The organism is Thalassospira sp. GO-4 (assembly GCF_023588965.1).
GTDB classification, from domain to species: Bacteria; Pseudomonadota; Alphaproteobacteria; order Rhodospirillales; family Thalassospiraceae; genus Thalassospira; species Thalassospira povalilytica.
Genome location: NZ_CP097807.1, coordinates 749,729 through 807,399, shown reverse-complemented (window position 1 = coordinate 807,399; position 57,671 = coordinate 749,729). Strand labels below are relative to the sequence as shown.

Sequence of the window (57,671 nt, the reverse complement as noted above, 5' to 3'; positions counted from 1 at the left end):
GCAGGCGGATATGGCCCAGCATGATCTCACTGACCATTTCACGGGTTTTCGAAACTTCCTGATTGAAGGCATAAAGGGTGAATAGGTCTTCGCGCTTTTCCGGTGCCGCAAACAGGGCACACAGAAAACGGTCGCGGTCGTGGCGGCGCGTATAGTCCGCGCAATGTGATAATTTTGGCGTATCAGTCATTCTGTTTATCCGATCTGACGTGCGGGTCGCTGATCGTTTTTGGTGTCGACAAGGTTATCAGGAAGGCTTTCGACATAAAGCGATTGGGATGGGAAGGCAAAGGCAGCGTCTTCTTCCTCAACGATGCGCTTGAATGCGATGATGTGGCGGTTGCGAATTTCACGCCATGTAACCCAGTCGGTGGTCTTCGTAAAGTAATACAGATCAATATTGATCGAGCTTGCACCGAAATCGGACAAATGAACCATCTGCGCAACATCCGTCTGTGCGACGTCGTCGTCATTTTTCAGAAAGTCGCGCAGCTTTTCGACAATCCGTTCCATCTGTTTGGCTGTTGTGCGGTATTCCAGTCCGATGACCATCTTGATGCGACGATGGGTCATGCGTGACCAGTTGATCACGGGTGAGTCCACAATCTGGGCATTCGGCATGGTGACAAGCGCCTTGGCAAAGGTCCGGACCTTGGTCGCCCTGAGCCCCACCTCCTCCACCGTTCCTTCGAAATGGGGCGTTTCAATCCAGTCACCGCGCTTGTAAAGATTGTCTGCAAAGATCGTCAGGCCGCCAAAGATGTTGGCAACCGAATCTTTGGCCGCCAGCGCCACAGCCATCCCGGCAAGGCCAAGCCCGCCCAGAAAGGCCGAAACATCAATTCCCCCCCCTTCAAGGAAGATAACAAAGCCGATCACAACGATCAGCGTTTTGACCCCGCGGATAAAAAATTGCCGCAAGTCGTCACCAAGACCGGCACCAAACCGCCCGATCAGGCTGTTAAGTGACACCGCAACCGGTTCGACAGCCCGAAACAGGGCCCAGAACACGCAAAACATTGCTGCGATATGGATTGCCTCGATCAGGGGTGCATCAATCGCCACCGGCAGGTCCAGAAGCTCCACGGCGAAATATGTGCCCAGCAACATCACCAGCACCTGAAGCGGCAAGGCAAAGGCATCAAGGACATTTGCAATCATGCTGCGTTCGGTTTGATGCGCGATGCGTCTCAAAACGCCAAGTACGCCGCGCACCAGAACGCGCTTGAACACAAGGAATACGAACAGGACCAAGACCGCACCAACAAGCCGTCCGACTTCGCCGCCGCCAAGCAGATCGACCCAACTGTTCATTTGGTCGATGACTTCGGTGTTCAGGCTGTCCAGTTCGTTTGAAATTTCATCCATGGCTTGTAAGCTGTTCTGCTGTTAAGGTTATTTTGTCAGACCGAATGACACGATAACGTGCAAACCAGTTAATTCTGGCCTTGTATAACAATTAAAGTGGCGCAGGCATATGGCATCCTTCACGTCTGGGAAAGTTCACGTTGTTGGCGGCGGCCTTGCCGGGGCGGCATTGGCAACCCGGATGGCAGAAGATGGTGCAGAAGTCGTCCTTTATGACGAAGGCGAGCCGTTTGAAAGCCGTTGGACGCGCGGCATGCAAACCGCTCCTGAAAACCACAAAACTGCCGAGCCCGAGATTTTCTATGACCCCGAAGGACTGGTTGCCGATTATTTTGCCGGCTTCCCGGAAATTCCCAAAAAGCTGATCCGACCAGCCCATTGCGTGATCGGACTTAAACGAGGCCGGCGCAAACCAGCCGTTATTTCACTTGATCACGGTATCGCGCGTGCCCTTGTTGCCCGGCGACTTGGCTTTGTCGCGCGCGCCTATACTGCCCTGGGTTTGTCGCGGCAACGCTTTGCCAGTGAAGAAAGCCGGGTTGATAACGTTCTGTCTTCGGGTGACTTCGATAGTGACGAACAGGCCAACCAGCCCGGCACATACCATCGCGATGCATTGGCGGTGTTGGCAGAAACATTGTTTTCGATCCCGGCGCACCGGTGTTCACGCGCCCTGTTGGCACGTGTTCTTGTTCCGAAAATATCCGCATTGTTTTCAAAGTCACATGAACCGGTATTTTCGGCCATTGATCCGATCATCCTGAATGACATTGCCCTTCCGACCTTGCGCGAACGATTTGTTGCCGCGGGGGGTACAGTAATGGCCCGCACAAAACTTGGTGACATTGACAGCACTTCGGAGTTCGCAACGGACTTGCTGTTTAATGACGATATTCAGGTGGTTCTTAAACCAGGTGACGCCGTTGTGCTGGCGCTGCATCCACGGCCGCTTTGCGATGCGGTGCCTGATATCGGCATTCCACCGGCCCCAGCCCGCCGCCAGACCGTTGCCTTTGAAATGCGGCGGCCATTTGCCGAGCCAAGTTGCCTTCTGGTCAGTGACGACCTTGTCCGGGCAATCTACTGTCATCGCCGCCACGTGCAGGTCAGCCTCAATAGCAGCTTTCACATGCCGACCGACGGCACCACTGATCAGATTGTTGCCCGGGTCTGGCAAAGATGTCTTTGGTTATGCAATCAATATCTCAATGTCGATCTGAAAGCACGGTCTCGGAATGCTGACGGGATCGATCACCCGAAATTCAGCTTCATCGATGCCGAGGCCCCCTTCCCGGAATTCACCCCGGGCCATGCGGCTTTACGTGATCGTTTGCGATTGCCGTGGAAGAACCTGTTTCTGTGCGGGGAATCGTTCCCGATCGGCTATGCACCGGGCCCTGCTGCAATTTTTGCCAGCGTAAAGCAGGTCCGCCATCAGTTGCAGCACTATCTGCGCGGCTAGCCTTATCAAACCGCAATCAAGGCTGCGGCGACGCGGCGTGCTTCGGCGACAAGAACGTTGTAGGTCCGGCATGCCGCACCGGTATCCATCGGTTCGATCACAATGCCATGTTCCTTCAATGCGTGGCGCCACGCCAATGGCACGGGCATCAGTCGACTGCCCATACCAAGCAGCAGAATTTCGATCTCGTCTGCTTTTTCGATCACGCGGGCGAATGAGTCGACCGTGATATCGTCCATGGATTTGACGTTCCAGGAATAGATCGATTCCGGAAACAGCAGGACAGATCCATTGACGGTTTCTTCGCCAAAGCGGAACAGACCGTCACCGTAACTCGACACCAGATTGCGACCTTCGGCAACAAGTGGGCTGACTTCAAGTGACATGGCAATCCTCATATGGTCTGGTGCGCAGTTTTCCACCCGGTTCAGGCAGAAAGCCAAAAGAAAAAGGCCGGGGCGTTTTCGCACATCCCCGGCCTTCTTGCAAATTCTAGATCATCCGATCAGCGATCAGGCTTTTGCTTCCTGACCTTCTTCGGCTTCCGGAATTTTCCGTTTGAGACGCAACACAATCAGTAGTGGCGATGCCACACAAATCGATGAATAGGTCCCGATCACGATGCCAAAGATCAGCGCCATGGTGAAACCGCGGATCGCCTCACCGCCAAAGGCAAACAACGCAATCAGCGCCAACAAGGTCGTGAACGACGTCATGGTCGTACGCGACAGTGTCGAGTTGATCGAAAGATCAAGCAGATCCGGGATTTCCATTTTGCGGAACTTGCGCAGATATTCACGGATGCGGTCAAACACAACGACCGTATCGTTGATCGAATAACCTGCAACCGTCAAAACCGCCGCCAGCGTTGCCAGATCAAACTGCACACCGGTGATCACAAAGAAGCCAACCGTGATCACGACGTCATGCAAAAGCGCAACAACGGACGCCACAGCAAACTGCCATTCAAACCGGAACCAGATATAGATCATGATCAGCAGAAGCGAGATCACAACCGAATAGAATCCGGCTTCCTTGAGTTCGTCACCGACTTTCGGGCCGACGAGCTCGCTTCGACGGATGGTTACATTTTCGCCAAGGGCTTCTGTAACTTTCGCCAATGCGGCCATCTGGGCCTTTTCGTCACCATCCTGACGCTGGAGCTGGATCAACACATCGTCAGCCGCCCCAAATTCCTGGATCGAGACATCGCCAAGACCAAGACTGCCCAACTTGTCGCGCAAACCGCTAATGTCTGCCGGACCTTCGGTCTTGATCTCAACCAGGATACCCCCGCGGAAATCAATCCCGAAATTAAGGCCTTTGGTCGCAAACAGTGCCGCAGATGCAAGAACCAGCGCTATCGATACGATGTAAAAGATTTTCCGGAATTTGAGGAACGGGATGTTCACGTCATCCGGGATAAGATGCAAAGGTTTCATATCTTCCCTGTTCCCTTCCTCAAAGTACCAGTTCCGTCGGGCGGCTGCGCTTGACCCAGACGGAAATCATCAAACGGGTCAGCCAGATCGCCGAGAACATCGACGTGATGATCCCGATGGCCAGCGTCACGGCAAAGCCCTTGATCGGGCCAGAGCCGAAGCTGAACAGCACCAGGGCCGCAATCAGCGTCGTGATGTTCGCATCAAGAATGGTCGACATGGCACTGCGATAACCGGCATCAATCGAATTGATGATCGTTCGGCCGTTACGACGTTCTTCGCGAATGCGTTCAAAGATCAGAACGTTGGCATCAACCGCCATACCGACCGTCAGAACGATACCTGCAATCCCCGGCAGCGTCAGTGTTGCCTGCAAGACAGACATCACCGCCAAAACAAGGATCAGGTTCATCATCAGGGCGATGTCGGCATAGATGCCAAAACGTCCATAGCTGATCACCATGAAGGCAATAACAAACACCAGACCAAGAACAGCCGCGATTTCGCCAGCTTCAACTGAATCCTGACCAAGGCCTGGACCGACAGAACGTTCTTCAAGGATCTGCATTGGGGCCGGCAATGCACCAGCGCGCAGCAGCAATGAAAGATCGTTGGCTTCCTGCACGCTGAATTGTCCGGTGATGATGCCGTTGCCGCCCAGGATCGGTTCATTGATCCGCGGCGCGGAAATCACTTCACCATCGAGAACAATTGCCAGGCCACGCCCGGCATTCTTGCTGGTGACATCGCCGAAACGGGCGCCACCGGCCGCATCAAAGCGGAACGATACAACAGGACGACCGTCACTGAAGGTCGGCTGGGAATCAACAAGATTATCCCCGGATACGACAATACGACGATCAATCAGATATTCGCGGATGCCAGCAGCCTTGTCCGACGCATCAGCAGCCGGCAGGATCATGGTTCCCGGCGGAAGACCGGTTGCACGGGCTTCAGCAGCCGTTTTCTCGTTATTCACAAGATGGAAGTTCATCTTGGCGGTACGGCCAAGGATCGCACGCAAACGCGACGGGTCATCAAGACCGGGCACCTGAACAACAATGCGATTTTCGCCCTGACGCTGGATCGACGGTTCAGTCGTGCCAAGTTCGTCAACACGGCGACGCACCACTTCAAGTGACTGCGCAATGGCACGGTCGATCAATTCCTTGCGGGCAACAGCGTTATAGGTAACGTGGATGTTGTTCCCCTCGCCGCTCAGCTCCGTATTGGGTTCTGCTGCGCGGGCGATTTCGCGGGCTTTTTCCACATCTTCAGGTTTAAGGATGGTGATCTCGGCACCGTTCGCGGTTGCTTCGCGCGGGCGGTTGCGGATCTGTTCCTGGCGCAGGTCGGTGCGGATCGTATCGGCAAGTGCGTCATAACGTTCACGCAGGACACTGTCCGTATCGACTTCAAGCAGCATATGCGAGCCGCCACGAAGGTCGAGGCCAAGATTAATCTGCTTGCCGGGCAAATAGCTTGCCTCGGTCGGGAATGTTCCCGACGGCAGGAAGTTTGGCGCGGCGTATATCACGCCCAAAGCACACACCAGAAGGACCAGTGCTGCTTTCCATTTGGTAAAATAAAGCATGTGTTCTTTGACCGGATCTGTCTGGGTCAACCTTGGTCTGGTTCCAAGGTTCTTGGAACAACGGGTATTTTGTACCGCTTCAGGCCACCGGTAAAATGCAAGAAGGCGGAGCCATGTGCCCCGCCTCACTTAGCGCGAAGAGATCAGTCTTTTTTGGTCTCTTCTTCTTTTTCTTCTTTGGCGTCGTTCTTGGCCGGTTCGGTTTTCGACAGAACTGTCGAAACCATGCCGCGTGCCACTTTGACTTTTACGCCTTCGGCAATCTCGACGGACAACTCGTCATCACCAACAACTTTGGCAACCGTGCCGATCAGGCCACCTGCGGTGACGATTTTGTCGCCACGGCGGATCGCCTCGAGCATTGCTTTATGTTCTTTCTGTTTTTTCTGCTGAGGACGGATGAGCAGGAAATAGAAAACAACGAAAATCAGGATAAGCGGTGCGAACTGCATCAGTGCGCCTGCACCATCTGCACCACCAGCGGCCTGAGCGTAAGCCGTCGAAATAAACATTAGGAACTCCTAATTCCTCAGAACAAAAAATATCAACTGCCGGAATATAACGGCGTACAACGCCAAAGCAAGGAAGAACCGGATATAAAGGCGGAAAATTGGAAAACATGTGGTTTGGATCACCTCGATCCCGAACCGGTCTGACCGTAACAAGCTGTTCCATTTGGTAGTCGGTATGCTAGTTTTCCCGCCAACAGGGTCTGTTTTAATGCAAGGACTGAAATGATCACCCGTCTTGAACGGGCCATGGCGCGACCTGCCCTACGTAACGTGCGGGCTTGGTGTCGTGTCATTCGTTTCGGCAACCGGTTTTCCGCAGTCCCTTGTGTCACCAAAAACAACACACATCCAAGAGGCTTCGATGAGTACGGATTTCGATAAGTTGCTGCCAACGCTTGAACGGATTGCAACAGCACTTGAACGCATGGCCCCACCTGCACGAACCGAAAATGACCTGAGCGCGGCGGACGCCTTTGTATGGCAGGCCGAAACCGGCTATTTGCAGCCGGTGCGCAACGTCAACCGTATTGATATCGAGCTGCTGCAAGGCATCGGCCAGCAAAAGGAAATCCTGTATAACAACACGAAACGTTTTGCAGACGGATTACCAGCCAACAACGCCCTGTTGTGGGGCGCACGCGGCACGGGCAAAAGCTCCATCGTCAAGGCGATGCACGCTAAAATCAACGCAGAACGTCCGGCCGCTTTGGCCCTGGTGGAAATTCATCGTGAAGACATTCCCAGCCTGCCCGACTTGCTTCACATTCTTGAACAAAGTGGCCGCCGCACGATCCTGTTTTGTGATGACCTGTCATTCGATATGCAGGACGAAAGCTACAAGTCGCTGAAAGCAGTGCTTGAAGGCGGAATTGAAGGCCGTCCCAAGAACGTTATTTTCTATGCCACGTCAAACCGCCGTCACCTTATGGCCCGTGACATGATTGAAAATGAACGTTCAACCGCGATCAACCCGTCCGAAGCGGTTGAGGAAAAGGTTTCACTGTCGGACCGCTTTGGTCTGTGGCTTGGCTTCCACAACATTTCCCAGGACGTCTATTTCGAAATCATCGAAGGCTACGCAAAGGAATTCAACCTCGATATGCCGGTTGAAGAACTGCACGCACGGGCCAAGGAATGGACCGTTACCCGCGGCAGCCGTTCGGGCCGCGTTGCATGGCAGTTTATTCAGGAAATTGCCGGTGAACTTGGCAAGTCGCTCGACTAAGCCGGTGCACAAGCGCTTTGGTGCCACATCAAAAAACACCCGGATCTTTGTCCGGGTGTTTTGCTATCTGGAAACCATGACGCTTGGCAGATATTTCAACGGGTCTGATGACTTGCGCCCGTTGCGAACTTCAAAATGAAGCTGCGGGAATGTCACAGCGCCGGTTGTGCCGACACTTGAGATCCGCTGCCCACGTTCAACAACATCGCCGCGCGCCACCAGCGGGTTTTCGGTATGGGCATAGGCCGTGACAAAATTGTCAGCATGCTTGATCAGGATCAGGTTCCCGAAACCGCGCAACTCGTTCCCGACATAGGTCACAACACCATTTTCGGCTGCAAGGATTGGCGTCCCGCGATTGGCCTGAATGTTGATCCCGTCATTAAACAGACCACCCGTGCCGGCCCCGTATTTCAGGACCACCTTCCCTTGCACCGGCCAGATGAAGCCTTTGCGATCGGCCGGCTCGGCAATCACCACATTCTTGCGAGTGTCGCTTCCTTCACCGGCAACCGGTGTCGGTCGGGTATCTGTGACCCAACTGCGTGTGGAGGCGATTTCGCGTTGTGCATCCGCGGCAAAGTCTTGCGGCTTGATCCCGGGTGTTGGGATATTCCCGCCTTCTCTGGGGGCGACACGGGCGACCTGTGTTTGAACAGTCGATCGTGACGCTGAGGACGAAGTGTCTTTTTCAAGCGGGATGCTGACCACCTGTCTTTGGCCACCAATCGTTACTGTTTTCGTCGGCGACGAAGTCGATATGCGTGATGCGACGCTGGTTCGCGGCGAACTGTCATAATCTGGCGTCCATGGCGGCAATACAAGCCGCTGGCCCGGATAAATGACATAGGGTTTTCTAAGGTTGTTCCGGGCAGCAAACTGAGTAAAGTCCGTGCGATACCGTGTTGCCAGTTCGGATACCGTATCGCCGGGTTCCACAGTAATCACCCGTTCTCCGTTTTGGAGTTTGGGCATGCTATAGGGGCTGTAGCTTGCCCCGTCGCCATAGACCACCGGCACAGGGACGGAATTCAACAAACAGCCACTCAGCGCCGCGCTTGTCGCACAGACAAGCAGCAGTCGTTTTCCGCTATGAACAGCAAATTTGACACAATTTTCCATCATGTTAACGATTGTCTGCGAACAGCCGTTAACAATCGGTAAGCAAGCTTGCGATTTGACCCGATATTCGGTGAATTTGTTCTAGAATTCTTCTGTGCCGGGCAACATCGGGACAAAGCGCACAGGCATCAATTCGGTGACTTCAACCCCGCTTGGGGTGCGCAACACACGCAATAGCAGCTGCGTATGTGACACTTCACCCACTGGCACCACCATGATCCCACCAACCGCAAGCTGATCCACCAATACCGGCGGCACATCCTGGGCCGCAGCCGTGACAATGATACGATCAAACGGTGCCTGGTTTTTCCACCCAAGTCCCCCGTCACCATGAAGGGTAGAAATGGTGTGCAAGCCAAGCGCACGGAACTGTTCTTCTGCCTGACGCAAAAGCGGCTTGTGCCGTTCAAGCGTATAAACACGGCGCGCCAGCTTGGCCAGAATGGCGGCCTGGTATCCTGATCCGGTGCCGACCTCAAGAACCTTCATACGGTCATTTAGCTCAAGCGCCTGCGTCATCAGTGCCACGATATAGGGCTGCGAAATCGTTTGGCCCTTGCTGATCGGAAGAGCAACATTTTCCCAAGCACGATCAACAAACGGCTCGGCAACAAATGACTCGCGCGGGACTTCCGCCAATGCACGCAAAACTGCCTCGTCATGAATGCCGTCATGGCGAAGCGTCTGAAGCAAATCGGCTATTTTTGATTCACGTGTAATGACCGGCTCGTTCACGGGAAAGCTTTCGTCAGGTTGTCAAAAGTCTCGTAATGGGTGAAATCAAGGCTGATCGGGGTGACCGAAATATTGCCCTGTTCAATGACGCGCAGATCAGCAGACGGATCTTCAGGCAATTCCGACCGGATGGCACCGATCCAGTAATATGGTTCACCACGCGGATCAAGACGTTCGGCAATATGATCGCCGATGTTGCGCTGTCCCTGCTTGGAAATCTTGACAGAAGCACCGCCGGGTGCTTCGTGCTCGGGGAAGTTGACGTTGATCAGAACACCTTTGGGCCAGGTATTTTTGACCAGTGTTGCTGCAACATCCTTCAGATATTTTTCCGCGATGGTCCAGTCGATCATCTCGCCGGAGAAATACTGGGAAAATGCGATGGCCGGAACATTCAGCAATGTTGCTTCCATCGCGGCTGCGACGGTCCCCGAATAGGTCACATCTTCGCCAAGGTTTCCGCCGCGGTTAATACCGGAAAGAACAATGTCTGGCGGGCTGTCACGCATTACCTGCTGCAAGCCCAGAAGAACGCAGTCTGTCGGCGTGCCATCGACGGCAAAATGGCGTTCATCGCGCTTGTGAATGCGCAAAGGACGGCGCAGGGTCAATGAATGACCTGCGCCGCTTTGTTCGATTGACGGAGCGATGACCCAGACGTCATCGGAGAATTCCCGCGCAAGACGTTCAAGCAGCTTGATCCCCGGTGCATCAATGCCGTCATCATTGCTGATCAGGATACGTGCGTTGGTCAGATCAATCATGCCGGTTTTGCCTTAGCGCGGGGAAATAACCTCGAGACCGCCCATATAGGGCTTGAGCGCGTCCGGAACCCGGATCGAACCGTCTGCCTGCTGATAGTTTTCCATCACTGCAATCAGGCAACGTCCAACCGCAAGCCCAGAACCGTTCAATGTATGAACAAACTGGGTTTTCTTGTCACCAGCGGCACGGTAGCGGGCATTCATGCGGCGTGCCTGAAAGTCACGGGTGTTCGAACATGACGAAATTTCGCGATAACGTCCCTGCCCCGGCAACCAGACTTCGATGTCATAGGTCTTGCATGCCGAGAACCCGATATCGCCGGTGCACAGGATGACCGTACGGTACGGCAGACCAAGGCGTTCAAGGACGGTTTCCGCACAGCGTGTCTTGCGGGTCAGTTCCTCGTCAGACTTTTCTGCCTCGACGATCGAAACCATTTCTACCTTTGAAAACTGATGCTGACGGATCATGCCACGCGTATCACGGCCAGCCGACCCTGCTTCGGAACGGAAGCATTGCGTCAGCGCGGTATAGCGCAGCGGCAATTTTGCCTGATCAATGATGTCGCCGGCAACCTGATTGGTCAGGGTGACTTCCGATGTCGGGATCAGCCAGTAGTCATTGGTGGTTTTAAACGAATCCTCGGCGAATTTCGGCAACTGTCCGGTGCCAAACATGGCGTCATCACGCACCAGCATCGGCGTTACGGTTTCTTCGTAACCGTGTTCGCTGGTGTGAAGGTCGATCATGAACTGTGCCAAAGCACGTTCAAGCTTTGCCAGACCGCCACGCAAAATGACAAACCGCGACCCCGACAGTTTTGCTGCGGTTTCGAAGTCCATCATGCCAAGCTTTTCGCCAATTTCGAAATGCTCAAGCGGCTTGAAATCGAATTCTGCCGGTGTGCCCCAGCGATTCACTTCGACATTGTCATCTTCGTCATCGCCAACCGGCACTTCCGGATCAAGAATATTGGCAAAAGATGACAGCAACAGATCAAGCTGTTCGTTCAGGGCGGCCTGCCCGTCTTCGGCTTCCTTGATCTTGTCTTTGAGCGTGCCCATTTCGGCCATCAGGTCGTCGGCATTCTCGCCTTTCTTGCGAAGCATGCCGATCTCGCCGGAAATGGCCTTGCGGCGCGCCAGCATTTCCTGATGTTCTGTCATCAGTTTGCGGCGCTCGACGTCGATATTCATCAGACGTTCCGCGGTAATTTCCTGTTTGCGTGCAGCCATTGCTGCGTCAAAAGCCTCGGGATTCTCCCGAATCCATTTAATGTCGTGCATTGAACAGCACCCTGTCAGTCAAATATTTGTGGCTTTATACGATGGGGTGAACACAAGGTCCACCCCACCAAATCAGACGTTTCGGGATCACAATTCCAACTAGCGCGCGTTATTGAAATCGTCTTCACCATCATCACGTTGCGATGGTCCCGCAATTTGGGAGGAAGGCTTTGCTGATGACGTGTCTGTCAAGGATGCCTGGCCGTCATCATAAGATGCCGCGGCGGCCGCCTGCTCATCCACACTGTCAGCCGTGCCTTCTTGCGCATTTTCGGACGCCTCATCTTCTGACAGATCATCTTCATCGTCGTCATCGTCTTCGGCCGTCTGACGCTTCTTGCGCTCGGAAATCCGCGCCATGACGATCGAAATTTCATAAAGAATAATGATCGGAATACCGAGACCAACCTGGGAAATCAGATCAGGCGGCGTCAAAATTGCCGCAAACACAAACGCGATCACAACCGCATATTTGCGTCGCCGCGCCAATCCGTCGGCCGTCACAATGCCCGCGCGTGCCATAAGTGTAAGCAAAACAGGCAACTGGAAGCAAAGTCCGAACGCAAAAATCAGCTTCATGACCAGCGACAGATACTCGCCCACCTTGGCTTCAAGCTGAATGGCAAGTCCCGATCCGTCGCCCGCATGCTCGAAACTCAGGAAGAATTTCCAGGCAAGCGGCATGATGAAGTAATAAACAAGCGCCCCGCCCATCAGGAACAGAACCGGGGTCGCAAACAGGAACGGCAAAAATGCCGACCGTTCGTTTTTATAAAGCCCCGGGGCGACAAAGGCCCACAACTGCCCCAGAAATACCGGTGCAGAAACAAAACAGGCCGCAAAGAAGGACACTTTGACATAGGTGAAGAACACTTCTGTCAGCGCCGTATAGATCATGCGGCGATCCGGGCCCATCTCGTTTGCCAGTGGCCTGACGAGGAAACCGTAAATGTCCTCGACGAAATAATAGCAAACCGCAAAGGTAATAAACAAAGCCAGAACCGCCCAAGTCAGGCGGTTCCGCAGCTCTATCAGATGCTCCATGATTGGCATCTGTTTGTCATGCGATTGCATGTTCACGCCTGGCTCTCCGGGTGGTCGTTCTTTTTGCTCTCTCCAGCCGCAGATTTGGCAACAGGCTTTTCGGCATCCGCTTTGGGTTCAGACTTTGTGTCTGCCTTGGCATCGGCCGGTTTTGCCTTGGTGTCTTTTGCCTTCTCGTCGCCTTTGGGAGCGCCAATGCTTTTTTCAAGGAAGTCGGATCCACTGGTCGGCGCACTGCTGACCTGCTTGCGCAGATCATCGAGTTCGGCCTCGCGGATGATGTCATCAATGCCACTTTGGAACTCGCGCGCCATGCCACGCACTTTTTTCCAGTAGCCCGCCAACTTGTAAAGAAGATGAGGAAGCTCTTTGGGGCCGACGACGAACAACGCGACGACGGCCACAAGAGCCATTTCGGTCCAGCCGATATCAAACATTTGACACGCCTATCTGAAGGAAATCCGACAGACGATCAGGATTTCACGGAATCCTTGTCTTTGCTCTCGGATGAAACCGATGCAGAGGTCGTGTTTTCAATGGTCTTGGCCGATGCGGCTGCATCTTCTTCTTTTTCGTTGATGCCCGCTTTGAAGCTCTTGATGCCTTTGCCCATGTCACCCATCACTTTCGGCAATTTACCAGCACCGAAGATGATCAGGACAATCGCAAGAATCAGAACGATTTGCCAAACGCCAATACCCATAACTTCAATCTCCAAAGATCCATTCTGCCTTCCGGCGATATGCTCGGATAATGGCAGAAAGCCCCCCACTGTGCAATGCGACGGTTGGGTTAATAACCGTGATCACATACACCTGTTAATTATACCTGATCCGACAGCCTGCCTTGATTTTTGTCAACCCGGCAGTTCGTCTTATCAAGACATAGGAAACACGAAGGTCATCTCGGGATCAAGCGTTATAGCGACCGATTTCTGATTTAATGTCGAAAAACGCCGCGGCACGCGGGCATGGATGTGACCGCCGGAATGAAGGGTAAGGTGCATCAGATTGACCTCGCCCAATGCGCGCACGGCATCGACATTTGCCAGAATGTCATGACCGTTGACCGCATCACCGATATGAAGCCCTTCGGGCCGGATCAGCACGTCAACATCCGTACCATCCGCAAGGCCGACATCATCAAGCACCCCGACCGGGGTTTTCACACTGCCATTGGCAACAACGGACGGAAAATGGTTCACTTCACCAAAGAAGGACGCAACAAACCGGCTTTCAGGACGGAAATAAAGGGTTTCCGGCGTGCCGTCCTGCATGATCTGACCTTCATTCATGATGATGATGCGGTCCGCCATATACATGGCTTCCTGCGGATCATGGGTAACCATAACCGTCGCAATGCCGGCATTTTTCAAAACGTGCAGTGTGGTATCGCGCAAGTCAGCACGACGCGCGACATCGAGTCCGGAAAACGGTTCATCAAGCAACATGATGCGCGGTGTGGGTGCCAATGCCCGCGCAAGCGCAATGCGTTGCTGTTGACCACCTGACAATTCATGCGGGAAGGCATGTTCGTAGTCGGACATACCGACCTGATCAAGCGCCCTTTTGACAGCAGTTGACCGATCCTGTTCGGAAAAATGACGCAAACCAAAGGCGATGTTTTTCGCGACATTCAAATGGGGAAACAGCGCGTAATCCTGAAAGACCATGCCAACCCCGCGCTTTTCCGGTTCGACATATTCACCGGGGCGCGCAACCACCTGATCACTGACCGAAATCTCGCCGACCTGTAATTTTTCAAGTCCGGCGGCAAGTCGAAGTGCGGTCGTTTTCCCACAGCCCGACGGTCCCAGCAGACAGACTAATTCCCCAGGGGCGACATCGAAACTGACATCCCGCAATACCCGGTTTTTCCCGAACATGTGCGAGACGTTCGACATCTTAAGGCCGTCGGTCATTCAAATTCTCTTCTTGTTGCAGTGGCCATGCACCCGAAGATGCAAATGATTGGCGAAATCTTTCTGAAATTTAAGGTCCCCGCCCGCAGGATGCAAGCAGATGGATCAATTCAGATCATCATCCGGCGAATCAACATCATCAGCAGCAGGTGACTTGGTGGCTGAACGTTCCGCATCATCAAGCAGGTTGGGATTGTCGGAATAAATCGTTTCATCAAGATCTTCGAGGTTGCGCGTCGTAAGCGCCTCCTCAACGACCGCATCGGTCACTTCGCCATCATCGACCAGATCTGGCAATACATCGTCATCTGAACTTGCGCCGTAACGTCCCATACCCGGACGGCTGTCAAGCAACCCGGCAGCCTTGAGATCGGCAAGCCCCGGCAGATCATCGCGACTTTCCAGACCAAAATGATCAAGAAAATCATCAGTTGTCGCCCACAGAACCGGACGACCCGGCACGCGTTTACGCCCGCGCGGACGGATCCAGCGCGCTTCAAGCAGGATATCAAGTGTGCCCTTGGACAAGGCGACGCCACGAATTTCTTCGATTTCCGAACGGGTTACCGGCTCATGATAGGCGATGATCGCCAGCGTCTCGAGCGTCGCGCGCGTCATTTTTTTGGCTTTTTCGACTTCAATATGAAGGTCACCGGCAAGATCGACAGCGGTTCGGAATGCCCATTTTTCCCCGACACGATTAAGGTTAATCCCCCGCGCGGCATAGGTTTCCGACAAGGTCGCCAGAATGGCCGATACGTCCGTGCCCTCTGGCAATCGGGCGGCAATCACGCGTTCGCTGACCGGCTCGGCTGATGCAAACAGGACGGCCTCGACAATACGGACATGTTGGAAATCAATTTCGGGTGTTGTTTCCACACCCTGGATTTCAAGCTGTGCGTCATTGCTCATCAAATATCCCTGCCCCTCAATCCCGAATCAAATCGTCGTCTGACGCAATTGGTCTGTCCATATCCCCGTCACGGCGTTTTTGCGGCGAGCGCAACAAAATCGGCCCGAAGACTTCTTCTTGTGAAATTTCAAGTTCGCCATCGCGACACATTTCAAGGCTGGCGACAAAATGCGCGGCCAGTGCCGATCGTGCCTTCAAGGGCGATCCAAGGCCGCGTGGCATGAATTCAAGCAATTTGGTCCATGTCGGCACGACGCGCCGACCAAACAGATCACGCAGGCGCTGAATGGCATCATCCATCGCATAAAGGTCAAATGCCTCGATTTCGAGTGTCTTGCTTTCGGATGTCAGCATGATGCGGGCATATGACTTCAACAGATCATAAAGCGACGCGTCATAGACAGATGCCGTGGTGACCCGTACTTCTTCCGGGGCGCCGCGCGCGAAAAAGTCACGGCCAAGGTTTGGACGTTCAAGCAACTTTTCGCCCGCGGCCTTCATTGCCTCAAGCCGTTTGAGCTGGAATGCAAGGAGCTCTGCCATTTCTTCGGCACTAAGCTCTTCGTCGTCATTTTCCTGCTTGGGCAGCAGCAACCGCGATTTCAGATAGGCAAGCCAGGCCGCCATCACCAGATAGTCTGCCGCCAGTTCAAGACGCAAACCCTGTGCGGTTCTGATAAATTCAAGATATTGTTCAGCCAGCGCAAGGATCGAAATCTTGATGATGTCGACTTTCTGATCACGTGCAAGTTCAAGCAGAACATCAAGCGGGCCTTCAAACCCGTCAAGATCAAGGATCAGGCGTTCGGCAAGGCTCGGCCCGTCTTCATCGACGGGCTTCTTGTCAAACACCTCGTCCGGGATTTCCAATTCGAATTGGTCTGCCATCTGTCCCTGACTGTCCCCTGTCCTTCGCTGATCCTGTATCAGGCGAAAATATTTGCCAGAAGCCGCACCAGCGCATTGGCCGGTTCAAGCACCAGCCACTGAAAAATCGGTAGGTCAACCCCAAGCTTGCCGGTCACGTATGGCAGCAAAAAGACCAAGCCGATCAAAATGATCATGCCGGTTTTTTCCATACGCGCCAAGACCCGTGCAACCGGCATCGGGGAAATTGCCGTCAGAACCCGCCCACCATCAAGCGGCGGGATCGGCAACATATTAAAAACCGCCAAAATGCAGTTCAGCCAAATCGATTGGTTAAGCGTGGTACCAAGCCATTGATTGATTGATGGCGAAAAGTCGGGCAACCACACCAGAAGAAGGATCGAGATAATGGCAAGCAACACATTCGTTGCCGGACCGGCAACCGCAACGCCAATGATGCCAAGCCGTTGTGGGTGCAGGCGGTGAAATGCCACCGGAACCGGCTTGGCATAGCCGAACAGGAATGGTGCGGCCGTTATCAGCAAAAGCCCCGGGATCAAAATGGTGCCGACCGGATCAATATGGCGGATCGGGTTCAGGCTAAGCCGTCCCATCCGCTGCGCAGTATCATCCCCGAACAGCTTGGCGGCAAACCCGTGTGCGGCCTCGTGCAACGTCACCGCCAGCAAAACCGGAATGACCCAGGTTGATGCCGATACAATCAATTCAACAATGTCGTTCACTTGGCTGTGTCCTCGGCCTGCCAAACCGGTGCAAGCAAGTCCGCCAAGCGGACCCGCCAATCGATCACCTGTGTCGATGACGGCACGTCGGGCTTGAATGCGGCAATCTGGTTGGTGAATGTTTGCGCGCGAACCAATCCCGCACCGGACAGCAGCGGTGCCATGGAAACCACTTCTTCCATCTCGGTCCGTTTGCCGTTGCAATGAAGCGCAATATCACATCCGGCATGCAGACATTCATGAGTGCGGCTGGCAATCGACCCGCCAAGGGCCTCCATGGACAAATCATCGCTGATCAACAGATTTTCAAACCCGATTTCGGTTCTGATGACATCATTGATGACCTTCGGGGAAACGGTCCCCGGTCGCTGATCGTCGATCGCTGTAAACAGCAAATGCGCCGACATGGCCGCCAACACATCTTTCATCTGTACGAACGGCGCGAAATCAAGCTGGCTTAGGGTGTCGTGCGATGCCGATACGACCGGCAGGTCCTTGTGGCTGTCAACAGCGGCCCGACCATGTCCGGGAATATGTTTAATTACGGGCGCGATTGCACCGTCAAGCAAGCCTGCCGCAACCGCACTGGCCAGTGTAACCACCTTTGTGACATCTGCGCCATAAGAACGGTCGCCGACAACGTCACTCATGCCAGGAAACCGCAAATCAAGAACCGGTGCGCAGGTTGTGTTAAAACCTGCTTCCCGCAGATCCATTGCCATCAGACGTGCATTGATATAGGCCGCCTCGCGCGCGTCTTCGGGGTTTCGATCAAACAGTTCCCCAAACACGCCAGCCGCGGGTATTTTGCGCCAATGTGGCGGCTTCAGGCGCATGACGCGCCCGCCTTCCTGATCGACAAAGATCGGAATATTGCTGTTTCCAACCGTATCACGCAATGCAGACGTCAACGCACGGATCTGGTTGCGATCTTCGACATTGCGGGCAAACAGAATAAAGCCATAGGGATCAGCTTCGCGGAAGAATCCCTTTTCCCAGTTGCTTAACTCGGTCCCGCCAACACCCAGAATACAGGCGCGCGGTTTTTTGACTTCAAGGCCGGACAATGAGGCACCCCACATTGCGTTGTTTCAAATCACCACACAGCTTTTCTGCCGCAGTTGCATCGGCCAATGGCCCTGCCTGCAAGCGATAGAATACGCCCTTGTCACCAAGATCCGTACGCTGCACGAACATCTGAAGACTACCAAGCAAGTCTTTGTTTTTCGATGATAATCTTTTCCATTCGGCAGCCGCGCCATTTTCATCGCGCACCGAAGCCAGCTGAATGCGAAAATCATTCGTCGAAACCGCGTTTGCCGATGCTGGCGTATCCCCAGACGCTGGTTTGGCAGGTGCTGCTTTGGTTTCGCGTGCGGTTGCTGCGGCGATTGCCTTTTGCGCATCTGTCAATTCCGGTTCGGAAATTTCTGGCGCATTTACGCTTGGCTCTGCCGCGGGGGCGTTATTTGGTCGCGCTGCGTCATTGGACGCCGACACTGCGTTCCCTTCGACAGTCGGGCTATCGCCACCCTCGCCCGTCTCTGATTGCGCATTGTCGGCGACGGGGACCTCAACGGTCTCGCCGGTCGCCGGCTGGGATCTTATGACTTCCGGTGCACGCGGCATATCGGGAAGTTCCTGCAAAACCACATTCGCATCGGGATCAACGTCATTGAGTTGATCATAAACCGTGGTGTTGCGATGTGGCACTTCCATCCCCCCGGGATCATCGGGGCGGATTTTGATCGGCGACGGATCAGGCAAAAGGATTGGCAATTTGCCATCATCCTGGATCGGCTGGCCTTGGTGATAGAACCAGTACCCGGCACCGCCAAGCCCGCCTGCCACCACAGCCAGACCGAAGAACACGGTAATCGCCCCTTTTAGCATGCTTTTGCGCCCTGGCTTTTCAGCCCGATAGTGGGTTGCGCGTTCTGCATGAAGGCCACGGCCGTGTTCTTCGTTCATATCTTACATCTCCTCGACAGGCTTGACGCCAAGCACCTCAAGACCCGATGCGATCACGGTCGCAACCGCACGGATCATTGCAAGACGTGCCAGAGTCGCTGCCAGATCATCCGCAACGATGAAGCGCAGCGCCGTGTTGTCACGTCCCTTGTTCCACAAAGCATGGAATTCTGCTGCAATTTCTGTCAGGAAAAAGGCAATTCGATGCGGCTCGTGCGCGACGGCAGCCTGTTCAACAATACGCGGCCATTCCGCCATACGACGGACCAGAAGTTTTTCTTCGTCACTCGAAAGCTGGCTAAGATCCGCATTCATCAAGGATTCCGGCGAGAAGTCCTGATCCGGGAATGCTTCGGCAGCCTGACGGAACACCGAATTCACCCGCGCATGGGCATATTGCACATAGAATACCGGGTTGTCTTTTGACTGCTCGGTCACCTTGGCAAAGTCGAATTCAAGTGCGGCATCGTTTTTACGGGTCAACATGATGAACCGCACGACATCCTTGCCAACACGCTCGACCACATCCCGCAGGGTGACGAACGTGCCGGCTCGTTTGGACATTTTGACCGGTTCGCCATTGTCAAACAGACTGACCAACTGACACAGTTTGACATCAAGGTCGCCCTCGCCACCGGTGATCGCCTTGGTTGCGGCCTTCATGCGTTTGACATAGCCACCGTGATCGGCACCGAAAATGTCGATCATCAAGTTAAAGCCGCGCTCATACTTGTCAAAGTGATAGGCAATGTCAGATGCAAAATAGGTCCAGCTGCCATCCGACTTTTTAAGCGGACGGTCAACATCATCCCCAAAATCGGTCGCACGGAACAATGTTTGCGGACGCGGTTCCCAATCGTCGGGCTTCTTGCCTTTCGGCGGTTCAAGAACACCGACATAGATGTCACCTTTTTTCTCAAGATGTTCGAAAGCCGCCTGAACCTTGCCTGCTTTAACCAACCCATCCTCGGATGTGAACACGTCATGAGAAACGCCAAGAAGACGCAGGTCTTCCTTGATCAGGGCCATCATCTCGACGATGGCAAAAGCGCGGAATTCCTCAAGCCATTCTTCTTCGGGTGCATTTACCCACTTGTTGCCATCACGCTTTGCCATTTTCTGGCCCGGCTCAACCAGGTAGTCGCCCGGATACAGACCTTGCGGGATTTCGCCGATATCTTCGCCAAGCGCCTCGCGATAACGCAGATGCAGGGACCGGGCAAGAACGTCAACCTGTGCGCCAGCATCGTTGGTGTAATATTCCTTGGTGACCGCATAGCCTGCCTTGGCCAGCAGGTTTGCCAGAACGTCGCCGACAACAGCGCCACGGCAATGCCCTACATGCATCGGCCCGGTCGGGTTTGCCGAGACATATTCGACATTGATCTTTTCGCCTTTGCCCAGGTCACTCTGACCATACGCGGTCCCGAGTTCGAGCGCCTTGGAAATCTGTGACAACCAAAAGCGGTCCGCCATTCGCAGGTTGATAAAGCCCGGCCCGGCGATTTCGACATTTTCGATGTGGTCGATCTCGCGCAATTTTTCAGCAAGCTTTTCAGCAAGATCACGCGGTTTCATGCCAGCTGCCTTTGACAGCAACATGGCGGCATTGGTGGCCGCATCCCCATGAGACGCATCGCGCGGCGGTTCCACCGTCACACGAGAAGTGTCGCTTCCGGCGGGAAGAACACCATCTTTTTCAAGGGCGAGAAGCTGGTTCTCGATGTCGCTTTTCAACAGGCTGAAAACATTCATGACTTTGAACTTTGCATTTTCTGGTTTTGACCCAGCGGGCCTTTTGACTGGCGCCTGTTTTGAGCCATTTCGCCCCAAAACGCAAGTCACCCTTGATTAGAGTGATTACAGGTTTTGACATTTCAGCCATGCGCGCTAAATAGTGACTTAAATACTGCGATCTGACCGTGCTATTATAACGCCATAAGATCGGAACTATTCCTGCCCGTTTGCGGGCAGGTCTAAGACCAAGGAGTGTTGAATGACCGAAGCTTCACGGCAAGTTCAAATGACTGAAAGTGCTGCGAAACGTATTCAGGAACTGATCGCATCGGAAGGTGCGGCAAACACCATGCTGCGCTTGCAGGTTTCTGGCGGCGGTTGCAGTGGTTTTCAGTATGAGTTCTCGCTGGACTCTGACACCACGGACGAAGACTGCATCTTCGAAAATTACGGTGCAAAAATGGTAATTGACGAAGTATCGCTTGATCTTCTGGGCGGTGCCGAAATCGATTTCGTCCGTGAAATGGTCGGTTCGGCTTTTCGCGTGAACAATCCGAATGCAACCTCTTCATGCGGGTGTGGATCAAGTTTCTCGATTTGATTCAACCGCGATTGAATTTACCCCTTAGACGGGGCCCGCTTCATGCAGGCCCCGTTTTTTATTTCGATGACAGAAAATGTCAGAAATTTTCAAAGTATTGTAATTGCAATTACTTTGGCTTCTCGACTACAAACTTTCCGCCACCATACATACACGCTATGATTTTAATGAGTAGTCAAAATGCAATCTTGGAAACCCGCTGTCACCGTTGCAGTTGCAACTGCAATTATTTCGTTGTCATCACACGCTTATGCGGAATCAAGCCTGCTCGGCTCATCCATTCTGCAAAAACCCGACAACTCTTCACTATTTTTCGGTTCGGTTGGAGCCACCAGCAAGTTTTACAACGCCCCAAATTATCACGGTAACTATTCCAATCTGTCTGCCGGACAGAGCAGCCCGACATCAGATTCCCAGTATTACATAGACTATGACGAGATGATGGTTTTAACCGGCCCACAAATCGAGGCTGGATTTTATCTGCCCGAAAACGGACTTACCGATATTATCGGTCAAAATCCGCGTGCCATGATCAAGGGACATTATCTCAGCGGAGATGATTCTGAAACCGTATTTGGCAAGACCTTTGCGTCGGGCAACACAGGCCAATCTGCGGTCAATGGCACAAATGCCGTCAATCAGAACTTCGCAGACCGTATCCACAATACATTTATAGATGTTGATCAGAAAGACAGATCCTTCGAGATCATCGTTGCGGCGGATCGCATTTTGTCGGAAAGCCTTACGATTACGCCGCTGCTGGCTATCGGATACGAAAATGCTTCCTCTGAAGTCGATACACGGGAATTCATTCCTGTGCGAAACGATCTGGTTACCCAGAATTTTGATTTTGATACTGACGGCTTCAAAACACGCATAGGCAGTGCCGTTAACTACACGGCAACATCCTGGCTTGACCTTGGACTTTCCGGTTTTGTCGGGGCAAGCTATCGCAAGGCCAAACTGAACGCCTCTGATTGCGGCGATGGTTTCTCGACCGACCTGTTCGGTGTCTGTGACGGCTCAGGCTGGAGAACCTCTGTATCGGATTCAGACCATACGATTGCCCTGCTTAGCGGCATAGCCTTGGGCGTAACGGCTCATACCGGTTCGATGGCCTTAAACTTTAATATCGGGGCTGAATACGATTCCAGCGTTGCCAGCTACTGGACACCAAGCGGCGCAGACGGAGGCACGGCACGCGTCAACTTTGAAGACCAGATCAGCGGTTATGCGTCTGTCATGGGGACTATTCGGTTCTAGGAATTGTCGCCAAAGGTTGACATAGTTTGGACCAAATGCTTCAAGGCTCCCGGTTAACGGGGCCTTGAAGGTTCAGAAAAAACAACTGAGGCACGCATGAAAATCGCCACATGGAATGTCAATTCAATCAAGGCTCGCTTGCCCAATATCATCGAGTGGTTGCAAGACGCCAAACCCGACATTGTTCTGTTGCAGGAAACCAAGACAGTTGATGAAGCCTTTCCGGCGATGGAGATCAAAGATCTTGGTTACAACATCGCGATCCATGGCCAAAAGACCTATAACGGGGTTGCCATTCTGTCGAAATATCCGATCGAGGATGTCGAACGCGGTCTTCCGGGCAATGATGATGACGAACAGGCGCGCTATATCGAAGCCACTGTTTGTGCGCCCCGCCCTGTTCGGGTGGCATCCATTTATGTCCCGATGGGAACCGCAGTCGGGGATGAGAAATTTGATTACAAGCTCAACTTCCTCGATCGACTGATCAAGCGGTTTGAAAAAATCCGCGCCAGTGGCGAAGCCGCCGTCATGGGGGGCGACTACAATATCGCACCGGATGATGCCGACGTTTATGATCCGATCAAATTGCGCGAAACCGTCCTGTGCACAACTGTTGAACGCAAACGGCTGCGTACGATGATGAATATGGGCTTTACCGACGCCTTCCGGACATTCAACCCGAAAGGACACCAATATAGCTGGTGGGATTACCGTGCGGGTGCCTGGAACAAGGATAATGGTCTTCGCATTGACCACCTGTTGCTGACCCCGGCTGCTGCTGATCGCCTGAGCGCGTCCGATATTGATCGCGACCCGCGTGGCAAGGAAAAGGCATCCGACCACACCCCGGTCTGGTGCATGATTGATGACTGATCGCGGGGAATATACCCTCGAAAAATCAAAGGGCAGCGTATTTCACGCTGCCCTTTTTGTATCTGGCTCTAAGCCCGAAAACGGGTTTCTTGTGCAGTTTATTCTGCGGCCTGCTGCATCGCGGTGCGGTAGGCAACAATGTCTTCGATGCTGATCACAACCAGGTCATGGGAGCGGGCATATTCGATCAGCTCAGGAAGACGTGCCATGGTGCCATCCGGATTGGTGACTTCGCAAAGAACGCCGGCCGGCTTCAAACCCGCCAGGCGCATCAGATCGACCGTTCCCTCGGTATGGCCGCGTCGTTCAAGAACACCACCGGCACGCGCACGCAGCGGGAAAACATGCCCCGGACGCGCAAGATCAGACGGCTTTGCATCATCGGCAATGGCGGTCTTGACCGTGGTCACGCGATCGGCCGCCGACACACCGGTGGTGACCCCGACTTTGGCTTCGATGGTAACGGTAAAGCCCGTTCCCATGCTTGATGTATTGGTCGCGACCATCGGTGGCAGATCAAGCGCCGTTGCCTTTTCATCGGTCAGGCACAGGCAAACAATGCCGCTGCAATCGCGAATAAGCATCGCCATCTGTTCATTGGTCAGATTTTCTGCGGAAAAGATAAGATCGCCTTCATTTTCGCGATCTTCATCATCGACAACCAGAACGCCCTTGCCTTCACGCAAATCAGCAAGCGCACGTTCCATGCGTTCATGCGGATCGCCAAAGATCGAAAGACCTGATTGTGGTTCAATACTCTGATTCATAACCGTCCTCTACGGATGGGGCTTACGAACCAGGGCAACAAAGAAAGGCCCGCTTTATGACAAATCGCCACATCGCGGTCGCAGGCAGACGCCAAAACAGTCACGCAAATGCGTTCTTGCCCTGTACGTCACGCTTTATCCTCTCCCATCCGGACTATTACCGTCGGCCCCGGAATTTCACCGGATCTGCTGACCCCGAAGATCGTGTGATCGTCGGGCGCTCGCGGGCTTCCCAGAAATCTGGATTACCGCCGGTCGGGATTTACACCCTGCCCTGAGAATAAGCGCCGTGTTTTAACGACATAGCCAATCATGATTGATCAGCTGCGGGCACTTTATGAAAGCACCACGCGGTTGTCAAACATCTAAAAAGCGATGGAAATCTTTGATTTAAACCTCGGCAAGCCGTTTTCCGCTTCGGAAATGGAAGTTGCAGCCATTCTTGCGCGCTTCGCGTGGCGCCCACTGACATACCGCACAACGTTTGTCGGTTGACCGCCGTTTTGATTTGCATTCCCGGTGCAAATAGGATCCCAGCATCGCATCAATGTAGCTGCCCTGGAACACTTCAACGCCAAGACTTCGTCCCATGCGCAAGGCCGTCCGGCTGTCACATCGTGTCAGAACAAGACTTCTTTCGACAAACAGGCTCGCAAATTCACGCAGACGTTCGGCGACTTCTGTACGCCGTGATCCGATGATGTTCTGATCCCAGATCACCTTGATGAAATCGACATTCATCTTGCGCGGTGACAGAAACTCCAACGCAGGCAATGTGATCCGATCCAGTCCGACCTCGATCCCCGACGAATGCAGGAATTCACAGGCATCTTCAAATTCCCACCAGTTGGCAATGGCGTTTTCCATCGAAAATTCGATCGCCATGTTTTTGATCAGCTTGCCATCGTCATGATTGACGAATTCGGCAAAAGTGTCGCTCAAAACAGTTTGCACCCGCATGTTAAGATGCAGCTTGTCGGGCAGGATCGACGGCGCGATCGTCCGCGTCACTTCCATTACTTTTTCATCGAGTACCCGCGACAGGATTTCAAGTTCGCCCGGCCCTTCAAGCAAAAAGCTGGCAAGGTGGTGTTGGCGTAAATAATCAAGCGAACAATAGATTTCATGACCAAGGATCTGCCGACGGGTGTCATCGAAACTCAGGATCGCTTGACGCCGGCAGGAGTCAAACACGGCTTCTGTAGTGATCGCGCCGCGCAGCATTTCTGACATATCGAAACGCGCCCAGCCATCCCCCATCAGCCGTTCTGATAACGGAATACCAAGCAATTGGCCAAGTCGTTCGTCATCTTCGGGCCAACGAAAACGGCTCCACAGATTTTTGGGAATCGTGCCAAGGCCTTGTCGTTCGATCACTTCTTCAAGTGTTTCGCGGACATGCTCGACAAAACTGGAATCGTCTTCTGTCCATTTCGTGCCGCGCACACAGGCCACCATCCCGTTTTCAAGACGGTGGATCTGTGTATTTTCCGGCAAGTGGTGAAAAGCATCACGGCTGATTGCCTGATAATCTTCGGCCCCAAGACGCAAGTCTGGCGGGATGTTCAGAACACCCAAATGCGGCGTTTTACCATTGGCCGCGTTTTTGCGCAGTCCTTCGATAAACCGGTTAAGTGTCAGTGCGGGTTTTGTGGTTTGGGCGGTCATAGGCAATCCTGTAACAGGTCATTGCCCATGATCATGCAGATGCAGGGTTAATTTACCCTAAAGAACTATACTTTCGCATAGCGATGTTTCCACCGTTTGAGCAAGTTCTGCAAAGAATGTCATTGCCGGTACACCGATCACAAGACCGTCCACCATATCAACAACCCGCAATCCCTGAAGGGCATTCGCTGTAAAAATAGCATCGAATTCTTTGAGCATATCGGGTGTTTTGGCTTCAAATTCAACGTCTCGGCCGGTTTCTTCGGCCCATTCCAAAATGAAATCACGCGCCAGCCCGCACAGAATTCCGGTATCTTCATCCGGTGTCCAAAGAGTTTCACCCTTGATCCCGAAAATATTGGCAACCGTTGTTTCGGCAACATTGCCGTCCGAAGACAAAATCAGGGCATCGTCACCGCCATATGATTGCGCTTCCTGTTTGGCTGCAATGTTATCAAGGTAATTGATGCTTTTGATCCCGCCCGCAACCGAATGTGCGTTCCGACGTACTTTCTGGGATGTAAACAGCTTCATCCCGACCGCCGGTTCGACGGGTTCAAACGGTGAAACGGTAATCAGGATGGTCGGATCCGGATCGGCCGGCGGCAAAAGCCCCCGTTCCCCGGAACCGCGCGACACCGTCAGGCGCACGACCGCATCCTTGCGATGAATCTGTTCAAACAGGGTGGAAACCACATTTGCCACTTCATCGGTTGCCGGCAACAGATCAACCGGAAACTCGATTTGTTCGGCGTGATAGTCCAAACGCTCCATATGGGCATCGATCCAGGCGATCTTGCCTTCGTGGGCACGCATGGTTTCAAAAAAACCGTCACCCAGCAAAAATCCGCGATCCGTTACCGGGATAGATGCCTCGTCAAGGTCACGAAAGCTCCCGTTCATCCATACCTGCATCACGCCGTCCCTTCTGTTTTTGTGCCTTATGAAGAAGCCCGCTTCAGGAAGTTTGCCAACAAATCATGTCCTTGCTCGGTCAATACGGCTTCCGGATGGAACTGTACACCAAACAACGGAAAATCTTTATGTGCAAACGCCATGATTTCACCTTCGGGGCCACGGGCCAGTTCAATCAGACTTCCATCTTCAGGCAATTCAACGATTAAGGAGTGATAACGCGTTACTTGCAAAGGATTCTTTAATCCCGAAAACAATTCCGTACCACTGTGATGGATTTCAGATGTCATTCCGTGCACGGGGCGCTTGGCACGTTTGACCTTGCCGCCAAAAACCTGGGCGATTGACTGGTGCCCAAGACAGACGCCCAACATCGGATATTCCGATTTCAGGGTATCAATCAGTGTCAGGCTGTTGCCTGCTTCATCCGGGCCACATGGTCCGGGCGAAAAGATGATGGCGTCGGGATGCAGTTTGCGGACCTGGTTTGGACCAATTTCATCGTTACGGACCACAATGACATTGTGACCGAGTTCCTCGATATAGCGGGCCAGATTGAAAACAAATGAATCGTAATTATCAATCAGAAGGATCATGACACGACATCCTGCCCATCGATCCCGAACAGCTCGAACATCTTGGTCGCCTTGACCAGTGTTTCTTCATATTCAAGCGCCGGATCACTATCAGCAACAATGCCGCCGCCAACATTGAATGCCATGCGCCCGCCATTCACACATAGCGAACGAATGGCGATATTTGTATCCATGCTGCCATCAAACCCGATAAATCCGATCGCACCGCAATAGGCCCCGCGCGTTGTCTGTTCCAGTTCGGTGATAATTTCCATTGCCCGGATTTTCGGGGCACCCGTGATCGATCCGCCCGGGAAACTTGCCTTCAAAAGGTCCACTGCTGTTTTGCCGTCACGCAATTCACCGGTGACCGTCGAAACAAGGTGATGCACGTTCGCATAACTTTCCAAGGCACAGATTGCTGGCGTATGAACGGAATGCGGTTTGCAGACCTTTGACAGATCGTTTCGCAAAAGGTCAACGATCATAATGTTTTCTGCGCGGTCCTTTGGGGATCTCATTAATTGCTGTGCAAGTTCCGCATCGCTGAGCGGAGTTTCTCCGCGTGGCCGCGTTCCCTTGATCGGTTTGGTTTCAACCTGCCCTTCGGCTACTTTAAGGAACCGTTCCGGCGAGTTCGACAGAACTGCAAATTCACCAAAATTCAAAAAGGCCCCAAATGGCGCGGAACTGATATCGCGCAGCCGCCGATAAAGCCCGAACCGTTCAGGGACCGCATCGCGCGGATATTCCGCCCGGATGCTTTGCGACAGGTTTGCCTGGAAAATGTCGCCGGCAAAGATGTAATCAATGACCTTTTGCACACTGGTTTCAAACCCTGTGCGGTCAAAATTTGACGTCCATTTCCGGATCGCTGGCGCATGCGGAACACCCGGGCTTTCATGCAGCGGTCTGGCAAGACGCAAATATTTGCGCAGCAACCCCATGCGTTCTTCTGCACGTTGCGCGCGTGCCGCCCCGATACGTTCCGGAATACCCGTTGAAATCAGCCACATCTTGCGATCTTCCTGATCAAAGGCAATCACAAGATCATAGATGCCGATCGCCATATCAGGCATGCCCAGCCAGTCATCGGCGGCCTTGGGGAGGATTTCGGTCTGATGGGCCAGCTCATATCCGAAATATCCGACGGCACCACCCTGAAACGGTGGCAAATCATCACGTCTGGTTTGCGGATAACGCGCCAGAAGGTCCCCCAGCACATCAAACGGATTTCCGGGAAACGGAAACCCGTCCAGGGTGACCTGACCATTTTTCGCCGTCAGCTTATGAAGCGGCGACACAACGATATAGGAAAAGCGATCCCGATCAGCAGAATCAAGGAAATGACTGTCCGCATAAGGCGCAAACGCACCATAAGCATCGACAGGCTCAATATAGGGGCATTCTTCAATCAGCATTCAAAACGCATTCGTTCGGGAAATACGATCAATGTCCGGCAAATGGTCGGGCATCAATTCCGGCACGCGGCAGGGAATGGAAATTTACGCGATTCGCATCCCGTCCGGTGAAAAATTTGCGTCACTTTCGATTAAACAGCGGTCCCAAATGAAAAAGGCCAACCGCTGTGGCTGGCCTTTGACATTCAACAAAATCGCATGATTACATCGAAGCAATCCGGTCATAGGCCTCTGTCAGTTTTGCCAGAGTATCGCGGGCTTCCTCAAGTTTGGCCTTTTCGGTCGCAACGATATGTTCAGGCGCGCGGCTGACGAATTTCTCGTTCGACAGTTTGCCTTCCTGTGCCTTGATGTACTTCGTTTTGTCCTGCATTTCCTTTTCGAGACGCGATTTTTCCGCCGCGACATCGATAAAGTCAGCAACCGAAACGAAGACCGCAACACCGTCGACAACGGTCTGAATTGCGCCTTTGGCGATGACTTCGACATCGCCCTGCCCCTTAAAGGCAATATCGGCGACACGTGCCAGACGTTTGACCTGTGCTTCCTGTGCGGTGACTGCCGCTTTCATCGCGTCGGTCGCATCAACAAGATAGATCGGCACTTCTGCCGCCGGCGGAACATTCATTTCAGAACGAACACCACGAATGTTGCCAATCAGACGAATTGCAAGATCAACCTCGGCTTCGGCCGCGCGATCAATCAAGGATTCATCGAATTGCGGATAGCTTTCCGAAATCAGCATCTTGCTGCGGTTCTCGGAAATCTTTTCCCAAAGTTCCTCGGTGATATAGGGCATTACCGGATGCAAGATCAGAAGGATCTGATCAAGAACCCATGCGGTAACAGCACGGATTTCTGCTTTGGCTTCCTCGTCCTGTCCCATCAGAACCGGCTTTGCCAGTTCCAGATACCAGTCACAGAATGAACCCCAAACGAACTGGTAGGCGCTGCTTGCCGCATCGTTGAAACGATAGGTCTCGATCCCCGTCCCGACAGCCTTGGCGGCCTCGACGGTTTTTCCGACAATCCAGCGCGCAAGGGTGGATTTGACCGATGCCGGGTCAAAGCCTTCGACTGGCTTGCATTCGTTCATTTCAGCAAAGCGCGCCGCGTTCCAAAGCTTGGTCGCGAAGTTGCGATACCCTTCAACGCGTGATGCCGCAAGCTTGATGTCACGGCCCTGTGCCGCAAGCGCGGTCAGGGTAAAGCGCAGCGCATCACAGCCATACTCGTCGATGATTTCCAGCGGGTCGATCACATTGCCCTTGGATTTTGACATCTTCTGCCCGTTTTCATCACGGACCAGCGCATGGATATAAATATCCTTGAACGGGATTTTACCGTCCATGAAATGCATGCCCATCATGATCATGCGGGCAACCCAGAAGAAGATGATGTCAAACCCGGTAACCAGAACATCACCCGGATAGTATTTGCCAAGTTCCGGGGTCTTTTCCGGCCATCCAAGGGTCGAAAACGGCCACAAGGCAGATGAGAACCACGTATCAAGAACGTCGGTTTCCTGCGTCAGTTCAACATCCTTGCCGTAATGTGCTTTTGCAGCGGCAATTGCTTCTTCTTCGGTTTCCTCGACGAAAATCTCGCCGTCCGGACCGAACCAGGCCGGGATGCGATGCCCCCACCAAAGCTGACGGGAAATGCACCATGGCTGGATGTTGCGCATCCACTCGAAATAGGTGTTTTCCCAGTTTTTCGGGACAAAGCGGATACGGCCGTCTTCGACCGCCTCGGTCGCCGGTTTTGCAAGCACTTCGGCATTCACGAACCACTGATCGGTCAGATACGGCTCGATCACAACGTTGGAACGATCACCATAGGGAACCATGTGAACGGTATCTTCGATCTTCTCAAGAAGACCCAGTTCATCCATCTTGGCCACGATCTGCTTGCGGGCTTCGAACCGGTCAAGACCACGGTACTCTTCCGGCGCATTGTCATTGATGCGCGCATGGTCATCCATGATATTGATCTGATCAAGACCACCACGTTTGCCGACTTCAAAGTCATTGAAATCGTGCGCCGGGGTGATTTTCACCGCACCCGACCCTTTTTCCGGATCGGCATATTCATCGGCCACGATTTTGATGCGGCGTCCGACGATCGGCAGAATGCAATACTGCCCGATCAGGTCCTTGTAACGCTCATCATCGGGATGAACCGCCACACCGGTATCGCCAAGCATGGTTTCCGGGCGAGTGGTGGCAACGGTGATGAATTCGCCGTCGCGGCCTTCGATTGGGTATTTGAAGTGCCAGTAATGGCCTTTGACCTCTTTCTGAACAACTTCAAGATCCGAAATTGCGGTCAGCAGTTTCGGGTCCCAGTTGACCAGACGTTTGTCACGGTAAATCAGACCTTGCTTGTGCAGGGTAACGAACACCTTGCGGACCGCTGCCGAAAGGCCTTCGTCCATGGTAAACCGTTCGCGGTCCCAATCCGGGGATGCACCAAGGCGACGCAGCTGATTGGTAATGGTCCCGCCTGACTTTTCTTTCCACTCCCACACCTTTTCCACGAACTTTTCGCGACCAAGGTCATGGCGCGTGACATTCTGTTCCCCCAACTGGCGTTCAACGACCATCTGGGTCGCGATGCCGGCATGGTCGGTGCCGGGCTGCCAAAGGGTATCCTTGCCGTTCATCCGGTTGTACCGGATCAGGATATCCTGAAGCGTGAAAGTAAGCGCATGCCCCATATGGAGGCTGCCGGTCACGTTGGGCGGCGGCATCATAATGACATAGGGATTGGCGCTTGACGCCGTATCGCAGGCAAAGGCCCCCGATTTTTCCCATTTATCGTAAAGTCTGCCTTCCACTTCGGCCGGGCTGTAGGTCTTCTCCAACATGGTCTTTTGATCCGCTGCGGGTTTAATCAATCATACAAAGAAAAAGCGGCGCACCCCGGGCGCGCCGCTTCAATTCAACTATCGGCTCGCCTACAGGTCTTCGGCGCGGTTCACAATCCGCTCGATTTCCTTCTTCACAAGGCGTTCGATCATATAGGGCAGGTTTTCGTCAAGCCATTCCTTAAGCAACGGACGCAACATATCACGTACCAGATCCTCAAGGGTGGCATGTCCTGCATTAATGCCAAGCGCAACTGCGCGTTTCTTTGCAACAGCTTGCGCCAGTTCCGAGATGGTGCCGGTCGCCGAAGATTCCGTCATGTTCGAAATCAGCGGTTCGTCATCATCATCGTCATAAAGTGCCGGCATCGCCGGTTCAGGCTCGGGTTCCGGTTCCGGCTCGTCGAATTCGTCTTCTAACGGTTCCGGGTCATCCTCAAGCGGAGTCTCATCGAAATCGAGCATGTCATCAAGTTCGAGCTCTTCTTCAGGCTCGTCGAGTTCAAGCTCTTCCGGTTCATCGTCGAACTCAAGTTCTTCGGGTTCATCGTCAAGAACGAGTTCGTCAATTTCTTCTTCCGGTTCCGGCTCGGGTTCTGGCTCGGGTTCTGGCGTCGGTTCGGGTTCAGGAGCGGCTTCCTGTTTTTCTTCGTCCCCCTCATCAGCAAGAATCTTGCGGATGGACTGGAGGATATCCTCCATTGAAGGTTCTTGTTGCCCGTCACTCATAATTAAAATTCCGCACTAGTGTCATTTAACCAGACCGATCCGAAAGCGCGCTCAGGACAGGATGACGACCACCCTGCCCTGAACATTCAAAAGGTCAGTCTGTTCCCCACCACTGGTCCTTGACTTTATTGTAGTTGGACTCAGTGTCGTAAACTTCGACCGGCAGGCCGAGGACCTGCGCATTAAGCGCGCCCATTGCGGCCTTGACCTGGAATTCGGCGACTGCCGCATCACGGCGCGATCCGACAAGATCTACACGTGCCTGCAACAGTTCCTGTTCCTGATCAAGGACATCAAGAACAGTACGCGAACCGACAGATGCTTCACGCTGAACACCGTCCAGGGCGACTTCCGCCGAAGATACCTGCGCCTGCTGGGACTCAATGCTTGCACGTGCCGTCACAAGGGTTTCCCAGGCACTGGTTGCATTTTCAATCACAGCACGGCGTGCTTCATCAACCTGGATCCGCGCCTGACCTGCGGTCTGCTTGGCAGCACGAACGCCAGAGAAAACAGCGCCTTTCTGATAAAGCGGCACGGATACCGATGCGATGATATCGGCGCTATCGGCAGTGAAATCTTCGGTCGACCCTTCATGGGCACGTTCGACACCTGCCGACAGGTTTACTTCCGGATAAAGCGACCCTTCATTCAGACGTATGTCCGACTGGGCTGCTTCTTCGGTATAAAGTGCCTGCAATACGTCCGGATGCTGACCCTGTGCGATCGACAGAACATCGGTCACACTGGTCGGAAGACCTGCAAGCGGGTTCGGAATCTCGAGATTGGTCGGCGGATTGCCGACCAGTCGCTCATACTGTGCACGCGTATTGGCAAGTGCACCCTGGGCTGAAATCAGATCGGCCTTTGCACCGGCAAGGCGCGCCTCGGCCTGCGAAACGTCCGTACGGGTTACTTCACCAACAGCAAAACGGTCGCGGGTTGCCTCAAGCTGACGCTCAAGCACGCGAACGTTGTTCTGGTTCAGTTCGACAACGGCTGTGTCACGCAGAACATTGAAATAGGCTGTCGCGACCTGCAACATCACATCCTGCTCGGTTGAACGAAGTGCCGCACGCGCTGCCTTGATACGGGCTTCTGCGCGTTCGGTCTGGGCTGTCGTACGACCACCACGATACAGCGGCTGGGTAACGTTCAGACCAACAGTATAGGGTGTCAGACTGTTTTCCGTTTCCGATCCGTTGACTTCGGTATTGTATTCACGGAAACCGGCATCACCAGAAAGCGTAACACTCGGACGCCAGTTTGACAGCGCTGCCGAAATCTCTTCGTCGGTCGAACGCAAAGACGCACGACCCGCTTCGAGTGTCGGGTTGCTCTGATATGCCTTGATGAGAGCGTCCTCAAGACTTTCTGCAGATGCGCCACCAGCGACCAATCCGCCGGTCGCCAGAATACTGCAGGTCAGCAAGAACCGTTTTATCATTTATCTACCCTTGTAAAATCCTACACCAAGTCCCGACCCCGGCGCAGTTTCACGTATGGTAACGACGGAAACAAAATTTTCCAAGAAAAGAGGCATTTGGAACCCAAAAAAGTATTCGCCCCGTTTTCCGGTCGTTACGGCAATCAATCGTAGCGTGTCATATCCGGCGCAATTTCAAGCGCCCAGACATCTATACCGCCAGTAACATTAAAAACATCTTTAAATCCATATTCTTCAAGGAAAATTCCCGCATGGCGACTGCGCACCCCGTGGTGGCAGATGATCGCAATTGGTTTATCATCAGGCAATTCCGCCCGTCTCCCCGGCAATTCCGACAAGGGAATATGCAAGGAGTCCCCGATCATACAGATTTCGACTTCCCAGTCTTCACGCACATCCAGAAGTATAATCGGCTTCTTCTGATCGAGTTGTTCCGCCAAATCGCGGCATGAAAGTTCCTGAACCATGAAACCCTGATCAGTTGGCTGTGTTCTATGTGCGTAAAAAAAGAAATGCCCGGCATGAACCGGGCAATTTCAAGAATCAGAATACAAAGCTTTCCGCCGGTTCAAAGCCCGGAAGATACGGAATGTTTGCATCGAACAGATCACGATGACCGATAACGCCGTTTTCGCGCTCATACAGACGTGCGACACCGACCTTGCCTGCTTCGCGGACAACCGCCAGAAGACGACCACCTTCTGCAACCTGGTCAAGAATGCCTGCCGGCACTTCGCTAACAGCACCATCAAAAATGATCACGTTATACGGCGCCTGCTTGGCGTAGCCTGCGGCAAGATCACCTTCGACGACGATTACGTTGTCATAGTTGACCTTCTGGAACGCGGCTTCGGCTGCTGCGGACATTTCCTTGTTGCTTTCAACGGCAACTACGGTTTCTGCGACGCGCGAAATCAGTGCGCTGCCATATCCGAAACCTGCCCCGATCACGAGAGCCACATCCGTTTCCGCGATTTGTGCGCTCTGCATCAAACGGGCAATGACCATCGGCTCCATGGCAAAGCGACCATCGCCAACCGGGATATCTTCATCAACATATGCAATGCCGCGTTTGCCTTCAGGCAGGAACAGTTCGCGCGGAACTTCCTCCATCGCAGCGATGACCAGCGGATCGGTAACCTTGTTGGTCCGAACCTGATTTTCCACCATGTTATGGCGCGCGATTTGGTAATCCATGATTATCTGACCTGAAAATTCTCGCGAGAAAGAAACCGCAACAATCCTTTTTGTCCCCAAAGACGGTTGCGGTAATTGCCCTGTTTATAGTCAGCACATAAGCACCTGACAACATCGGATCAATGTGTGACTTGGATTTTAACGCATTGACCGCGCTAAATGATTGACCATTTCCACCCGTCATCCACCCGCAGTTCGGTCAAATGCAAAAATCCGCCGCTATTTTAAACCGGCATTTTGCCCGTTCAAAAACCGGCGACAACGCAAGCGTCACCTTGTTATTTGATGCATCTCAAACATTTACACGGCATTTTTACAGTGCGAATTACGCGAAAATATGCTCAACCGTTACTTGAAAAGCAAAGATCGCACGTAAACATATGCCAAAGTGGGACAAGGATAACCTCAAAGCGCCACTTCGCCGATGAGCTCCCCCTGCCCTCAGATCAAGTGCAACCCGATTTCCAGTCGGACACGACCCAACTGAACTTACTTGTGACATCCAGGGGAATACAATGCGTGACAATGGACCGGTAACCAACCGCGAAGTTCTGATGAAGGACAAGGATATCCTTGTCTCAAAAACCGATTCCGGCGGGAAAATTACCTTTACCAACAAGTCCTTCGTCGAGATCAGCGGCTTTACCGAGGAAGAACTGCTTGGCTCTCCCCATAATATTGTCCGTCATAGCGACATGCCCAAAGAGGCCTTTGCAAATCTGTGGCAGACGATCAAGGCCGGCTTGCCATGGCAGGGACTTGTCAAAAACCGGGCAAAGAACGGCGACCATTACTGGGTCCGCGCTAATGTCACACCAACGGTCGAAAACGGCAAAATCGCCGGTTTTATCTCTATCCGGACAAAGCCGACGGATGAAGAAAAGAAAACAGCCGAGCGCGTCTATACCAATATGCGGGCCGGAAAGGCCAAGGATGTCTCGCTTGAATATGGCGAGATCACCCATAAGGCAAAAACACCGGGCTTTATGTCGAGCATCCGGGGCAGCCTGACTGCGGCATTCGCGACAATGATCCTGCTGATGATGTTGCTTAGCGGGTATGGATTGTACGCCGAATATCAGACCGAAAAGAATCTGGAAAACCTGTATGAAAACCGGGTCAAACCGTTGCGGTTGCTCAAACAGATTTCATCAGACTATTCCATGTCGGTGATTGATGCCTCTCATAAGGTCCGCGCTGGCAGCATGGACTGGCAGCAAGCCATTGAAAGCATCGACACAGCCAAAGCGCGAATCAACGAAAACCTTGAGACCTATGTAAAACGTGAGCTTGGCCCGCGTGAAGCCCCGGTTGTGCAAGAAATCCAGAAACTTCTCCCCGCTGCCAACGGAGTGATGGATCGCCTGCGTCAGACCATGGTAGCCAAGGACATGGCCGCACTTGATGCACTGGTCACCGACGAGCTTTATCAAAATCTTGATCCGGTGATGCAACAGGTCATAACCCTGACGGTTGTTCAGAACGAAGTGGCAAGTCAACGTATCGCCAGTGCCGAAGGCGCCTTCCTGAAGGCCGTGATCTTCGAAATTGCCATTTTCATTGCTGCGGTTGCCTTGACCATTGCCTATGGCGTCTGGATGACGCGTCGCCTGACACAACCGCTTAAACAGATGGAAACCCATTTCAACGCGATTGAAGCCAACGACACCAGCTATGTCATCAACATGCCAAAGGTGACGGACTTCAAACCGGCGATTCAACAGCTTCGTGGCCTTCATGCAAGGCTCTGCTACGCGAAACTCGAACGTGAAGAAAACGAAGCAAAGGCGAATTCCCAACGTGTTGGCGCCCTGCGCGGGTTGGCGGAAACGGTCGAACAGGAACTTCAGAAAGTCGTTCAGTCTATCATTGACCAGACGCATCGCCTGAATTCGGCCGCCGGCGAGATGGCCGGATCCTCCGAACGCGTTTCCGAAAACTCGGAAAGTGTGGCCGCAGCCGCACACGAGGCCCTGGCCAACGCGGAAACCGTGTCGGGCGCATCCGAGGAACTGGCCGCATCGATCCGCGAAATCACCCGTCAGATCGAAGAAGCCACCACACTGACCGCCGAAGCCAACCAGGCCGGTGAAAGTGCTGAACACACGGTTAATTCGCTTCAGGACAGTGTCAGCAAGATTGGCGAGGTCGCCGAGCTTATCAGTGACATCGCAGCCCAGACCAACCTGCTGGCTTTGAACGCGACGATCGAAGCCGCACGTGCCGGTGACGCGGGCAAAGGGTTTGCCGTGGTTGCACAGGAAGTCAAAAACCTTGCAAACCAGACGTCCAAATCGACCGAGGAAATCTCGCGCCAGCTTGGTGAAATCCAGAATGTCACCAGCTCTGTTGTCTCGACCGTTCAGCAAATGACGGCAAGCATCCGCCGCGTGGACGAAGTTGCATCCAACGTTGCGGTCAATGTCCGCCAGCAGGATGACGCAACGCAGGAAATTGCACGAAACGTCGTTCAGACAGCCGAGGCCTCAAACGAGGTGACGGAAAAAATCGGCCATGTCGCATCCGAGGCACAAGACAACCTCGAACGTGCAGCACAGATGAACAAAATCGCCGAGGAAGTCGACGAAAGCATCGCCGAACTCCGCGCCAGCCTTGTTCGAATCGTTCGTACAGCCACCCCGGAAGTCAACCGTCGCAAAGATCCGCGATATGATGTCCAGCTGGCTGTCACGGTCAAAATCGGCGGCAAATCGGTCCGCGGCCAGACCATCGACCTTTCAGTCGGCGGGGTAAAAGTATCGCTCGCAGAACCGATCCCGGAAGGTGCAAGCGGTGAAATCATGATCGAAGGTCCGAACGCGACCTTGCCGTTCAAGGTCGAACACGTCCTTGATACGATTGCCAACCTTGATTTTGCCCCCAGCAAGATCCGCGAAGAAAAAATCGCCCCGTGGATTGAACGCAAATTTGGCAAGAAAACCGCCGAATAACGTGCCCTTTCAAGGTGTGTCGCCTACGAACATCGAACCGCCCGGGATCATTTCTCGGGCGGTTCGTCTACTTTCAGGCGGATAATCAAGCCGCTGTTTAAAAAATGTAAAATTGGGTGCTTGACGGGTCGTATTCTATGAGGCTATACACCGCTCCAGCCAACGCGAAGGCGCGATGGCGGAGTGGTTACGCAGAGGACTGCAAATCCTTGCACGCCGGTTCGATTCCGGCTCGCGCCTCCACTGATCCGGCATAGCTCAGTTGGTAGAGCAAATGACTGTTAATCATTGGGTCGCAGGTTCGAGTCCTGCTGCCGGAGCCATAAACCCCTGGAACTCTGTTCCGGGGGTTTTTGCTTTGTACCCTTCCCGATCTTCCTGCACCGCGGCACCTGCCAATTACGATCTTCGATCACCCAGCGCCCTTTGACTATCCATGGATGGTGGACGCGGTTTCCTGCTCGGTATTGATGTGAAATTTCACATATTCCGTGACCACGTTTTGTGACCACACACCAACCTTTTTGCGATTAACTTCGCATGGTGGTTAACCCACAGTCGCACAACGGCATTCCAATGCCAAAAAGACGAAATTTTGGTCTTTTTTTCGTAAAAAAGGTCTTGCGGCGTTCGGGCCGTTTGATTATACACCCTCCACGCGCTTCGGACGGAGCGCAACGCCTGATCCGGCATAGCTCAGTTGGTAGAGCAAATGACTGTTAATCATTGGGTCGCAGGTTCGAGTCCTGCTGCCGGAGCCAATTAAAAAGGGACCGAACATCATGTTCGGTCCCTTTTGTTTTTGATACGTCGCAGATTGAGGCACCGCATCATGAAAACCGTCAAAATTGAATTGCGCGAAGTAAAGCTGGCCACTCTTTCCGGCGAAACACGCGGCTGGCTGATCACCGGTGAAAATGAAGTGATTCACGGTATGGTGCACCCGATTGACGGTGATCTTTTCACCATTTCATCGACCACGGACCCCCGCATTCAGGCATTTGGCTGGTGCCCGATGTTCGATAGTCTGGCCCATGTCCAGAAAGATCTGGAAATTGCGCTGGCAATGACATCGGCTGGCGAAGTCGAACAATGGATCGAAGATTCGGAACGCTATGATGATGACGATCACCACGGTCATCTTCATTAATATCAAGCCCCGTCCGGCGCCGATTTGCCGAATTTGAACCGATGCTGGAAAAGCGCGCCACGCTTGCCATAAAAACTTCGTGGCCTCAGTGCTTTATTGATGCACAGCAAATCAATATAATCTGTGCTGACTTAACATCGCGCAACTTCATGCGTGGCTATTGACTGCCCTGCCCGCACGGCAATGTGCGGACCGATGACGCTGCCACCATACAAGCCCACATCAAAACGCGGGAATCCGGCGATGAGCACAATTAATCTGGATCATCTGTTCAAACCCAAATCTGTCGCCGTGATTGGTGCATCCAACCGACCCCATTCGGTTGGCCATGTGCTGATGCGAAACCTGCTTGCAGGGGGATTTGACGGGCCGATCATGCCGGTCAATCCGCGCAGCCAGTCGATCGGTGGTGTACTTGCCTATCCTGACGTCAACAGCCTTCCGGTTGTGCCCGAACTGGCCGTGATCTGCGTTCCGCCCAAGGCAGTTGTCCCGGTCATGGAATGCCTTGCCGAAAAAGGCTGTCTGGCGGCCATTGTTCTGACCGCGGGCCTTGGCGCCGAACAGTACGATGACAAACGCACAGTCAAACAGGCGATGCTCGATATCGCCGCCCAACGCAAAATGCGCCTTCTGGGACCGAACTGCCTCGGATTGATGGTGCCGGGCATCGGATTGAATGCCAGTTTCAGCCACCAGAATATCGGCAGTGGTAAAATTGCCTTTGTCTCGCAATCCGGCGCGTTATGTACGGCGGTTCTCGATTGGGCTGCGGCACGCGGAATCGGGTTCTCGCACTTTATATCGCTTGGCGAATGTGATGATGTCGATTTCGGGGATGTGATCGACTATCTCGGGTCTGATCCCAATACCCGCGCGATCATGCTTTATATCGAATCCATCCATGAACGCCGGAGCTTTATCTCGGCTGCCCGCGCAGCATCGCGTAACAAACCGATCCTGTGCATCAAGTCCGGCCGCTTTGCCGAGGGTGCGGCTGCTGCGGCATCGCATACCGGTGCGCTGGCTGGGGCCGATGACGTATTTGACGCCGCAATCAAACGGGCTGGCGTGCTGCGCGTTTATACCGTCAGTGAAATGTTCTCGGCGGCGGAAACCCTGTCGCGCATGCGTCCGTTCCGTGGTGACAAGCTTGGCATCGTCACCAATGGCGGCGGTATCGGCGTTCTTGCCGTTGATGCCCTGATCGAACGACAGGGACATCTGGCCCAGCTTGACGACAGCACAATCGCCGAACTCGACAAGGTCCTGCCCCCGACATGGTCACGCGCCAACCCGGTGGACATTATCGGTGATGCCCCCGGTGAACGTTATGCCAAGGCCATCGAAGCAGTTCTGACCGACAGCAATATCGACAGCTTGCTTGTCATGCACGCACCAACCGCCATTACCGATCCGGTCGAAGTCGCGCGCGGCGTGATTGACAAGATCAAGGACAGCAAAAAGAACATCCTGACCAACTGGGTCGGCGAAGCCACTGTCGCAGAAGCCCGCAATATGTTCTATGCGGCGGGCATTCCAACCTATCGCACGCCGGAAAATGCGGTCGCTGCATTTCAGCATATGGTCAATTATCGCAAATTGCAGGACCTGCTGATGGAAACACCGCCATCCGTTCCGCGCGATTACACGCCCCAAACCGACAAGGCACGCAGCATCATTCATAGCGCCATTCACGCCGGGCGTGACATGCTGACCGAACCGGAAGCAAAAGCGGTTCTGGAATGCTATGGCATCAATACGGTCAAAACAATCGCGGCAAGTGACGTCGAAGAAGCCGTTCGTACCGCCGACGATATCGGTTATCCGATCGCTCTTAAGATTCTGTCTGATGATATCAGCCACAAGTCAGACGTTGGCGGCGTTGTCCTTAATCTTGACAGCAGTGACGAGGTCCGTGCCGCTGCGACCAAGATGCAGCGCACCATCGCCCAAAAGTTCCCAAAGGCGCGACTACGCGGCTTTACCATTCAGGAAATGGTCACCCGTGCCGGGGCACGCGAACTGATTGTCGGCATGACCACCGATCCGATTTTCGGTCCGGTGATCCTGTTTGGTCATGGCGGTGTCGAGGTCGAAGTCGTCCGTGACCGTGCCATGGCCCTGCCCCCGCTGAACATGAAGCTCGCCCGCGAACTGGTCGAAGGCACCCGCATCTACAAGCTTCTAAAAGGTTATCGGGACGTCCCGCCGGTCAATCTGGAAGACCTTTACATGACGCTGGTGCGGCTGTCGCAATTGGTGGTGCATCTTGGCGAAGTGGTTGAGCTTGATATGAACCCGCTTCTTGCCGATCAGCACGGCGTCATTGCCCTTGATGCCCGTATCAAGGTAACCCCGAAAGTCGTCAGCGATGACAAACGCCTTGCCATTCATCCTTATCCAAGGCACCTGAAACAGGAACTGGTGATGGATGATGGCACGACCTATCTTCTGCGCCCGATCAAGCCCGAAGACGAGCCGGCCCATTACGAGTTCATGTCGCGCCTGACCCCGGAAGATATCCATTTCCGGTTCTTTGGCTCTGTGCGCGAACTTCCCCATTCCGAAATGGCCCGTCAGACCCAGCTTGATTACGACCGGGACATGGCCTTCCTTGCCGTGGTGCCCGATGGACCTGAACAGGGGCAAATACATGGCATCGTTCAGGTCGTGATCGACCCGAATAATGAACATGCCGAATATGCCATTATGGTCCGCTCCGATATCAAGGGGCGCGGACTGGGTCGGGTTCTGATGGAACAAATGATCGCCTATTGCCGACGCAAAGGAACCGAAACCTTTATCGGCCAGGTTCTGCCAAGCAACCGGCGCATGCTGACACTTTGTGAAAAGCTTGGATTTAGCCGCAAATACATTCCTGACGAGGATGTATTTGAAGTCACCCTGCCGCTTCAGCGTGATGCGGAATAATGATCTGATCACAAACAAAAAGCCCGGCATCGAAAGCCGGGCTTTTTTCATCGACAACTGGATTATCAAGCGCCCTCGGCAACCAGTTTGGCCTTGATGTCTGCGACCGCCTTTTCCGGATCAATACCCTTTTCACGCAGGCTTTCGACAGCCTCGCCTTCGATTTTACGAAGCTCTGCAAGCGTGGTCTGAACATCTTCAAGTTGCTGTTCGAGTTCGGCAATCCTGCGCCGCCCGACAAGCATCAAATGTGCAAGTTGCTCGGTCCGGGTGCGATCCGCATCATAGAGATCAATATATTCCTTGATATCTTCCAACGAGAATCCAAGACGTTTGCCGCGAAGGACAAGCATCAGCCGCGCCCGGTCACGATAATTATAGACACGCGTCGCACCGGCCCGTTGCGGTGCGAGCAGGTTCTTGGTTTCGTAAAACCTGATGGCGCGTGGCGTAATGTCGAACTCTTCGGCCAGTTCAGTAATGCTGTAAAGCTTGTCGTTCATGGTTTTTCTTGTTTGTTGACTGCAATATGCCAACATCGCAACATTCCGACATTCCAGTCAACATATTTACGCATACGTAAACTCGAAACATGCCATTCCAATGATAACGATGACGTCGTGCGTTATCCCGGGATCGGCAAGGATCGAACATATTCAAGATCCACCGGCACATATTCCGGCCCGAATATCACACGCCCGTTTGTAATCGCTCCGGGCCAATACGCGCGCGGACTATGCCACGTAGTCCCATCCGGCAACGGGATTTCCAACCCGCAGGAATACGGAACCCGATGACACTCGGCCAAATCGAATTGCCCCGCCAAGCTGTTTTCAAATAACGGGCCTTCGGCTGGTCTTGGATCATGAAGCACCCCGTCATAGGGATCGAATACTGCTGGATAGGTCGGATGGTTGGCCAGATCACCTTCGAACCGAACCGGCAATGGTGGACTTGCCGACAATTGAAGATCTTCCTGCTTACCCAGAAAGGACTGATCAAGCGGCATCATCTGATCGGGCAAGGCGGTTGGGTCCGCATGGTCAATCGCGTTGCGCGCATTGATCAAGCCACGTGTGGTGCCCTTTTTGATGTATTTCTGCCGCAGGAAGAAACTGTTGTGCAGACAGGCCGAAACATAGTCGGGCTGCGGTACGCTTCCACCTTTGCCCAGCTTGAAAACTGCACCGCCGTTATATTCGTCCCCCTCGGGTCCCGGGCGGCTGTCAAACCAGCAAATATTGCCAAAGTAATACCAAAAACCACCCCTGACCCCGTCCTGCGAAAACAGCTTGTGGCAATTAAAGAACCGGTTTCGGCCAATCCACCACCCGACGGCGATCGCTTCGGGCTCAACGGGATTATCACGTATATAGCTAAACCGGTTATCGAGAATGCGAACATCGCGATTAAACGTGCCGACTGGCGCACCAACATTATCCGCCGACACATCCATCCTGATGCCGTTATAACAGTCGCGAATGTCGTTATTTGAAATCTCGACATCGCCTGCAATATCATCCGATCCGAAAAATGCACCGTTAAGATACCGATACGGCACCTTGATCACATTGCCGTCTTCATCTTTGCCGTCATGGATTTCGTCCCAGCGAATGGTGCGCCAGATCGCAACATCCTGAACCCATCGACAGGCCCGGATACAGATGCGCTCGGTGCGCGGGCCATTGGCATAAAAGGCATAGGTCCCATCGGAAATATCAAGGCCGATAAATGAAAGGTCACAGCTGTTTTCAATATAAACGGCTGATGGCCACGCACGCCGGATCACAATTTCTTCGATGCGTATATGATCAACATCGATCAGTTGGAAGACTGCAAACCGCGACGCCCCCGGATTGGTCGCCGAAACGGTCGCATCCGGGCCCCTGTTGCCATCCAGTACCACACCACTATCGCCACGAATAACAATCGGTTGATCAACCGTGCCACTTCGCGGCAAACGCAGTGGCTGACTGATATTGTATGTCCCGGCAATCAACCGGATAAGATGCCCGGGCTGACTTTGACTGATGGCGACCTCAAGCGTTTTGGTTTCGCGCTGCTTTGCATCAATCCAGTGCGTCCCGCCATCGTGCGATACGTAAATAACTTTCATGCGTTTGCCCCTGTTTTTTTTTTGTGTCGCTCAACGATACATCAAAAGCGTATTTGTCCAAGTATCTGTTTTGGATCGATGAATTGACGGGGAACCGGGCTGTTCGTGACGCCGGTTCTGTGCCGAGATCTGCGATACGGGCCTCATGGCGGCAGATAAAACGTCATACGTTTTTGCAATTTCGTATGAAATATTCTAAATCAGTGCATCGCCATGCGTCAGATTGACGACGATATTGATTTTTCCAACAAAGGACTTTGCAATGTCCCTCGCCTCCCGGTTGCTTTCAAAGGCATCATTGTCACTGCTTCTCACATCAATCGTCGCATCATCTGCATCGGCACATTTCCAAAAGATGGTTCCGTCAACCAATGTGGTCGATCAGGATACCGGCCGCACAGTAAAGCTTGATCTGACATTTACCCATCCGATGACCAATGGTCCGGCAATGGAAATGGCACCGCCAGTTCAGTTTGGCATGCAATACAATGACCAAAAGATCGATTTGCGCCAAAGTCTTGAAGCCAAGACAGTGGATGGAAAATCGGCTTTCAACGCCGAGGTCGCCTTGAAGGCACCAGGTGGATATGCCTTCTATCTTGAACCGGTGCCGTATTTTGAACCGGCCGAAGGCAAGTTCATCATCCAGTACACCAAAACCATCATTGATGCCTATGATTCAGGTGAAGACTGGGACCAAATGGTCGGTTTCCCGGTGGAAATAGAACCCCTTACCCGCCCGTATGGCATCTGGACCGGCAATATCTTTTCCGGGATGGTCCGCCACAATGGCGATCCTGTCCCCTTTGCCGAAGTTGAAGTTGAATATGCCAATGACGGCAGTATCACCCTTCCCAATGCGACTTTTGCCACACAGGTTATCAAGGCTGATGCGAATGGCATCTTCCATTATGCAATGCCCAAGGAAGGTTGGTGGGTGTTTGCAGCCTTGATCGAAGACGGCACAATGACCGCACCTGACAGCGGACCCCAGGTCCCGGTCGAACGCGGCGGTGTGCTGTGGGTCAAAACCGATCAGATGAACTGAACCCAACGGGTTAGTGGTCCGGGCCACTTGCCCGTTCGTAAGTTCTGCTATTGAAATTGCATTCATCCTTAATCGATTGGCCTGCACCCATGACAAGTCGTTTGCGCAGCTTTGGTTTTTTCATTTTGCTTTTCTGTGCTTTTGGCGTTTCTGCCGCACAGGCCCACAACCTTAATGTCTTTGCCATAAGCACCGGCGACACGATTGAAGGATATGTCTATTTCACTGGCGGGACGCGCGCCCGTGCTGCTGAAATTGAACTTCATGCCGATGATGGCGCGGTTGTGGCGGCGGCCCGCACAGATCAAAACGGTGCCTTTGCTATCCGCGTCAGCCACCGGACGCCCTACGTGGTTCAGGCCAATACCGGAGATGGTCATATCGCCACATTCACCCTGACCGAGGACGAGTTTTCCGAAAACCTTCCACCCGCGAAAAATGCGTCGGACATTACGGCACGCTTTGTGACCGACAAAACCCCCGATGCCGCGGTCGCCCCGACCATGACCACGCCTTCATCTTCGGCAACCGCCCCCATCGGGCTAAAGGCCCTGACGCGCGACGAATTGACCAGCTTGATCAATCATGCCGTCGCACGACAGATCGGCCCGCTTCGCGAGGACGTAAACGCCTATCGCAATGATGTTCGTATGTCCGATATCATGGGTGGCATCGGTGTGATTATTGGTATTTTCGGAATCTTGGCGTGGGTCCGCGCCCGCAAACAGACATCTGTCTAACAACCGCAATCAGACCATTTCACCGCTTTCCACCGGCCACCGGGTATGGTGGCTGTCAATCACGAAACGATGTTTGTGGCTGACCGGTGGATGATAATGGCGGTGCCGGTGCTTTGACCGGTCTTCTTCCGCGTGCTGGTGACCGTCATCATGATGCTTTGCACGGTTCGATGACATCCTCGACGACGTCGCGGCTGCTTCGGCAGGATGGACATGTCCATGGTGTTCATCCGCATGATCGTGGGGATGTTCATGCCAGAAACCGGGATGGCTGTGCTGAAGTTCAAGCTGGTCTTGTTTGGGCCAAAGAACGCGCGCCATCACAGCACCGCAAAATGCAAGCCCGCCCGACACCCAGAATGCTACCGAAATATCGGCCAGACTGCCAATCCATCCGATCACCCCATATGCAATCAACCATCCACCGTGGGACAGTGCAAAATTGGCGGCAAAAAATGCGGAACGATCCCCCGCACCGGCAGATCGTTGCACCAACCGTCCACCTGGCGTCTGCGCAAATGTGGTTCCGGCCCCGGCAAACACCCACAGCAATGCAAAGGCGGCAACATCGCGAATGCCCGCCCCCATGATCACGGCACCTGCCACCATAGCCAGGGATGCGGCGACAATTCCGGCCATCATCAATCGACGCTCGCCCACTGTATCAATGATCTTGGGCATGACGAATGCCGCAACCATTGATCCGCAACCGGCACAGGCAAGAAACACCGTGGTCAGGATTTCAGACCCGCCAAGGATCGAACGCGTCAAAACAACCGTATTGACGATGATCATCGCCCCGACGCATGAAACCGCGAAATGAACGGCCAGAAGTCCGCGTAGCCGTGGCGTTTTAAGATATGCCACCACCCCGAACCGCGTATTGGCGTAAATGCCGCCTTCGCGGTCCGTCGCGGCGGCGCGCGGCACTGTTATTGTCACAATCAGAACGGCCGAAAGTGCAAATGTCAGACTGTTGACGATAAACAGGCTGTCAAACGACCAGACAAACAACAAGGCGGCTGCAAGTGCCGGACTGATCAGGTTTTCCAGATCATAGGCCAACCGGGCATAGGAAAGGCCCTTGGTATAGGATTTCTCGTCTTCGAGAATTTCCGGGATAATGGCCTGAAAGACCGGTGTGAATGCGGCGGACGCGGCATTGACCACAAAGACAAGAACAAAAATCTGCCAGATCTGATCGACAAAGGGCAAACACAGAACAATTGCCGCACGCAAGATATCAAGCCCGACAAGCCATGTCCGGCGCGGCAACAAATGCGCCATCCCACCGGCAATCGGGGCGATCACCAGATACCCGACCATCTTCAAAACCAGAATGGATCCCAATACCCGTCCCGCATCCGCCCCGGCCAGATCGAACGCCAGAAGTGACAGGGCAACCGTGGTTAATCCGGTCCCGATCAGGGACGTGATCTGGGCAGCAAAAAGATGTCGAAAGGCCGAAATGGAAAATGGCGACATGTTGGGGCATCCGGGCTGTGTGTCGCCTTACACCCTATCTTAAACCGTCAAAGACTTTCAAATGAATGATCATCGGCCTTGGCATTTTGCCGGGCGCGATCGGATGCGGTACATTTTTTGGGTGCAAGTTCCTTGGCCTGCGACATTTTCCCGGCGCGCAACTCCAACGTCCGGGTGGCCAGTTTCCGGCGAAAATGCGGGTCATGCGACACCAGTATCATGGCTTGCGGCAGTTCCAGCAAGATCTCCTCAAGCCGGTGAAGATTTTCTTCGTCCAGCGCGTTCGTCGGCTCATCAAGCAAAAGAACATCGGGCTTCATGGCAAGAACCGCCGCCACAGAAACCAGCCGCTTTTCCCCGCCTGAAAGCTCGTGGGTGATGCGTTCACGCAAATGTCTGAGATGAAGTTGATCAAGAACCTCGTCAACAATCGCCAGCGCCTCTTCGCGGCTGGCCCCAAGATTAAGCGGACCAAAGGCGATATCTTCGACCACGGTCGGACAAAACAGCTGATCATCGGGGTCCTGGACAATAAACCCGACCCGACAGCGCAGATCATGGAAATCCTTGTCCGTTACACGCGGCGTTCCAAACGCCCTGATTTCGCCGCCAAACGGTTTGATCAGACCGACCAGAATGCGCAACAGCGTGCTTTTGCCAGCCCCATTCGGACCGGTAATGAACAATCGTTCATTGGCCTCAAGCGACAGGCTGACCCGGTCCAGAACATTCTGCCCGGCGCGGTATCCGTATGAAATATCGTTAAGTTCAATAAGCGACGACATAAAAACGATCCAGAATAACAAGCACGGAAACCAGCATCAGAAACCCCACCCCGAAAAGGGCATCACGTTGCCGGAACACAAGATGATCAATCATCGGGAAGTGGCCACTAAATCCGCGGCATTTCATGGCCTCAAGAACCCGTTCGGCACGTTCAAGAGACCTGACAAGCAACATCCCGAAAAGATACCCGAGTGACCGATAGGTATGAATGCTGTTGCGCGCCTTGAAGCCACGCAATTTCATGGCCATGCGCAGTCGATGATATTCATCATGAAGAACCGAAATATAGCGCACCGTAAACATCATCAGATGCACCAGGGCTGCGGGGCAACGCAGCCGGTATAATGTATGACCAAGCCCCACCGGCGTTAACCCGGCAAGCAAGCTAAGCATCATCAAAACAACCGCATTGGCGCGAATGCCGATCAGGACCGCATGTTGCAATCCTTCCTTGCTGGCCTCGGCACCCAGGACGGTAAACATGGCGGTTCCCGGTGTTGTGAATGGCAACATCACCAGCATCACGATGATGAACCCGTCCATCGCTGCCATACGTTTCAGGGTCAGACGCAAAGGCAAATCAGTCATGAACATCGTCGCTATTGCCACAAAAAAGGCAGCAAGCGCGAATTCGATCTGATGCAGGGAAACGACCATCACCGAAAACAGACAGGCCGCCACCACCCGAACACGCGGATCAAACGATCCGACAAAGGAAGACGGTCGTTGTCCGCCTCCCTGAACGCTTAATGGTTGGTCATGCCCGAAAAGATGGCTCATGATTTGGTTGCTTTGGCTCTCAAGCGTCTTGCTGCCAGATAATAGGCAATCCCGAAGAACCCGAATATATAACCAATACCGCCCAGAATCGATTGAAGATCGTTCTTTTCCTTATAGGCGGTAATTTCCCGACGCAATGGACGCAATTCATCGCGAACGATCGCGGCAATGACTTCTTCCTGCTCGCGGGTAATTGCAGTTTTGGTTGCATTATCCCCGACAACTGCCCCATCCACAGTGATGTTAGCGCTATCACCCGAAGAAACTGCGTCGATGCTGCCTGCCCCTGCAATTCCCGTCAGGTCGGCAATATCAAAACGGGTTTCTGCAACATGCCCTGCCCCCAGATCGGCCCGAAAGACAAGGTCAACTTGCTGGCTTGGCGTATAGACAAAGAAGCCGTCAGAATCCGTTCTGATTTCATCGATCTTGTTTCCCTGCCGGTCAAAAATTTCAACCAGCGTGTCCGCAGCCATATCGCCATTGGAAAACCCGATCTCCCCTTCGACAGCTGTGCCGCTTGGAAAAACCGATGCAATCACCTTATGGGCCTGGGCGGCCTGCATTCCGAACAGAAGGCCTGCCAGAAACACCCCTGTTGCAAGCTTACCCATTGTTGGCCTCGTTCACCTGTTCGGCCAGGATCGCGGGGTTTTGTGCGTCATATCGGCGGATCTGGGCATCGGCCATCAGCAAAGCCGGTTTGACCTTCATGATCAGATAAACCGCTGCTGCAGACACCAGACCTTCGACCGCCATGATCGGAATATGGGCAAAGAAAACAAGCTTGGCCGCCGGTACAAACCCTTCCCCGCTCAGACCAAGGGAAATGGCTACGAACAAGGTGGTCAGCGCAATTGAAAGCGCACCGGCACACCCGCCCCAGATTGCCGCAAAGGTTGGATTGCTTCGCGACACCAATCCGCGAAACATGAAACCGGCAATCACCGCAGGAAACGCAATATTGACGGTATTGACCCCCAATACGGTCAAACCGCCAAATCCGAAAAAGATGGCCTGCAACAAAAGCCCGACAAAAAGTGCCGGGAATGCGGTCCAGCCAAGCACAAGCCCGGCCAGACCACTCATGATCAGATGCACGCTCGACGGACCGACCGGCACGTGGATCAGGGAGGCGACGAAGAACGTCGCCGATAACACCCCCGTCGCCGGAATTTTATCGATTGGCAGTTTGCGCAATCCAAGGCCAAGCCCCGCGACAGCAAGTACGCCACCGCCAATCAGCACCTCTGGGGCCAATGCCCCGTCAACAATATGCATCTATTTTGTCCCCAAGCCTATTGCACATCATAGGCGCGAACCCACAGGACTGCATCCTGTGAAAGCTCTTTTCCCTGAAATTCTTTGTTCGGCCCACTACCAAGGGCCGCAAACCCCCAAAATCCGGCCTTGGGGATCCCGAACGTGAAATACCCGTTGGCATCGGTAATCGCGACAATTGCCCCACCAGGCATCGGCCCTGCTGTCGGTTCCTTGGGCGCGTTACGGTCCATATCGGGTTCGGCTGCCATATATTCGATTTCAACCTCGACCCCGGATACCGGTTCACCGTTGCTCAGCACCCGACCGGTAAAGGTCGAACCTGCGACAATGTTGGTCGGCCGGTTTAACGGCAGAATTTCGGTCACAAGTCCCTGTGCCTCCATCCAGTCGGTCGGGATTTCGTTGCGGTTCACATAGGACTTGGTGATCTGCTGAATGAAGATATCTTCGCTTTCTTCGTAATAGGGTTCGGGCACCACCACCATCACGTAATCGCCACTGCGCTTAAGGGTCAAAGTACCGTCATACGCCTTGGCGGTATTCTCCTTCCCTGTGAAGGTCACCTCAGAAAGCGTTGAAGATAAATCAATTTTATCACCGCGATGGATCGCGTAAAACGCCACCGGCTTTTGCATATCCATGACATGTCCGTTTTCGAACGGATGCCAGAATATCAGTTTCACCGGCAGTTCGCCGGGGGCGGTCACATTGACTTCCGGTGTATAGGCCAATTGAAAATGGGCATGCGCACTTTGTGACGCAAACGCGAAACAGGCACTTGCAATCGCAAGCTTGCCAAGAGTTTTAAACATGTAATCGTCTCTTTTCACGAACGATGCGCGTCAGAAAAGTTTCCCGACGCACAGAGTTAGGATCAAGAACGATAGGATGGCTGGAAGCAAGATACCGGTTTCACGACGAGACCGCCTTTTCCCTGCAACCTGACGCTCACCCCGGCGTCCAACAGTTCAGTACCGGACAAGCCGTGTCCGGCAGTCAAAGGCAGGTCTCCTGGCTCGTGGTTTCAAAAGCATTACGCCTTCCCGGTTTGTCACCAGTGGCATAGGTAATGCTCGGACCACTTACAGTTGCGGGGGCAGCCGTGGCATTGTCGTAACGCACCACGTTCCCTTTTAAGCCGATCCAATGGATCAACACCCAAGACGCGTTCATATTCCATGGGCGGCAAACACCTGTCAACTCTTTGCCCGCATCCGAACGGATTATCTTTTCGCGCCATTGCTTGACCTTCGCCCTTCCCCCGGCAAAGATCAGCAGACACATCGCACAACATTGCGACTGGCCTTACATGGGATGGGTTGGAAATGATGGCTCCTGAAACAGTCCTGGACTTCTGGTTCAAGGAACTCGAACAAAAGCAATGGTTTATCAAGGATACTGCACTTGATACCCACATTGCCGAACGATTTTCCGACATTCATGCCGCGGCCCTTGCCGGTGAACTTTTCACCTGGCGCAACACCGCATCGGGGCGCCTTGCCGAAATCATCGTTCTGGATCAGTTTTCGCGCAACATGTATCGCGACACGCCGCAATCATTTGCTGCCGATCCGATCGCGCTTGTTCTTGCACAGGAAGCAGTATCCTTGGGCAAGGACAAGGAACTTGGATCACCAGAACAGCGGGCGTTTCTGTATATGCCCTATATGCATTCAGAATCCGAAATGATCCATGAAATTGCCATGACCCTGTTTGATCAGCCCGGGCTTGAACACAATTACGGCTTTGAAATCAAACACAAGAAAATCATCGACCGGTTCGGGCGTTATCCGCATCGCAATGACATTCTTGGCAGGACATCCACGCCAGAAGAAATCGCGTTTCTCAAAGAACCCGGCTCGTCATTCTAGAACGAAAAACGGGACGGCAATCCGTCCCGCTTTCATAAAATGATTCAATGCGAAAACGCGATATCAACCGATATCGCGATCGCGATTATCCCACCATCCCTGCACCAGGGCTTCGGCTTCGTCCATATAATCGGCTTTGCCCGCAAGGAATGCCGCCATCGCCGCACTACCCTTGATCCTGGCTTCGGCCGGGGCATCCTCGACCTCGCCGCGCCAAACAGCCAGAAAGTGCTTAAGAGTCACCGGGCTTTGATCGTCGATTTCTTTTTCGGTTTTTGGCAAAAGTGCCGGCCATCGGACGTCGCAAAGCTCGCCGTTATCAAGCATCCGAAGATCAACATGTTTGAACGGTGTGCGTTCTGCTTCGCCGCCCCCGCCCTTGATCACGCCAATTCGCGGCAGTTCAAGAAGCTTTCCGGTTTCACGATGCACATCCAGAAACGCCGGATGAAACACCCCCAGGAACGCGGCCCGTGCCTGTAACGGGTTTAGCAACCGCAACAGGGTATTCACCGGACTGCGCAGCCCCAGAAGCGACCGCAAACCGATCAGTTCCTGCAATTTCGGATGCATATGGCGCAACGGCAAATAAGCAAACCCCTTTGCGGCAATATCCGAACGGGCTTCTTCGGCTGACATCGCGATCGGCAGCTTAAGCGCCTTGATTGCGGCCTCGGTTCCAAGACCATTGACCAGATGCGAGTTATAACCGTGCATCAGAACCGGAACACCGTTCTGTGATATCAAATGTGCCGACAATACAAACCACGGCAGACCACGGGTTCGACCAGCCGCATATGACGGCCAATCAAGCATCGGGCGGCCCACCGGGTTGGTGTCCTGTCCATCATCCGCATCAAGCCTTGCGGCTTTGCGCACGGCTTCGATCATGCCTGCGAGTTCTTCCGGCGTTTCCGCCCGATAGCGCAGCATAAGCAAAAACGCGCCAAGCTGGATCGGCTCGACCTCATCGCGCAGGATCATTGAAAAGGCATCAAATGCCTCTTCGCGCGTCAGGCTGCGTGAACGGCCCGGCCCCCGAAAGAACGTTCTCAAATACCCGGAAAACGGATGAGATTCGGGTAAATGATTTTCTTCCTCGAGCTGTTCAAGATGCTCGTCGGTCATACGTACTCACCGAAAAAATTGTCGTTACTGGTCATGGACGCGGGTAAAGACCCACTCCGTCTCGTTTGACAGGTCATCCTGGTAGCAATAACCGTCAACATTGAATTTCTTAAGGTCTTGCGGGTTTTCCAGTCGATTGTCGATCATGTAACGCGCCATCATGCCACGCGCACGCTTCGCTGAGAAGCCGACAACCTTGGCAGCCCCGCCTTTGACTTCCTTAAAGACCGGTGTGATGACCGGTCCATCAAGCAGCTTGGTCTTGACCGACTTGAAATATTCGTTGGATGCCAGATTGATCAGGCTGCGGTCCTTGTGGCCTTCGGTAAGCTTGTTGATCTCCTTGGCGATCTTGTCACCCCAAAACGCATAAAGGTCCTTGCCACGCGGATTTTCAAGCCGTGTGCCCATTTCAAGGCGATAAGGCTGCATCAGATCACGCGGCTTCAACAGACCATAAAGCCCCGACAGCATCCGAAAATGGTCTTCGGCCCAGTCGATATCGGCATCCTTCATGGTGTCGGCATCAAGACCAACATAGGTATCACCACGAAAGGCAAAGATCGCTGGTTTCGCGTTGCTGCGATCAAAAGGCCGTGAAAAATGCTGGAAGCGCTGATAATTCAGATCCGCAAGGTTTTCACTGATCCCCATCAGCTTCATCAAATCGCCACGGCTTTTTTTCCGTGCAACTTCAATCAATTCTTCCGTGTCATCGAGAAACGCCGGTTGGGAAACGGCCATTTCCGGCACGTCCGTTTCGAAATCCAGCTTCTTGGCCGGGGACACAACAGCAAGCATCAATCTGCCTCTTCTCTTTCATCTCGGTTCAATTTGTCGTAACAAGCCACAAGGCATGGACAATGTCTAGGGCCCAAGCCCATGTACAGGTGTATACGACTGTGTATGGATTTGGACCCTTGGCTTTATCCATAAACTTCTAATCTTGCAGAAAATCCGTCTGGCGCAAGCCTTGGCGGAAGAAAGGACCAGTTATGAGTGAACAAGTTCGCGCGTCGCACATTCTTCTGATGTATGCCGGTTCGGCACGTTCGACCGCCACCCGCACCAAAGAAGAAGCATTGAACGAAATCAATGCCCTTAAAGACCAGATCGCAAACGGTTCCGATTTTGCAGAACTGGCAAAAGCTAATTCCGATTGCCCGTCCGGCCAGCAGGGCGGCGATCTTGGCTTCTTTGGCCGTGGCATGATGGTTCCGGAATTCGATGCTGCTGCATTCAGCATGGATGTCGGTGCGACCTCTGACGTGGTTGAAACCGATTTCGGTTATCACCTGCTTCAGCGCACCGCCTGATCCCGCGCTGCGATCAGAACAAAGGCTGGCAATTGTTGCCAGCCTTTTTCTTTTGGTGAGCCGGAAATGTGGCGCACCTTTGCCGGGACTGACGATCCGCGTTCTAATAATCAACGACGGGTGCATCAAGTTCGTATTGGCCTTTATGGTCTTCGATTTCGAGAACCCACACATCGCGGTCAAAGTCGATCTGCTTGCGCCAATAGGTATCACAGGAAAATTCGGTTTCACGCCCGCCATCTGGACCGCCTGCAACCAGCATCCAGCCAAGATCGCCGTCCAGTGTCGTAACCCTGGAATAGACGAAACATCCGGCATCGAACCGGTTCAGCTTCAACAAAACCGCCCCCGCATCCTCGTTGCCCTTATGGAGCACCATGGCCGTAATCAGGTTTGACTGGCAAATGGCAATCTGGCCACGAACCCAAAGTCCTGCTTTCAAACGTGGCTGCATCTATTTGCCATCCCGGCTGGCGACAACATTTTCAGGCATCTGCAACATCAGGTTCGGGTCCGGGCAAATGCTTGTCCAGATATCCCATTCCGATGGTTTTGCCGCCCCGAAATAGTCCCCTTCCCGCCCCAGCATGTCAAAAATGATCTGGAAATGCAGATGCGGAATCCAGTCACCATTGATCGGAAAGTCGCCAAACCGGCAGAACAGCTCTCCGGCGCGGATTTCCTTGCCTTTATAAAGTCCTTCAAGGGACGGTCTGCTCAGATGACCATACAGGGTGTAAAAGCGCACACCATCCGCCGGTTCATGTTGCAAAATGATGGTCGGCCCGTAATCAAGATGCAAATTGTTGTCTGCAAAGCTGTGCACGACGCCATCAAGCGGAGCAAATACCGGCGTATAGGCGGCCGCAAACAGATCAATTCCCAGATGCTGGCTTCGGGCTTCACCGTCGTTTTTGAACTGTTCGGATTGATAACAGACACGGTCTTCGCGATATCGGCCGATCCCCACCGGCGCGTCTGCTGCGGCCAGTTGTTGCCACATGATTTCTGTCTGACGTGCCGGGTCGCTCGTGCCGCCGATCACCACATCACCGTTTGCTGAAAAATCATAAACGATCTTCGGGCAACGTTTCAGATCACATTCCACAACAGAATGAAACTGGTCGCCGTGATCGGAAATCCAGTCGCGCAAAAATGCGGCATCTTCAAAGGGTTCAAGCCCGCGCGCATGACGGTCGTGATAGGTCTGCAATCGCTTGGTCGCATTGATCGGCATGGTGGCAGGCACAATGATGGCTCCATAAAAGAAAAAGGCAGGGTTGGTTCCCTGCCTTTTGCCTACATGATTATCTGCCTGATCGGCAAGTACCAGCTTACCAGTTGGTCACTTCATACTCGCACGACACATCATCATCGTCGGTATCGGTCAGCGCAACCGTCAGGCGACGCATTTGCGGATTGAACCGTTTGATGAAGTTCAACAGAAGAAGGGCTTCTTCGGAAAGCTCGCCGGCGTCTTCGTCATCTTCATCAAGTTCGCAAAGCTCAACCAGTTCCAGGAACAAGGCACCCAGTGCACGTTTGACGTCTTCGCCGCCTTTAAGGCCGCCGGTCAACTCGCCCAGCGGTGACAGATCGATATCAAGCTTGCGCAGGTTCTCACTCATCTGGTCGATGGCGTCTTCGTCCAGAACCATTTCAGCCGCAATCATATGCGTGCCGACTTCATTGATATTCATAAAGCCGACAAATTCGAACAGATCGTCTTTGGTACGACCTTCTTCCAGCAATTTTTCGGTGTGGGCTTCGAATTCTTCGAAGTCGATATCTTCGCCAAGATCGTTTTCAAGATCGCTCATGTCGGTCTCCAATGAAAATTTGCGCTGCTGATACTCTGGATTGATGGAAAACTCAACCCGCGCTGGCGACAAGATGATCAGCTATGCAGGATCCACATTTCGACGATATAGGGCCATGGAAAGAGGATTGCGAAGAATAACGCAATGTCAGTAGGATATAAAACAATTCCAAACCCGCCTGAACCTTCGGCATAACACGCATGGACCATTCAATGCCCGCATTCAACGTCATCGATATCGTCGCAATTTGCTGGGCTCTTTCATGGTGGATCGGTTACACGATCTTTGCCGATGCCGGGCCGCGTCGACGCAATTCCATATCTGCCCATATGGCACGCAATCGCCATCGCTGGATGGAACAGATGCTCAAACGCAATATCCGGATGGTTGATACATCGATCGCCGGCAACCTGATTACCGGTATCAGTTTCTTTTCATCAACCACCATTCTGGTGCTGATCGGTCTTGTCGCGCTGCTTGGCTATACCGACAAGGCGATCGAAACGGTCGCTGCCCTGCCCTTTGCCGCCATTACCACGCCTGGCGTCTGGGAATGCAAGGTGGTGTTGCTGATCGTGATTTTCATCTATGCCTTTTTCAAGTTCACCTGGGCATTCCGACTGTCGAACTATTGTTCGATCCTGATCGGTGCCGCCCCGGACCCAAGCGAACCGGATGCTGCACGTGCAGCCGCACGTGCCTCACGCATGAGCATGATGTCTGCCCACAATTTCAATCGTGGCATCCGCGCATACTTTTTCGCCCTGTCGGCCCTGGCCTGGTTTTATCATCCGGTTGCTTTCATCATTTGTGCGACCTGGGTGACGCTGGTTCTTTACAATCGTGAATTCCGCTCGCATGCGCTGGAAATTCTGACCGGACATCATTAAGCCCAACCGAATTCGTCGCAGAAACCTCGTCACGAAAAAGGGCCGCAATCGCGGCCCTTTTGTCATTGATCGGTGCATCACGCCGTCTGGGTTTTGCGCCGGATGGCATATCCGGCAACAATCACCAATACCAGTCCAACGGGTACTGCTGCACTGTATAGCAGCGTCACCCAGCCAGATCCTGCATAGATCGATCCGGCTGACAGGGAAGCCACAGCAACCGTACCAAACACTGCAAATTCATTGATTGCCTGAACCCGCGCCTGCTCGGAGGGGCGATAATTCTCGGTCAGGAAGGTCGTTGCCCCGACAAACATGAAATTCCAGGCAATCCCCA

General features: G+C 53.4%; 57 protein-coding genes, 3 tRNA genes and 2 riboswitches (2 of these 62 running past the window's edge). Of the genes, 16 read left to right on the top strand and 44 right to left on the bottom strand.

Annotation, left to right across the window (positions count from 1 at the left end):
• Together M9H61_RS03885 and M9H61_RS03880 are read right to left on the bottom strand one after the other, a co-directional pair.
• Nucleotides 1-190: the beginning of a phytoene/squalene synthase family protein gene (locus M9H61_RS03885; protein WP_250283504.1), read on the bottom strand. It extends 656 nt beyond the left edge of the window; the window shows 190 of its 846 coding nt (coding positions 1-190); the start codon lies at nt 188-190; its stop codon lies off the left edge, out of view.
• Nucleotides 191-195: 5 nt separating this feature from the next.
• Nucleotides 196-1,368, bottom strand: a complete 1,173-nt coding sequence (locus M9H61_RS03880; RefSeq protein ID WP_250283501.1) for a mechanosensitive ion channel family protein — start codon at nt 1,366-1,368, stop codon at nt 196-198.
• 109 nt (nt 1,369-1,477) lie between these two features.
• Between M9H61_RS03880 and M9H61_RS03875 the strand changes: the two genes are divergently transcribed.
• Nucleotides 1,478-2,830 carry an NAD(P)-binding protein gene (locus tag M9H61_RS03875; RefSeq protein WP_250283499.1) on the top strand — a complete coding sequence of 451 codons (1,353 nt, stop codon included), beginning with the start codon at nt 1,478-1,480 and terminating at the stop codon, nt 2,828-2,830.
• A 5-nt stretch (nt 2,831-2,835) separates the two neighbouring features.
• On the opposite strand, the gene M9H61_RS03870 is transcribed toward M9H61_RS03875, so the two are convergent.
• The 4 genes from M9H61_RS03870 to yajC form a co-directional block, all read right to left on the bottom strand.
• Nucleotides 2,836-3,216, bottom strand: a complete 381-nt coding sequence (locus M9H61_RS03870; protein WP_228195429.1) for an Mth938-like domain-containing protein — start codon at nt 3,214-3,216, stop codon at nt 2,836-2,838.
• Between the two features lie 126 nt (nt 3,217-3,342).
• A complete protein-coding gene (secF, locus tag M9H61_RS03865) occupies nt 3,343-4,272 on the bottom strand; it encodes a protein translocase subunit SecF (RefSeq protein ID WP_250283498.1) in 930 nt (309 codons plus the stop codon).
• 19 nt (nt 4,273-4,291) lie between these two features.
• Nucleotides 4,292-5,866: a protein translocase subunit SecD gene (gene secD, locus M9H61_RS03860; protein WP_068519114.1), complete on the bottom strand. Its 1,575-nt coding sequence runs from the start codon at nt 5,864-5,866 to the stop codon at nt 4,292-4,294.
• 143 nt (nt 5,867-6,009) lie between these two features.
• On the bottom strand, nt 6,010-6,378 hold the full coding sequence (gene yajC / locus M9H61_RS03855; protein WP_250283496.1) for a preprotein translocase subunit YajC: 369 nt from the start codon (nt 6,376-6,378) through the stop codon (nt 6,010-6,012).
• Nucleotides 6,379-6,739: 361 nt separating this feature from the next.
• On the opposite strand from yajC, the gene M9H61_RS03850 reads away from it, so the two are divergent.
• On the top strand, nt 6,740-7,603 hold the full coding sequence (locus M9H61_RS03850; RefSeq protein WP_068519117.1) for an ATP-binding protein: 864 nt from the start codon (nt 6,740-6,742) through the stop codon (nt 7,601-7,603).
• A 63-nt stretch (nt 7,604-7,666) separates the two neighbouring features.
• On the opposite strand, the gene M9H61_RS03845 is transcribed toward M9H61_RS03850, so the two are convergent.
• The 14 genes from M9H61_RS03845 to argS all read right to left on the bottom strand — a co-directional run bounded on the left by M9H61_RS03845 (nt 7,667) and on the right by argS (nt 20,725).
• Nucleotides 7,667-8,638, bottom strand: coding sequence for a peptidoglycan DD-metalloendopeptidase family protein (locus tag M9H61_RS03845; protein WP_250283495.1), 972 nt, complete (start codon nt 8,636-8,638; stop codon nt 7,667-7,669).
• 168 nt (nt 8,639-8,806) lie between these two features.
• Complete coding sequence (locus M9H61_RS03840; RefSeq protein ID WP_371833729.1) at nt 8,807-9,445, bottom strand: protein-L-isoaspartate(D-aspartate) O-methyltransferase; 639 nt, start codon at nt 9,443-9,445, stop codon at nt 8,807-8,809.
• An 11-nt stretch (nt 9,446-9,456) separates the two neighbouring features.
• A complete protein-coding gene (surE, locus tag M9H61_RS03835) occupies nt 9,457-10,224 on the bottom strand; it encodes a 5'/3'-nucleotidase SurE (RefSeq protein ID WP_250283493.1) in 768 nt (255 codons plus the stop codon).
• A 12-nt stretch (nt 10,225-10,236) separates the two neighbouring features.
• Nucleotides 10,237-11,511 carry a serine--tRNA ligase gene (gene serS / locus M9H61_RS03830; protein ID WP_250283491.1) on the bottom strand — a complete coding sequence of 425 codons (1,275 nt, stop codon included), beginning with the start codon at nt 11,509-11,511 and terminating at the stop codon, nt 10,237-10,239.
• Between the two features lie 99 nt (nt 11,512-11,610).
• Nucleotides 11,611-12,585 carry a twin-arginine translocase subunit TatC gene (gene tatC, locus M9H61_RS03825; protein ID WP_371922224.1) on the bottom strand — a complete coding sequence of 325 codons (975 nt, stop codon included), beginning with the start codon at nt 12,583-12,585 and terminating at the stop codon, nt 11,611-11,613.
• Nucleotides 12,586-12,587: 2 nt separating this feature from the next.
• Nucleotides 12,588-12,992 carry a Sec-independent protein translocase protein TatB gene (gene tatB / locus M9H61_RS03820; protein WP_068519122.1) on the bottom strand — a complete coding sequence of 135 codons (405 nt, stop codon included), beginning with the start codon at nt 12,990-12,992 and terminating at the stop codon, nt 12,588-12,590.
• Nucleotides 12,993-13,027: 35 nt separating this feature from the next.
• Complete coding sequence (gene tatA / locus M9H61_RS03815) at nt 13,028-13,327, bottom strand: twin-arginine translocase TatA/TatE family subunit (RefSeq protein ID WP_318271661.1); 300 nt, start codon at nt 13,325-13,327, stop codon at nt 13,028-13,030.
• 105 nt (nt 13,328-13,432) lie between these two features.
• Complete coding sequence (locus tag M9H61_RS03810; protein ID WP_250283489.1) at nt 13,433-14,476, bottom strand: ABC transporter ATP-binding protein; 1,044 nt, start codon at nt 14,474-14,476, stop codon at nt 13,433-13,435.
• A 105-nt stretch (nt 14,477-14,581) separates the two neighbouring features.
• Nucleotides 14,582-15,388, bottom strand: coding sequence for an SMC-Scp complex subunit ScpB (gene scpB, locus M9H61_RS03805; protein WP_250283487.1), 807 nt, complete (start codon nt 15,386-15,388; stop codon nt 14,582-14,584).
• Between the two features lie 16 nt (nt 15,389-15,404).
• Entirely contained in the window at nt 15,405-16,277 is an 873-nt protein-coding gene (locus tag M9H61_RS03800) for a ScpA family protein (RefSeq protein WP_068519126.1), read from the bottom strand.
• Between the two features lie 38 nt (nt 16,278-16,315).
• A complete protein-coding gene (locus M9H61_RS03795; protein ID WP_250283486.1) occupies nt 16,316-16,999 on the bottom strand; it encodes a site-2 protease family protein in 684 nt (227 codons plus the stop codon).
• The gene (gene nagZ / locus M9H61_RS03790; RefSeq protein ID WP_250283483.1) at nt 16,996-18,066 is read right to left on the bottom strand and encodes a beta-N-acetylhexosaminidase; all 1,071 of its coding nucleotides are present in this window, start codon (nt 18,064-18,066) and stop codon (nt 16,996-16,998) included. The genes M9H61_RS03795 and nagZ overlap by 4 nt, the downstream gene beginning before the upstream one ends.
• Nucleotides 18,053-18,970, bottom strand: coding sequence for an SPOR domain-containing protein (locus M9H61_RS03785; protein ID WP_250283481.1), 918 nt, complete (start codon nt 18,968-18,970; stop codon nt 18,053-18,055). Before M9H61_RS03785 ends, nagZ begins: the two co-directional genes overlap by 14 nt.
• A gap of 3 nt (nt 18,971-18,973) precedes the next feature.
• On the bottom strand, nt 18,974-20,725 hold the full coding sequence (gene argS / locus M9H61_RS03780; protein ID WP_250283479.1) for an arginine--tRNA ligase: 1,752 nt from the start codon (nt 20,723-20,725) through the stop codon (nt 18,974-18,976).
• A gap of 241 nt (nt 20,726-20,966) precedes the next feature.
• On the opposite strand from argS, the gene erpA reads away from it, so the two are divergent.
• The 3 genes from erpA (at nt 20,967) to xth (ending at nt 23,447) form a co-directional block, all read left to right on the top strand.
• On the top strand, nt 20,967-21,308 hold the full coding sequence (gene erpA, locus M9H61_RS03775; RefSeq protein WP_068519131.1) for an iron-sulfur cluster insertion protein ErpA: 342 nt from the start codon (nt 20,967-20,969) through the stop codon (nt 21,306-21,308).
• A 180-nt stretch (nt 21,309-21,488) separates the two neighbouring features.
• On the top strand, nt 21,489-22,571 hold the full coding sequence (locus M9H61_RS03770; protein ID WP_170310153.1) for a hypothetical protein: 1,083 nt from the start codon (nt 21,489-21,491) through the stop codon (nt 22,569-22,571).
• Nucleotides 22,572-22,667: 96 nt separating this feature from the next.
• Nucleotides 22,668-23,447 (top strand): exodeoxyribonuclease III, encoded by a 780-nt coding sequence (gene xth, locus M9H61_RS03765; RefSeq protein ID WP_250283476.1) that lies wholly within the window; start codon nt 22,668-22,670, stop codon nt 23,445-23,447.
• Nucleotides 23,448-23,545: 98 nt separating this feature from the next.
• On the opposite strand, the gene ribB is transcribed toward xth, so the two are convergent.
• From ribB to M9H61_RS03715, 10 genes are all read right to left on the bottom strand, one after another.
• Nucleotides 23,546-24,214: a 3,4-dihydroxy-2-butanone-4-phosphate synthase gene (gene ribB / locus M9H61_RS03760; protein WP_068519133.1), complete on the bottom strand. Its 669-nt coding sequence runs from the start codon at nt 24,212-24,214 to the stop codon at nt 23,546-23,548.
• Between the two features lie 133 nt (nt 24,215-24,347).
• A riboswitch (FMN riboswitch) is annotated at nt 24,348-24,500 on the bottom strand.
• 104 nt (nt 24,501-24,604) lie between these two features.
• Complete coding sequence (locus tag M9H61_RS03755) at nt 24,605-25,882, bottom strand: EAL domain-containing protein (protein WP_250283474.1); 1,278 nt, start codon at nt 25,880-25,882, stop codon at nt 24,605-24,607.
• Between the two features lie 57 nt (nt 25,883-25,939).
• Nucleotides 25,940-26,785, bottom strand: a complete 846-nt coding sequence (locus M9H61_RS03750) for an aminotransferase class IV (RefSeq protein ID WP_233433027.1) — start codon at nt 26,783-26,785, stop codon at nt 25,940-25,942.
• Between the two features lie 38 nt (nt 26,786-26,823).
• Complete coding sequence (locus M9H61_RS03745) at nt 26,824-27,393, bottom strand: aminodeoxychorismate/anthranilate synthase component II (RefSeq protein WP_068519136.1); 570 nt, start codon at nt 27,391-27,393, stop codon at nt 26,824-26,826.
• The gene (gene pabB, locus M9H61_RS03740) at nt 27,390-28,793 is read right to left on the bottom strand and encodes an aminodeoxychorismate synthase component I (RefSeq protein ID WP_250283472.1); all 1,404 of its coding nucleotides are present in this window, start codon (nt 28,791-28,793) and stop codon (nt 27,390-27,392) included. Before pabB ends, M9H61_RS03745 begins: the two co-directional genes overlap by 4 nt.
• Nucleotides 28,794-28,995: 202 nt before the next feature.
• A complete protein-coding gene (locus M9H61_RS03735; RefSeq protein ID WP_250283471.1) occupies nt 28,996-31,662 on the bottom strand; it encodes a valine--tRNA ligase in 2,667 nt (888 codons plus the stop codon).
• Between the two features lie 90 nt (nt 31,663-31,752).
• A complete protein-coding gene (locus M9H61_RS03730; RefSeq protein WP_250283469.1) occupies nt 31,753-32,364 on the bottom strand; it encodes a DUF2497 domain-containing protein in 612 nt (203 codons plus the stop codon).
• Nucleotides 32,365-32,485: 121 nt separating this feature from the next.
• The gene (locus tag M9H61_RS03725) at nt 32,486-33,838 is read right to left on the bottom strand and encodes a TolC family outer membrane protein (RefSeq protein ID WP_250283466.1); all 1,353 of its coding nucleotides are present in this window, start codon (nt 33,836-33,838) and stop codon (nt 32,486-32,488) included.
• 143 nt (nt 33,839-33,981) lie between these two features.
• A complete protein-coding gene (locus M9H61_RS03720; RefSeq protein ID WP_068519141.1) occupies nt 33,982-34,305 on the bottom strand; it encodes a rhodanese-like domain-containing protein in 324 nt (107 codons plus the stop codon).
• Between the two features lie 76 nt (nt 34,306-34,381).
• Complete coding sequence (locus M9H61_RS03715; protein WP_068519142.1) at nt 34,382-35,035, bottom strand: protein-L-isoaspartate O-methyltransferase; 654 nt, start codon at nt 35,033-35,035, stop codon at nt 34,382-34,384.
• A 515-nt stretch (nt 35,036-35,550) separates the two neighbouring features.
• Here M9H61_RS03715 and M9H61_RS03710 point away from each other — a divergent pair.
• The 6 genes from M9H61_RS03710 to M9H61_RS03685 all read left to right on the top strand — a co-directional run bounded on the left by M9H61_RS03710 (nt 35,551) and on the right by M9H61_RS03685 (nt 42,070).
• Nucleotides 35,551-37,986 carry a methyl-accepting chemotaxis protein gene (locus M9H61_RS03710; protein WP_250283464.1) on the top strand — a complete coding sequence of 812 codons (2,436 nt, stop codon included), beginning with the start codon at nt 35,551-35,553 and terminating at the stop codon, nt 37,984-37,986.
• A 169-nt stretch (nt 37,987-38,155) separates the two neighbouring features.
• Nucleotides 38,156-38,229 (top strand) — tRNA-Cys (locus tag M9H61_RS03705).
• A gap of 4 nt (nt 38,230-38,233) precedes the next feature.
• Nucleotides 38,234-38,309, top strand: a tRNA-Asn gene (locus M9H61_RS03700).
• A gap of 362 nt (nt 38,310-38,671) precedes the next feature.
• Nucleotides 38,672-38,747 (top strand) — tRNA-Asn (locus M9H61_RS03695).
• 71 nt (nt 38,748-38,818) lie between these two features.
• Nucleotides 38,819-39,136 (top strand): hypothetical protein, encoded by a 318-nt coding sequence (locus tag M9H61_RS03690; RefSeq protein ID WP_250283462.1) that lies wholly within the window; start codon nt 38,819-38,821, stop codon nt 39,134-39,136.
• A 243-nt stretch (nt 39,137-39,379) separates the two neighbouring features.
• On the top strand, nt 39,380-42,070 hold the full coding sequence (locus M9H61_RS03685; protein WP_228195408.1) for a bifunctional acetate--CoA ligase family protein/GNAT family N-acetyltransferase: 2,691 nt from the start codon (nt 39,380-39,382) through the stop codon (nt 42,068-42,070).
• A gap of 65 nt (nt 42,071-42,135) precedes the next feature.
• Here M9H61_RS03685 and M9H61_RS03680 read toward each other — a convergent pair whose 3' ends face one another.
• Both M9H61_RS03680 and M9H61_RS03675 read right to left on the bottom strand, forming a co-directional pair.
• Nucleotides 42,136-42,573 (bottom strand): MerR family DNA-binding transcriptional regulator, encoded by a 438-nt coding sequence (locus M9H61_RS03680; protein WP_068519147.1) that lies wholly within the window; start codon nt 42,571-42,573, stop codon nt 42,136-42,138.
• Between the two features lie 122 nt (nt 42,574-42,695).
• Nucleotides 42,696-44,186 (bottom strand): hypothetical protein, encoded by a 1,491-nt coding sequence (locus M9H61_RS03675; protein WP_250283460.1) that lies wholly within the window; start codon nt 44,184-44,186, stop codon nt 42,696-42,698.
• Nucleotides 44,187-44,448: 262 nt separating this feature from the next.
• On the opposite strand from M9H61_RS03675, the gene M9H61_RS03670 reads away from it, so the two are divergent.
• Entirely contained in the window at nt 44,449-45,234 is a 786-nt protein-coding gene (locus M9H61_RS03670) for a DUF4198 domain-containing protein (RefSeq protein ID WP_250283458.1), read from the top strand.
• An 89-nt stretch (nt 45,235-45,323) separates the two neighbouring features.
• Nucleotides 45,324-45,974 carry a hypothetical protein gene (locus M9H61_RS03665; RefSeq protein ID WP_250283456.1) on the top strand — a complete coding sequence of 217 codons (651 nt, stop codon included), beginning with the start codon at nt 45,324-45,326 and terminating at the stop codon, nt 45,972-45,974.
• 9 nt (nt 45,975-45,983) lie between these two features.
• Here the strand turns inward: M9H61_RS03665 and M9H61_RS03660 are convergent, their stop codons facing one another.
• The 6 genes from M9H61_RS03660 to M9H61_RS03635 are packed head-to-tail and all read right to left on the bottom strand — an operon-like array spanning nt 45,984 to nt 51,121.
• Entirely contained in the window at nt 45,984-47,459 is a 1,476-nt protein-coding gene (locus M9H61_RS03660) for an MFS transporter (RefSeq protein ID WP_250283454.1), read from the bottom strand.
• 47 nt (nt 47,460-47,506) lie between these two features.
• Entirely contained in the window at nt 47,507-48,244 is a 738-nt protein-coding gene (locus tag M9H61_RS03655; protein ID WP_250283452.1) for an energy-coupling factor ABC transporter ATP-binding protein, read from the bottom strand.
• A complete protein-coding gene (gene cbiQ, locus M9H61_RS03650; protein ID WP_250283450.1) occupies nt 48,228-49,025 on the bottom strand; it encodes a cobalt ECF transporter T component CbiQ in 798 nt (265 codons plus the stop codon). The genes M9H61_RS03655 and cbiQ overlap by 17 nt, the downstream gene beginning before the upstream one ends.
• Nucleotides 49,022-49,639, bottom strand: coding sequence for a cobalt ABC transporter permease (locus M9H61_RS03645; RefSeq protein ID WP_250283448.1), 618 nt, complete (start codon nt 49,637-49,639; stop codon nt 49,022-49,024). The genes cbiQ and M9H61_RS03645 overlap by 4 nt, the downstream gene beginning before the upstream one ends.
• Nucleotides 49,632-50,306: a cobalt transporter CbiM gene (gene cbiM, locus M9H61_RS03640; protein ID WP_206927547.1), complete on the bottom strand. Its 675-nt coding sequence runs from the start codon at nt 50,304-50,306 to the stop codon at nt 49,632-49,634. The genes M9H61_RS03645 and cbiM overlap by 8 nt, the downstream gene beginning before the upstream one ends.
• Nucleotides 50,307-50,323: 17 nt before the next feature.
• Complete coding sequence (locus M9H61_RS03635) at nt 50,324-51,121, bottom strand: DUF4198 domain-containing protein (protein ID WP_250283445.1); 798 nt, start codon at nt 51,119-51,121, stop codon at nt 50,324-50,326.
• Between the two features lie 171 nt (nt 51,122-51,292).
• A riboswitch (cobalamin riboswitch) is annotated at nt 51,293-51,486 on the bottom strand.
• 148 nt (nt 51,487-51,634) lie between these two features.
• Here M9H61_RS03635 and M9H61_RS03630 point away from each other — a divergent pair.
• Nucleotides 51,635-52,180 carry a DUF924 family protein gene (locus M9H61_RS03630; protein ID WP_233433026.1) on the top strand — a complete coding sequence of 182 codons (546 nt, stop codon included), beginning with the start codon at nt 51,635-51,637 and terminating at the stop codon, nt 52,178-52,180.
• A 63-nt stretch (nt 52,181-52,243) separates the two neighbouring features.
• Here the strand turns inward: M9H61_RS03630 and M9H61_RS03625 are convergent, their stop codons facing one another.
• Together M9H61_RS03625 and yaaA are read right to left on the bottom strand one after the other, a co-directional pair.
• Nucleotides 52,244-53,308, bottom strand: coding sequence for a glycosyl transferase family protein (locus tag M9H61_RS03625; protein WP_068519156.1), 1,065 nt, complete (start codon nt 53,306-53,308; stop codon nt 52,244-52,246).
• 24 nt (nt 53,309-53,332) lie between these two features.
• Nucleotides 53,333-54,109 (bottom strand): peroxide stress protein YaaA, encoded by a 777-nt coding sequence (yaaA, locus tag M9H61_RS03620; protein ID WP_101246152.1) that lies wholly within the window; start codon nt 54,107-54,109, stop codon nt 53,333-53,335.
• 194 nt (nt 54,110-54,303) lie between these two features.
• Here yaaA and M9H61_RS03615 point away from each other — a divergent pair, with 194 nt between their 5' ends.
• On the top strand, nt 54,304-54,624 hold the full coding sequence (locus M9H61_RS03615) for a peptidylprolyl isomerase (RefSeq protein WP_068519158.1): 321 nt from the start codon (nt 54,304-54,306) through the stop codon (nt 54,622-54,624).
• A 103-nt stretch (nt 54,625-54,727) separates the two neighbouring features.
• Here M9H61_RS03615 and M9H61_RS03610 read toward each other — a convergent pair whose 3' ends face one another.
• The 3 genes from M9H61_RS03610 to M9H61_RS03600 form a co-directional block, all read right to left on the bottom strand.
• Nucleotides 54,728-55,078 (bottom strand): DUF1491 family protein, encoded by a 351-nt coding sequence (locus M9H61_RS03610; RefSeq protein ID WP_250283442.1) that lies wholly within the window; start codon nt 55,076-55,078, stop codon nt 54,728-54,730.
• Nucleotides 55,079-55,873 (bottom strand): peptidoglycan DD-metalloendopeptidase family protein, encoded by a 795-nt coding sequence (locus tag M9H61_RS03605; RefSeq protein ID WP_250283441.1) that lies wholly within the window; start codon nt 55,871-55,873, stop codon nt 55,079-55,081.
• An 85-nt stretch (nt 55,874-55,958) separates the two neighbouring features.
• The gene (locus M9H61_RS03600) at nt 55,959-56,444 is read right to left on the bottom strand and encodes a hypothetical protein (RefSeq protein WP_068519161.1); all 486 of its coding nucleotides are present in this window, start codon (nt 56,442-56,444) and stop codon (nt 55,959-55,961) included.
• Nucleotides 56,445-56,656: 212 nt separating this feature from the next.
• On the opposite strand from M9H61_RS03600, the gene M9H61_RS03595 reads away from it, so the two are divergent.
• Nucleotides 56,657-57,334, top strand: coding sequence for a DUF599 domain-containing protein (locus M9H61_RS03595; RefSeq protein WP_228195396.1), 678 nt, complete (start codon nt 56,657-56,659; stop codon nt 57,332-57,334).
• A 77-nt stretch (nt 57,335-57,411) separates the two neighbouring features.
• On the opposite strand, the gene M9H61_RS03590 is transcribed toward M9H61_RS03595, so the two are convergent.
• On the bottom strand, nt 57,412-57,671 hold the end of the coding sequence (locus M9H61_RS03590; RefSeq protein WP_250283439.1) for an MFS transporter. It continues 928 nt past the right edge of the window; only the last 260 of its 1,188 coding nucleotides appear in the window; its start codon lies off the right edge, out of view; its stop codon occupies nt 57,412-57,414.

Coding starts and splice junctions, on each gene's coding strand:
- M9H61_RS03880 (WP_250283501.1), bottom strand. CDS start 1,368: ATGGATGAAATTTCAAACGAACTGGACAGCCTGAACACCGAAGTCATC.
- M9H61_RS03875 (WP_250283499.1), top strand. CDS start 1,478: ATGGCATCCTTCACGTCTGGGAAAGTTCACGTTGTTGGCGGCGGCCTT.
- M9H61_RS03870 (WP_228195429.1), bottom strand. CDS start 3,216: ATGTCACTTGAAGTCAGCCCACTTGTTGCCGAAGGTCGCAATCTGGTG.
- secF (WP_250283498.1), bottom strand. CDS start 4,272: ATGAAACCTTTGCATCTTATCCCGGATGACGTGAACATCCCGTTCCTC.
- secD (WP_068519114.1), bottom strand. CDS start 5,866: ATGCTTTATTTTACCAAATGGAAAGCAGCACTGGTCCTTCTGGTGTGT.
- yajC (WP_250283496.1), bottom strand. CDS start 6,378: ATGTTTATTTCGACGGCTTACGCTCAGGCCGCTGGTGGTGCAGATGGT.
- M9H61_RS03850 (WP_068519117.1), top strand. CDS start 6,740: ATGAGTACGGATTTCGATAAGTTGCTGCCAACGCTTGAACGGATTGCA.
- surE (WP_250283493.1), bottom strand. CDS start 10,224: ATGATTGATCTGACCAACGCACGTATCCTGATCAGCAATGATGACGGC.
- serS (WP_250283491.1), bottom strand. CDS start 11,511: ATGCACGACATTAAATGGATTCGGGAGAATCCCGAGGCTTTTGACGCA.
- tatC (WP_371922224.1), bottom strand. CDS start 12,585: ATGCAATCGCATGACAAACAGATGCCAATCATGGAGCATCTGATAGAG.
- tatB (WP_068519122.1), bottom strand. CDS start 12,992: ATGTTTGATATCGGCTGGACCGAAATGGCTCTTGTGGCCGTCGTCGCG.
- M9H61_RS03810 (WP_250283489.1), bottom strand. CDS start 14,476: ATGACCGACGGCCTTAAGATGTCGAACGTCTCGCACATGTTCGGGAAA.
- scpB (WP_250283487.1), bottom strand. CDS start 15,388: ATGAGCAATGACGCACAGCTTGAAATCCAGGGTGTGGAAACAACACCC.
- M9H61_RS03800 (WP_068519126.1), bottom strand. CDS start 16,277: ATGGCAGACCAATTCGAATTGGAAATCCCGGACGAGGTGTTTGACAAG.
- M9H61_RS03785 (WP_250283481.1), bottom strand. CDS start 18,970: ATGAACGAAGAACACGGCCGTGGCCTTCATGCAGAACGCGCAACCCAC.
- argS (WP_250283479.1), bottom strand. CDS start 20,725: ATGAATGTTTTCAGCCTGTTGAAAAGCGACATCGAGAACCAGCTTCTC.
- erpA (WP_068519131.1), top strand. CDS start 20,967: ATGACCGAAGCTTCACGGCAAGTTCAAATGACTGAAAGTGCTGCGAAA.
- M9H61_RS03770 (WP_170310153.1), top strand. CDS start 21,489: ATGCAATCTTGGAAACCCGCTGTCACCGTTGCAGTTGCAACTGCAATT.
- xth (WP_250283476.1), top strand. CDS start 22,668: ATGAAAATCGCCACATGGAATGTCAATTCAATCAAGGCTCGCTTGCCC.
- ribB (WP_068519133.1), bottom strand. CDS start 24,214: ATGAATCAGAGTATTGAACCACAATCAGGTCTTTCGATCTTTGGCGAT.
- M9H61_RS03755 (WP_250283474.1), bottom strand. CDS start 25,882: ATGACCGCCCAAACCACAAAACCCGCACTGACACTTAACCGGTTTATC.
- M9H61_RS03750 (WP_233433027.1), bottom strand. CDS start 26,785: ATGAACGGGAGCTTTCGTGACCTTGACGAGGCATCTATCCCGGTAACG.
- M9H61_RS03745 (WP_068519136.1), bottom strand. CDS start 27,393: ATGATCCTTCTGATTGATAATTACGATTCATTTGTTTTCAATCTGGCC.
- pabB (WP_250283472.1), bottom strand. CDS start 28,793: ATGCTGATTGAAGAATGCCCCTATATTGAGCCTGTCGATGCTTATGGT.
- M9H61_RS03735 (WP_250283471.1), bottom strand. CDS start 31,662: ATGTTGGAGAAGACCTACAGCCCGGCCGAAGTGGAAGGCAGACTTTAC.
- M9H61_RS03730 (WP_250283469.1), bottom strand. CDS start 32,364: ATGGAGGATATCCTCCAGTCCATCCGCAAGATTCTTGCTGATGAGGGG.
- M9H61_RS03725 (WP_250283466.1), bottom strand. CDS start 33,838: ATGATAAAACGGTTCTTGCTGACCTGCAGTATTCTGGCGACCGGCGGA.
- M9H61_RS03720 (WP_068519141.1), bottom strand. CDS start 34,305: ATGGTTCAGGAACTTTCATGCCGCGATTTGGCGGAACAACTCGATCAG.
- M9H61_RS03715 (WP_068519142.1), bottom strand. CDS start 35,035: ATGGATTACCAAATCGCGCGCCATAACATGGTGGAAAATCAGGTTCGG.
- M9H61_RS03710 (WP_250283464.1), top strand. CDS start 35,551: ATGCGTGACAATGGACCGGTAACCAACCGCGAAGTTCTGATGAAGGAC.
- M9H61_RS03690 (WP_250283462.1), top strand. CDS start 38,819: ATGAAAACCGTCAAAATTGAATTGCGCGAAGTAAAGCTGGCCACTCTT.
- M9H61_RS03685 (WP_228195408.1), top strand. CDS start 39,380: ATGAGCACAATTAATCTGGATCATCTGTTCAAACCCAAATCTGTCGCC.
- M9H61_RS03680 (WP_068519147.1), bottom strand. CDS start 42,573: ATGAACGACAAGCTTTACAGCATTACTGAACTGGCCGAAGAGTTCGAC.
- M9H61_RS03675 (WP_250283460.1), bottom strand. CDS start 44,186: ATGAAAGTTATTTACGTATCGCACGATGGCGGGACGCACTGGATTGAT.
- M9H61_RS03670 (WP_250283458.1), top strand. CDS start 44,449: ATGTCCCTCGCCTCCCGGTTGCTTTCAAAGGCATCATTGTCACTGCTT.
- M9H61_RS03665 (WP_250283456.1), top strand. CDS start 45,324: ATGACAAGTCGTTTGCGCAGCTTTGGTTTTTTCATTTTGCTTTTCTGT.
- M9H61_RS03660 (WP_250283454.1), bottom strand. CDS start 47,459: ATGTCGCCATTTTCCATTTCGGCCTTTCGACATCTTTTTGCTGCCCAG.
- M9H61_RS03655 (WP_250283452.1), bottom strand. CDS start 48,244: ATGTCGTCGCTTATTGAACTTAACGATATTTCATACGGATACCGCGCC.
- cbiQ (WP_250283450.1), bottom strand. CDS start 49,025: ATGAGCCATCTTTTCGGGCATGACCAACCATTAAGCGTTCAGGGAGGC.
- M9H61_RS03645 (WP_250283448.1), bottom strand. CDS start 49,639: ATGGGTAAGCTTGCAACAGGGGTGTTTCTGGCAGGCCTTCTGTTCGGA.
- cbiM (WP_206927547.1), bottom strand. CDS start 50,306: ATGCATATTGTTGACGGGGCATTGGCCCCAGAGGTGCTGATTGGCGGT.
- M9H61_RS03635 (WP_250283445.1), bottom strand. CDS start 51,121: ATGTTTAAAACTCTTGGCAAGCTTGCGATTGCAAGTGCCTGTTTCGCG.
- M9H61_RS03630 (WP_233433026.1), top strand. CDS start 51,635: ATGATGGCTCCTGAAACAGTCCTGGACTTCTGGTTCAAGGAACTCGAA.
- M9H61_RS03625 (WP_068519156.1), bottom strand. CDS start 53,308: ATGACCGACGAGCATCTTGAACAGCTCGAGGAAGAAAATCATTTACCC.
- yaaA (WP_101246152.1), bottom strand. CDS start 54,109: ATGCTTGCTGTTGTGTCCCCGGCCAAGAAGCTGGATTTCGAAACGGAC.
- M9H61_RS03615 (WP_068519158.1), top strand. CDS start 54,304: ATGAGTGAACAAGTTCGCGCGTCGCACATTCTTCTGATGTATGCCGGT.
- M9H61_RS03610 (WP_250283442.1), bottom strand. CDS start 55,078: ATGCAGCCACGTTTGAAAGCAGGACTTTGGGTTCGTGGCCAGATTGCC.
- M9H61_RS03600 (WP_068519161.1), bottom strand. CDS start 56,444: ATGAGCGATCTTGAAAACGATCTTGGCGAAGATATCGACTTCGAAGAA.
- M9H61_RS03595 (WP_228195396.1), top strand. CDS start 56,657: ATGCCCGCATTCAACGTCATCGATATCGTCGCAATTTGCTGGGCTCTT.